Genomic DNA, 57,671 nt, shown 5'->3' with positions numbered 1-57,671 from the left:
CGACCCGCGTGCGCGAGGCGGTGATCGCCGGGCTCGGCTTGCTCGGCACCATCGGCATCGCCTTCGCCCTGATCTACCTGTGGCAGGCTGGCTACCTCCACAAGGATGGCTTGCAGTACGCGTTGCTGGTGCTGGTGGTCTGGAAGCTGGCGGTGGCCTATGCGCTGTTCGTGGCGCAGAGCGCGACCATCGAGATCTACCAGTACTACGGCGGCGTGCTCAATCGCTTCGGCATGCCGGTCATGCTGCTCGGTGCCTTCGTGCTGCGTGGCGTGGTCCTCGGGCTGCTGCCTTTCACCCTCTGGCAACTGGTGCTGAGCTGATGAACGAATCCTATCTGTTGCAAGTGGCCCGGCAGCGCCTCGCCTCGGGCCATATCGAGGGCGCCATCGACAGCCTGCGTCAGTTGCTCGGCGATGATCCGATGCAGGCCGAGGCCCATGCGCTGCTCGCCCTGTGCCTGTTGTCGATGCGCCGCGCCCATGCCGCCGAGCGCGAGGCCGGCCTGGCGCTGTCCGCCGACCCGCACCTGGAGCTGGCACATTACGCGGCGGCCCGCGTGGCCGTGGCGCGACGCCGTTTCAAGGACGCCGACAAGCATTTGGCACAGTTGCTCGACATGAACCCGCAGGAGGCCGCCTATCACCTGGCCCATGCCGAACTCTGCGACCTCACCCGGCGCGGCAAGGAGCAGCTCGCCAGCTTGCAGAAAGCCGTCGAATTGGCGCCGGATGACCCCAATTGCCTGGCGGCGCTGGCCAGCTATCACCGGCATCGCGGCGAAGTGCAGCAGGCCGAGCGCTTTGCCCGCGAAGCCTTGCAACTGCAACCCAACCATCACCAGGCCGTGGTCATCATGGGCCATCTGCTACTTCGTCGCGGCGAGACCGAAGCGGCGCGGGAACATGCGATCTGGGTGCTGCGCGAGGATGCCAACGATGTCTCCGCGCTGTTCCTCCTGTCGGCGGTGAAGGCGCGCAGCAATCCCTTCCTGGGCCTGTGGTGGCGCTACAACTCGTGGATGTCCGAGCTGGGGCCGACCCGCGCGATCATCGTGTTGCTGGGCATGTTCGTGTTCTATCGGGTGGCGGTGATCGCCACGACCCAGCAGGGCTATCCGCAAGCGGCCGAGGTGATCGGCTGGGCCTGGCTGGGCTTCGTCGTCTACAGCTTCGCCGGCCCGCAGATATTCCGTCGTTCGCTGGAGAAGGAGCTGGCACAGGTCAAGTTGTCGAAAGATTTCTAGGGCCCGAGGGTACGGCGCCTGGCCCCGTGCGTCTTCGCCTGCGTACCGGTAAGATGCGCTTCTGTTTTTTCAGGAGATGGCCATGTCGTCTTTCACCGAAATGATCGAGAACATCACCCCGGATATCTACGAGAGCCTCAAGCTGGCCGTGGAGATCGGCAAGTGGCCGGATGGTCGCAAGCTGACCCAGGAGCAGAAAGAGCTGAGCCTGCAGGCGATGATCGCCTGGGAGATCCAGAATCTGCCGGAAGACCAGCGTACTGGCTACATGGGCCCGCAGGAGTGCGAGTCGCACGCCGAGCCGATCCCCAACCTGCTGTTCAAGTCCAACGAAACGCTGCACTGAGGTTTTCGATGATCGAGTTGGGGCGCGGTGCGCTGAGCAAGATGTCGGCGCAGCTCGAAGCGCCAGTCGTGCAGTACGCCCTGCGCATGGCGGACGAGCAGGTGCCGGTCAACCCGCTGATCGGCAAGACCGTGCGCCTGGAGTTCCTCGGCGCGATCCATTGCAGCCATTGCGGGCGCAAGACCAAGACCAGCTTCAGCCAGGGTTATTGCTACCCGTGCATGCAGAAGCTGGCGCAGTGCGACCTGTGCATCATGAGCCCGGAGCGTTGTCACTACGATGCCGGCACCTGCCGCGAGCCGGACTGGGGCGAGCGCTTCTGCATGACCGACCATATCGTCTACCTGGCCAACTCGTCCGGGGTGAAGGTCGGCATCACCCGTGCCACGCAGATTCCCACGCGCTGGATCGACCAGGGCGCGACCCAGGCACTGCCGATCATGCGCGTGGCCACGCGCCAGCAGTCCGGTTTCGTCGAAGACCTGCTGCGCAGCCAGGTGGCGGACAAGACCAACTGGCGCGCGCTGCTCAAGGGTGATGCCATGCCGGTCGACCTGCTGGCCCTGCGCGACCAGGTGCTGGACGCCTGCGCCGACGGCATGCTGGTCTTGCAACAGCGCTTCGGCCTGCAGGCGATCCAGGCGCTGGACGATCTGCAACCGCTGGAAATCCGTTACCCGATCGAGGCGTATCCGGCCAAGATCACCAGCTTCAACCTGGACAAGGACCCAGTCGCCGAAGGCACCTTGCTCGGCATCAAGGGCCAGTACCTGATGTTCGATACCGGCGTGATCAACATTCGCAAGTACACTGCTTATCAGATCGCCGCGAGCTGCGCCTAACGCCTGCTCGCGGTTGTCATCCATTGCTTGCAGCCGCAGCCTGACGCTTGCAGCTGCCTCGAAGAGGCCTCCCCATGCGTACCGAGCAATCCAAGACCATCTACCTGAAGGACTACCGGGCTCCGGATTACCTGATCGACGAGACGCACCTGACCTTCGAATTGTTCGAGGACCATACCTTGGTCCATGCGCAACTGGTGATGCGCCGCAACCCCGGGCTCGGCAGCGACCTGCCGCCGCTGGTGCTCGATGGCCAGCAACTGGAGCTGGAGCGCATCAGCCTGGATGACCGCGAGCTGGGCGCCGCCGACTACCAGCTCGACGACAGCCACCTGACCTTGCAGCCGACCCAGGCCAGTTTCGTGGTCGACAGCACCGTGCGTATCCACCCGGAAAGCAACACCGCCCTGGAAGGCCTGTACAAATCCAGCGGCATGTTCTGCACCCAGTGCGAGGCGGAAGGTTTCCGCAAGATCACCTATTACCTCGACCGCCCGGACGTGATGAGCAAGTTCACCACCACGCTGAGCGCTGAGCAGCACAGCTATCCGGTGCTGCTGTCCAACGGCAACCCGATCGCCAGCGGCAGCGAGGAGGGCGGCCGCCACTGGGCGACCTGGGAAGACCCGTTCAAGAAGCCGGCCTACCTGTTTGCCCTGGTCGCCGGTGACCTGTGGTGCGTTGAGGACAAATTCCGCACCATGAGCCAGCGCGAGGTGACCCTGCGCATCTACGTCGAGCCGGAGAACATCGACAAGGTGCAGCACGGCATGGACAGCCTGAAGAAGTCGATGAAGTGGGACGAGGAGACCTACGGGCGTGAGTACGACCTGGACATCTTCATGATCGTCGCGGTCAACGACTTCAACATGGGCGCGATGGAGAACAAGGGCCTCAACATCTTCAACTCCAGTTGCGTGCTGGCCCGTGCCGAAACCGCCACCGACGCCGCCCACCAGCGCGTCGAGGCAGTGGTCGCCCACGAGTATTTCCACAACTGGTCGGGCAACCGCGTGACCTGCCGCGACTGGTTCCAGCTGTCGCTCAAGGAGGGCTTCACCGTATTCCGCGACAGCGAGTTCAGCGCCGACATGAATTCGCGTACGGTCAAGCGCATCGAGGACGTGGCCTACCTGCGTACCCACCAGTTCGCCGAGGATGGCGGGCCGATGGCCCACCCGGTGCGCCCGGACGCGTACATGGAAATCTCCAACTTCTACACCCTGACCATCTACGAGAAGGGTTCCGAAGTGCTGCGCATGATCCACACCCTGATCGGCGCCGAGACTTTCCGCAAGGGTTCGGACCTGTACTTCGAGCGCCACGATGGCCAGGCCGTGACCTGCGACGACTTCGTCAAGGCCATGGAAGACGCCAGCGGCCTCGACCTGACCCAGTTCAAGCGCTGGTACACCCAGGCCGGCACACCGCGCCTGGCGGTTAGCGAGTCGTACGACGCGGCGGCGAAGACCTACACCCTGAGCTTCGCCCAGAGCTGCCCGGCCACGCCGGGGCAGGGCGAGAAGCTGCCGTTCGTGATTCCGGTCGAGCTCGGCCTGCTCGATGCCCAAGGCAACGACCTGCCGCTGCGCCTGCAAGGCGAAGCCGCCGCCGCTGGCAGCAACCGCGTACTATCAGTGACCGAGGCGCAGCAGTCGTTCACCTTCGTCGACATCGCCGACAAGCCGCTGCCGTCGCTGCTGCGTGGCTTCAGCGCGCCGGTGAAGCTGAGCTTCCCCTACGACCGCGACCAACTGACCTTCCTCATGCAGCACGACAGCGACGGCTTCAACCGCTGGGAAGCGGGCCAGCAACTGTCCGTGCAGGTATTGCAGGAACTGATCGACCAGCATCAGCGTGGCGAGCGACTGGTGCTCGACCAGCGCCTGGTCGAGGCGCTGCGCAGCGTGCTGGACAATGACGCGCTGGACCCGGCGATGGTCGCTGAAATGCTCTCGCTGCCGGGCGAGGCCTATCTCTGCGAAATCAGCGAAGTGGCGGACGTCGATGCCATCCACGCGGCCCGTGAGTTTGCCCGTCTCGAACTGGCCAACGCGCTGTTCGACTCGCTCTGGAAGCGCTACCAGGCCAACCGTGAGCAGTCCCGCGCCACGCCGTACATCGCCGAGTCGAGCCACTTCGCGCGGCGCAGCCTGCAGAACATCGCGCTGTCCTACCTGATGCTCACGGGCAAGCCCGAGGTGCTGGCGGCGACCCTGGAGCAGTTCGATGCCTGCGACAACATGACCGAACGCCTGACGGCCCTGGCGGTGCTGGTCAACTCGACGTTCGAAGCCGAGCGCGGCAAGGCCCTGGAAAGCTTCGCCGAACACTTCAAGGACAATGCCCTGGTCATGGACCAGTGGTTCAGCGTCCAGGCCGCCAGCTCGCTGCCGGGCGGCCTCGACCGCGTGCGCGCGCTGATGGAACACCCGGCCTTCACCCTGAAGAACCCGAACAAGGTGCGTGCCCTGATCGGCGCCTTCGCTGGGCAGAACCTGGTCAACTTCCACGCGGCCGACGGCAGCGGCTATCGCTTCCTCGCCGACCAGGTCATCACCCTCAACGCCCTGAACCCGCAGATCGCCTCGCGCCAGCTGTCGCCGCTGACCCGCTGGCGCAAATACGGCAGCGCCCGCCAGGCGCTGATGAAGGGCGAACTGGAGCGCATCCTGGCGTCCGGCACGTTGTCCAGTGATGTGTATGAGGTGGTGAGCAAGAGCCTGGCGTGATCAAGTAGGGCAGGGGGATTGGCGCTGCTCAAGCCCCTCACTGGAAACTCTGGTTAGTTCGTAGGGTGGACAACGCAAAGCTTGTCCACCAAAAAGCTTCAGGCAACTTCGGTTCCGAGTGCCCATCAGAGCATCGGCGTAATGGTGGACAAGCTTCGCGTTGTCCACCCTACTATGTTGCTCTGAAACATCCAGTCACCACCATTCACATCGCTGTCAGATTGCCATTCCCCCTCTGGATGTGCTGATCTAGAGCCCTCGAAGCCGCTCGGCGGCGCTTAACAAAAGATAACGTGGTGACGATTGTCAGGGTTTCGTGAAGCATGCCAGCATGCAGCACCTGTCCTCCTGCACCACTATAAAAAGAAAAGGGGATGTATTTATGCGTGGGCTCTTCCCATTGCTCGCTCGATCCCGCAGGTCGCTTCGGCTGCTACCCGTCGTGGCTGCGCTGTTCGGTGCTCCTGTGGCGTTCGCCGCCGAGACCGCTCCCGTCTACTCCATCGAATCGTCCAAGGCTGCCAGCACGTTGCTGCTGGATATCGCCCATGCCGGTAAGCGCCTGGTCGCGGTGGGGGATCGCGGGCATATCCTGTTTTCCGAAGACGCCGGCAAGAACTGGGTGCAGGCGCGGGTGCCGAGTCGCCAGTTGCTGACCGCCGTGTTCTTCGTCGATGACAAGAAGGGCTGGGCAGTCGGCCATGATGCGCAGATCCTCGCCACCAGCGATGGCGGCGCCAACTGGACCTTGCAGCACGAAAACCTGGAGCGCGAGGCGCCGCTGCTCGATGTCTGGTTCCAGGATGCCAGCCACGGCTTCGCCATCGGTGCCTACGGCATGTTCCTGGAAACCCGTGATGGCGGCGCCACCTGGGACGACGCCAGCGAACGCCTGCACAACGAAGAGGGTTACCACCTCAACGCCATCACGGCGGTCAAGGACGCAGGCCTGTTCGTGGTCGGCGAGTCCGGCAGCATGTTCCGTTCCAGTGACTGGGGTGAAACCTGGGAGGTGCTCCAGGGCCCATACGAGGGCTCGCTGCTTGGCGCCCAAGGCACGGCGGATGCCAAGGCCCTGATCGTCTATGGCCTGCGCGGCAACCTGTTCCGCTCCAGCGACTTTGGCGAGAACTGGCAGCAGGTCAGCCTGGAGGCGAACGGCGCTCCCCTGCGCTTCGGCCTTGCCGGCGGCAGCTTGCTGGGCAACGGCTCGCTGGTCGTCGTCGGCCATGGCGGCAGCGTGCTGCGCAGCGACGATGGCGGCGCCAGCTTCTCGGTGATCAACCGTCCCGACCGCATTTCATTGTCCAGTGCCACCGACGATGCCGATGGCGAGCTGGTTCTCGTGGGGCAGGGCGGGGTGCGTGTCGCGGCAGCGAATGGTGCGCGGGGAGATGAGCAATGAGCAGTCATCAGCAGGACCAGGCGACCTTTCTCGAACGCCTGATTTTCAACCATCGCCCGGTCGTGATCGCAATCTGCATGCTGGTCAGCGTGTTCCTGCTCTGGCAGGCCGCGCAGATCCGCCCATCGACCAGCTTCGAGAAGATGATCCCGCTGGAACATCCGTTCATCCAGACGATGATGGAGCATCGCAACGACCTGGCGAACCTCGGCAACACGGTGCGCATTTCGGTCGAGGCGAAGGATGGCGACATCTTCGACAAGGACTACATGGAAACGCTCAAGCGCGTCCATGATGAGGTCTTCTACATTCCCGGCGTCGACCGTTCCAACATGAAGTCGCTGTGGAGCCCCAGCGTGCGCTGGACCGAAGTCACCGAGGAAGGCCTCGACGGCGGCGAGGTGATCCCACAGACCTACGATGGTTCGGCGCAGAGTCTCGACGACCTGCGCAACAACGTGCTCAAGTCCGGGCAGGTGGGCCGCCTGGTGGCCAATGACTTCAAGTCGAGCATCGTCGATGTACCGTTGCTGGAGTCCTATGCCAATCCGCAGGACCAGAGCCAGCTGATCAAGCTCGACTACCGGCAGTTTTCCCATGACCTGGAAGAGAAGATCCGCGACAAGTTCCAGGCGCAGAACCCCAACGTGCAGATCCATATCGTCGGCTTCGCCAAGAAGGTCGGCGACCTGATCGACGGCTTGATCATGGTGGTGGCGTTCTTCGGCATCGCCTTCCTCATCACCCTGATGCTGCTGTACTGGTTCAGTTGGTGCATCCGCAGCACCATCGCCGTGTTGTCGACCACCCTGATCGCGGTGATCTGGCAACTCGGCCTGATGCATCTGGTCGGTTTCGGTCTCGACCCTTACTCGATGCTGGTGCCGTTCCTGATCTTCGCCATCGGCATTTCCCATGGCGTGCAGAAAATCAATGGCATCGCCCTGCAATCGAGCGACGCCGACAATGCCCTGACCGCCGCGCGGCGTACCTTCCGGCAACTGTTCCTGCCGGGAATGATCGCCATCCTGGTCGATGCCGTGGGCTTCATCACCCTGTTGATCATCGACATCGGCGTGATCCGCGAACTGGCCATCGGCGCCTCCATCGGCGTGGCGGTGATCGTCTTCACCAACCTGATATTGCTGCCGGTGGCGATTTCCTACATCGGTATCAGCAACAGGGCGGTGGATCGCAGCAAGCGCGATGCCTGTCGCGACCATCGGTTCTGGCGGGTGTTGTCGAACTTCGCCAATCCGTTGGTGGCGCCGATTTCCGTGGTCATCGCACTGGGCGCCGGGGTGGCGGGTTTCTGGTACCAGAAGCAGCATTTGCAGATCGGCGACCTCGACCAGGGCGCACCGGAACTGCGCGCCGACTCGCGCTACAACAAGGACAACGACTTCATCATCCGCCACTACTCGACCAGTTCCGACGTGCTGGTGGTGATGGTCAAGACGCCCAGGGACCAGTGCTCGAACTACAGCACCCTGGCGCCGATGGACGAGTTGATGTGGCGCCTGGACAACACCGAGGGCGTGCAGTCGGCGATCTCCATGGTCAGCGTGTCCAAGCAGGTGATCAAGGGCATGAACGAGGGCAGCCTGAAATGGGAAACCCTGTCGCGCAACCCGGACGTGCTGAACAACTCGATCTCTCGTGCCGAGGGCCTGTACAACGCCGATTGTTCGCTGGCGCCGGTACTGGTGTTCCTCAACGACCACAAGGCGGCGACGCTCAAACGGGCGGTGGCGACGGTGGATGAGTTCGCCAGGGCCAATGACCGTGACGACCTGCAATTCCTCCTGGCCGCCGGCAATGCCGGGATCGAGGCGGCGACCAACGAGGTTATCGCCACCTCCGAGCTGAAGATCCTGGTGCTGGTGTACATCTGCGTGGCAGTCATGTGCCTGCTGACCTTCCGTTCCTTCGGCGCGATGCTGTGCATCATCCTGCCGCTGATCCTCACCTCGATCCTCGGCAACGCGCTGATGGCGGCGCTGGGCATCGGCGTGAAGGTGGCGACGCTGCCGGTGATCGCCCTCGGCGTGGGCATCGGCGTGGACTACGGCATCTATATCTACAGCCGCCTGGAAAGCTTCCTGCGCGCTGGCATGCCGTTGCAGGAGGCCTATTACCAGACCCTGCGCTCGACCGGCAAGGCGGTGCTGTTCACCGGCCTGTGCCTGGCCATCGGCGTGGTGACCTGGACCTTCTCGGCGATCAAGTTCCAGGCCGACATGGGCCTGATGCTGACCTTCATGCTGCTGTGGAACATGGTCGGCGCCCTGTGGCTGCTACCAGCCCTGGCGAGGTTCCTGATCAAGCCGGAGAAACTGGCAGGCAAGAAGGGCGGGTCGCTGTTCGCGCATTGAGGTGGCTTCGAGGCGATTGTGGGCACTGCGGACTGCCCACAATCGCCGAGAATGAACGGCGGCACACCTTGCAATCGATAGGCTCAGTTCGCATCAGGTAATGTCTCTGCCAATCTGATTGAGAGCTAAAGGATACGGGCTGAAAGGGATTTCGGATCGTTGCGTTTTGGGCTAACAAATCAATCCGTCCCTAATGGCACTTACTTTATCTGCAACTGATTGACCTGAAAGCAAGAAGGCTTCCCGAGGGAAGCCTTCCGTGTTGCATCACATGTTGGGGTAGTTCGGCCCGCCTGTGCCTTCCGGTGCGATCCACGTGATGTTCTGTGCCGGGTCCTTGATGTCGCAGGTCTTGCAGTGCACGCAGTTCTGCGCGTTGATCTGGAAGCGCTTGGCGCCGTCGTCCTGGGTCACCACTTCATAGACTCCGGCCGGGCAGTAGCGCTGGGCGGGTTCGTCGTACAGCGGCAGGTTCTTGCCGATTGGAATGCTCGGATCGGTCAGTTTGAGGTGGCAGGGCTGTTCTTCTTCATGGTTGGTGTTGGAGAGGAACACCGAACTCAGTTTGTCGAAGCTCAGCTTGCCGTCCGGCTTGGGGTACTCGATGCGTTTCGACTCGGCGGCGGTCTTCAGGCAGGCATGGTCCGGTTTGGTGTCATGCAGGGTGAAGGGCAGCTTGCCGCCGAACCAGTTCTGGTCGACGTAGGCGAATGCGGCGCCAAACAATGGGCCGAACTTGTGCATCGCCGGGCCGAAGTTGCGGGTGGCGAACAGTTCTTCGTAGAGCCAGCTGGCTTTGAAGGCGCTGACGTAGCCATTCAGTACGTCGCCGCCCTGGCCGTCGGCCAGTAGCACCTCGGCTACCGCATCGGCGGCGAGCATGCCGGATTTCATGGCGGTGTGGCTGCCCTTGATCTTGGCCACGTTCATGGTACCCAGGTCGCAGCCGATCAGTGCGCCGCCGGGGAAGACCATCTTCGGCAACGAATTCAGGCCGCCCTTGGACAGGGCGCGGGCACCATAGGCCACGCGCTTGCCGCCTTCGAGGTACTGCGCGACCACCGGGTGATGCTTGTAGCGCTGGAACTCGTCGAACGGCGAGAGGAACGGGTTGGCGTAGGACAGGTCGACGATCAGGCCGACCACCACCTGGTTGTTTTCCAGGTGATAAAGGAAAGAGCCGCCAGTGTTCTCGGTGCCAATGATGTTCAGTGGCCAGCCGGCGGTGTGTACCACCAGGCCGGGCTGGTGTTTGGCCGGGTCGATGTCCCAGATTTCCTTGATGCCGATGCCATAGTGCTGGGCGTCGGCCTCGCTGGCCAGGTCGTATTTCTTGATCAGTTGCTTGCCGAGATGGCCACGGCAGCCTTCGGCGAACAGTGTGTATTTGCCGCGCAGTTCCATGCCGGGGGTGTAGTAGCCTTCCTTCGGATTGCCTTCGCGGTCGACGCCCAGGTCGCCGGTGACGATGCCGCGTACCACGCCTTCTTCGTCGATCAGCGCTTCCTGGGCGGCGAAGCCCGGGTAGACCTCCACGCCGAGGTTCTCGGCCTGCTGGGCCAGCCAGCGGCAGAGGTTGCCGAGGGAAATGATGTAGTTGCCTTCGTTGTGCATGGTCTTGGGCACGAAGACGCCAGGGACCTTGACCGCGCTGTCGGCGTTCTTCAGCACATAGATGTCATCGCGGGTGACTGGCGTGTTCAGCGGCGCGTCCAGTTCCTTCCAATTGGGGAACAGCTCGTTCAGCGCGCGCGGTTCGAACACCGCCCCGGAAAGGATGTGTGCGCCGACTTCGGAGCCTTTTTCGACGACGCAGACACTGATTTCCTTGCCAGCGTCAGCAGCCTTCTGTTTCAACCGGCATGCGGCGGACAGGCCGGATGGACCGGCGCCGACGATGACGACGTCGAATTCCATAAATTCGCGTTCCACAGAAAATCTCCTGCACTAGGGCTCTACGGTTTTATCATGGCTAGGCTAGGCTTCTGGGGCCTGCGCTGGCGCCATTATATCTATCCCTATTTGTGGGGCCAATACAAACGTTTGTTTGAATTTGTCAAAGGACTGCTATAGTCCGTGTCCTGCCCCGACTCATCGGGGGGCTTTTCCTTCAGCGAGGTTCTGGCTGGGATGGGGAAAGACCCTACGGTTGTCGTGTTGACCGAAATCGGCCTTACGGTCAACATACGGGCGGTTTTATGTTTGCCGTACGGGTTGAGCGTTGGTGTTCCGGCCGACCTGCATCTCCCGCCAAGCATCCAGACCTTGGCGACATTCTATTAACCGGAGAGTAACGAGGAATCCATGAAGGTTCTTGTAGCTGTCAAACGAGTGGTCGACTACAACGTCAAGGTTCGCGTCAAGGCGGACAACTCCGGCGTCGACCTCGCCAACGTCAAAATGTCGATGAACCCCTTCTGCGAAATCGCCGTCGAGGAAGCCGTACGCCTGAAAGAGAAAGGTGTGGCCAGCGAGATCGTGGTGGTCAGCGTCGGTCCGGCCCAGGCCCAGGAGCAATTGCGTACCGCCCTGGCTCTGGGGGCCGACCGTGCGATCCTGGTCGAGCACGCCGAAGAGCTCAGTTCCCTGGCGGTGGCCAAGGTGCTCAAGGCGCTGGTCGATAAGGAGCAGCCGCAGCTTGTGATTCTTGGCAAACAGGCCATCGACAGCGACAACAACCAGACCGGCCAGATGCTTGCCGCACTGAGCGGCTATGCCCAAGGCACCTTCGCCTCGAAAGTGGAAGTGGCGGGCGACAAGCTCAACGTTACCCGCGAGATCGATGGCGGCCTGCAGACCGTGGCCCTGAACCTGCCGGCCATCGTCACCAGCGACCTGCGCCTCAACGAGCCGCGTTATGCCTCGCTGCCGAACATCATGAAAGCGAAGAAGAAGCCGCTGGAAACCGTCACCCCGGATGCCCTCGGCGTTTCCGTTGCCTCCACCGTCAAGACCGTTCGTGTCGATGCCCCGGCTGCCCGCAGCGCAGGCATCAAGGTCAAGTCCGTGGCAGAGCTGATCGAGAAACTGAAGAACGAGGCGAAGGTAATCTAAATGACTGTCCTGGTTATCGCAGAACACAGCAACGGCGCGCTGGCGCCCGCTACCCTGAACGTCGTTACCGCCGCGCAGCAGATCGGTGGTGATGTCCATGTCCTGGTCGCCGGCCAGGGCGTTTCCGCTGTTGCCGAAGCGGCCGCCAAGGTCGCCGGCGTGAGCAAGGTGCTGTCGGCCGACAATGCGGCCTTCGCTCATCAGCTGCCGGAAAACATCGCGCCGCTGGTGGTCGAACTGGCGAAGAACTACAGCCATGTGCTGGCCGCCGCGACCACCAACGGTAAGAACTACCTGCCGCGCGTCGCCGCATTGCTGGATGTCGACCAGATATCCGAGATCATCGAAGTGGTCGGCGCAGACACCTTCAAGCGTCCGATCTATGCCGGTAACGCCATCGCCACTGTGCAGTCCTCGGCTGCGATCAAGGTGATCACCGTGCGTACTACCGGTTTCGACGCCGCTGCCGCCGAAGGTGGTTCCGCTGCCATCGAAGCGACCGCCGTGGGCGGCGATGCCGGCAAGTCCGCTTTCGTCGGCGAAGAGCTGGCGAAGTCCGACCGTCCGGAACTGACCGCCGCCAAGATCGTCGTTTCCGGCGGTCGTGGCATGCAGAACGGCGACAACTTCAAGCACCTCTACGCCCTGGCCGACAAACTTGGTGCCGCGGTCGGTGCTTCCCGCGCCGCGGTCGATGCCGGTTTCGTGCCGAACGACATGCAGGTCGGCCAGACCGGCAAGATCGTCGCCCCGCAGTTGTACATCGCCGTGGGCATCAGCGGTGCGATCCAGCACCTGGCCGGCATGAAGGACTCCAAGGTGATCGTCGCGATCAACAAGGACGAAGAGGCGCCGATCTTCCAGGTTGCCGACTATGGCCTGGTCGCGGACCTGTTCGAAGCCGTGCCGGAGCTGGAAAAGCTGGTTTGACCCGCTAGTTCAGTTGTAAAGGAACCCGCTCATCGAGCGGGTTTTTTTATGGTGCGCCCGGCAGGGCGCATCCACTCAGTGGGGAGTCACCCGCACACCCGGCAAGGGGACGTGCTAGCCAGAGGCAAGGGTTTCGCGGGCGACTTCGAGTCTGAAGGAAGCCCGAAACAAGCCGCGCAAGAAGATCATGATCGGCCGCTGGAACGGCTACCACGGCTCCACCCTGGGTCGCGCCGTGCTCGGCGGCATGGGCTTCATGCGCGAGATGGGCGGTATGCTGCCGGACTTCGCCAATAGGCGAGCCGTACTGGTTCGCCGAAGGCGGTGAGCTCTCCGAGGAAGCCTTTGGCCTCAAGGCCGTCGGCGAGCAGGAGGCGAAGATCCTCGAACTGGGCGCCGAGGCCGGCGGCTTCGCTCGCACGCCGCTGGCGGGCGACCTGCCCGACGTGCAGATGCACTTCGTACCGGGCTACCGCAGCCGGCTGCCGCCCCCTTGTATCCCGCGAGCCTCGCCCGGCAGCGAGACATCGCTGGCCGACGAGAACCTCATGGGTGACGGGAACGGCCGCTCAGAACGCCGAGGCCAGGTTGTCGAACAGCTTGCGCGACATGCCGGTGATGGTCAGGAAGCGTTCCAGCTCGACTTCCAGGCTGTTGCTGGAGTAGCTCCGTTGCATGATCAACTGGCTGAAGCCGCACAACGAGGTCAACGCCTGCACGGCACGCAGGCGCACGCTCCGTTCCAGGCTCTCCTCACCGGTGATCAGCTCGATCAGTTCGCGCAGGATCAGGGTCATCCCGCAGGTCATGAACTCGACCGGCAGCTTGACCCGCACGTGCACGGAGCCGATGTGATGCATCCATTGCGTGTAGGTCGCGTCGATGTCGCGGGTGAACAGGCTTTCCAGCCAGGCTCGATGGGTGCTGCTGAGTTGCTCCACGCGCCCTTCCAGCATCGCGGCGCTGGACGGCACCGCCAGCAAGGTGGCGTAGAAGCGTTGGGTGACCCCGTCCAGGTGGGGGATCACCAGCGGCGCCAGGTCGCGGATCAGCGACTCGTCATCGGGTGTCAGGTTGACCAGGCGCTTGCCTTCCAGGCAGGCCGTGGTGAAATCCAGGTCGTTAGATGCGCTCATCAGGGCTCTCCGGGTCAGACAATACGAGTCACGGCTTCTGCGGCACGTTTGACGTCGAGGAAAATCAGGCCGAGTTTGGCATTGGCCTTGGTCACTACGGTCAACACCGCCTCGTTGCCGGCATGGGTCATCAGGATGTAGCCCTGCTGACCACGCACCAGAACTTGCTCCAGCTCACCGCGTGCCAGTTCCCTGGCGGTGCGGTCACCCAGCGCCAGCATGGCGGCGCTCATCGCACCCACCCGATCCTCGTCCATGCCCGCCGGCAGCAGTGATGCCATGATCAGGCCATCGGTGGAAATCACCGCGGAAGCCTCAATGTCGGCGGAACTGCCGTTGAGGTCGCTCAAGATAGATATCAAGACGTCTGAACGCATATCGCTGTTTCCTGAATAGGGCCCGTGCGGGCGGTGGGTGTTTTAGGAGGCTCATCGGCGAAGCCGGGGATCGGTTGCGGAGCCGCGGCACCATAGCGATGCACAAGGTGCCAGATCAGCTCCAGGGCGGCGTGCTGGTTGAGATTGGGGCGACCGTCGAGGATCAGCACAAAACATTGCTCGCCCACCAGCAGCGGCCAGAATCCCAGTTGGCTGTAGCCACCCGCCCCGACCAGTGCCCAGGCCCGCTCTCGGCAGGCCAGGCCAGCGTCCAGCAGGCCCGTGTAGCGCCGCCGCAGTGCGCACAATTCGGCAGCGAGGCCGGCGAGTTCATCGGCTTGGCTGGCGGCGAAGCCATGCCCGGCCAGGTGGAAACCCTGATCGTCCACCAAAAGGCTCCGGCCTTTCCCGGCCAGGGCCGCGAGCAATTCTGGCAGCACCGCCTCCAGCGAGCGTCCGGCGAGCTGGTAGGCTGTCCGGCAAGTCTGGAGCATGCGCAATTGCCGTAAGCGCTCGAAGTCTGCCCGACTGCCCAGCCGCTGCAGAGTCGCGACGTCGAACGGCGGCGAGACGCCCAGGGCCATCAGCCGTAGCAGCCAGTGCCGCGCGGCGTCGGCATCAGTATCGGCCACTGCGTGATAGGCCCCGGCCGGCGTCGGATACAGGTAGAGCGTCGATTCAGCCATGCCCGGCGCCTGCCTGGCGGCAATGCAGCAAGGCCTCGACGAGGATCGCGACATCCGCACGGCGGCGTGCGTCGACCTCGAACACCGGGGCGCGGATCCGCAGTTCGCGCAGGCGCTCGGCATAGCCGTCGAGCGTCGGCTGCGAGGCCAGGTCCATGCGCGTGACGCCGACCGCCAGGTAGCCACTGTCGATGAACTCGCGGAAGGCCGAGACGTAGAATGCCAGGTCGTCGAGCGGGGCCGGGCGCGCGTTGTCGATCAACAGGACTAGGCCGATCCCGCCCTCGCTGAGGATCTCCCACATGAAGTCGAAGCGCTCCTGGCCGGGCGTGCCGTACAGGTGCACACGCAGGCCACCGTCCAGGCGCATCACCCCGTAGTCCATGGCGACCGTGGTGGTGGGCTTGCGCTGGCGTGTCAGATCACTGGCCAGGGCCTCGGTACCGAGCACCAGCGTATCGCTGAGCACACGGATCGCTGTGCTCTTGCCGGCCCCGACCGGCCCACTGAAGATCAGTTTGTATTGTTTTTTCATTCGCTCAATCCTTCTCGCCGGCCCGGCGGCGCAGGCGTCCCAGCAGGGCGGTGAAGATGCGTGCCGGTAGGGATGCCACCGGCTGCGCAACAGCCTCGCTCGTGGGGGCCTGGAGCAGTCCCAGCGCCCAGCAGCCGCTGTATATCGAGAACACCGCGTGGCAGGGCACATCCAGGGCCTGTGCGGTGGCCAGCAGACCGAGCGGTCGAACCTGCCACTGGGCGACGATGCGCAAGGCATGCGGCGGCCGTTGCAGACGGGTGAAATTCGGCCAGCGGCGCAGGCCGACCGGTTCGTCCAGCGACGTACCGTGCGGCACCCGGCCGCGTGCGGTGCGGATCGCCAGGCGCCAGAGCAGCGCATCGGCCGCCTGCAATCGCTCGTCGCTGGGCACCTCCGGGCAGGGGCGTAGCAGGCAATCCTCGCTGCGCAGGAAGCTCAGCCTGGCCAGTTGCGAGTCCCGGTAGGCACTGGAGACCTGCCGCCCGCCAGCGCACACCGTCAGGCCCATGCCTCCGCCCTCGATACGCAGCGCCCGGCCGTCTTCCGCAGCCAGCCCAAGCGCCCGTGCCAAGTCGCCTTGGAAATACTCTTGTGGTGCATAGAACAGTTCGTCGCGCAGCGCCGGGTCGTGGTAACGATCATCCGAAGCCGCCGAATAGCGCAGCCGCAGCGCGCTATCCGCCAGCGCCGGCACGGCCTTGCGCTGCATCGACAGATGCTCGACCAACGCCACCAGTGCCACCAATTCGAGCGGTCTCGACAACCAGTGGGCGAGCGGCAGACGGCGTTCCTTCATCGACAGCACGATACTCGGCAGCCCTTGCCGGCCAGCAACCCGCTGCCAAGTGCCTTCGCCCTCGTGGCTATCGAGGTTGACGATCGGCAGTTGCGCGTCGGCTTCGACCACCCGCATGGAGTGTGGCAAGCGACGCTTCAGATAATGGGTGATCGCGGCCTTTTCCGCCGCCGCGAAACCGTGCAGGGCGATACTCAACGGTGTATGCACGACGACTCCTCCGCCGCCGGCCACTCCAACTGCGTGTCGCCACTCACGCCAAGCCCCAGCACGCAGCCATCCAGTGCAACGAGTGCTGGTGACCAAGGCGTCAGCGAACAGGGTGTGAACAGGGCGTGAAGTCGTTCGTCGAGCAGCGGCGCCAGGCTCCGCAGCAGACGTGCCTTGAGTGCCGCGCCGTGCCCATCGAGGACAATCAACAGATCAGCCAGCACGCCTGGCAATCGCGTCCGCCCCGGTTCGCTCAAGGCCAGGGTGATACGCAGCATGTGCGCACGCAGGTCGCCTGGCACGGCAACGACACGGCGCTCCAAGTAGTCGGCACTGTCAGGTGGGTAGTCGCGTTTCGTCCAGGCCAGCCTGGTTCGTCCTTCGAGTAGAAAATGCAGGTCTGTCGACCCGGCGGAGGGGTCCTCGCTCATCTGCACCTCGCCAGGCGAACTCCGGGTACGCACGACTGACGATGATGCAGCACCGTTATCTCGCTAGAATCTCTCATTTGTCACCACAGGGGCGGCTCGCCCAGGATCCGCGGGGATGCCTCGAACGCCTCCGCCAAACATCGACGGGCCGCAGGATACGACATAAAAAAACGCAAAACAAAGAATAAAAACGCAAAAACCTTCAAACCATATAATTTTCACAAGCGTGGAAAATGTGATGACAGATAGAAGTTCTACGCCAGAGATTTCTGAAAAAAGCGTTGAAATCCGTGACTCACCTAACATTAATGGCTTCAAAAAGAGGCTCAGGGCCGCCATAGGCGCGAAAAGCTTGCGTAGTTTTTCACGCGAATGCAAACTGTCTGAAGCAACAGTGCGTAGTTATTTATCGGGAGAGACGCTCCCGACCCTGGACCGACTAGAACAGATTGCCGGAGCTGCTGGCATGTCACCGATCACCCTGGCCTTTGGTGGCAACAACGAAGAGCGTCCCAACGCGGACACCCTCGAAAAGATCCAAGCCAATCCCGAACTGCTTGGCTGGGCCTGCCTGTTCATCCTCGCCAACCAGGCCGCCGGAACCACCAATGCGCGGGAAATCGGCCAGCACTGCTGGCGCATCGCCAAGGGTCTGGCTAACAGCGATGAGAACGACGACCTGGCCAGAGTCGTCCTCGACGTCGGCCGCCACCAGTTGGCTCGCCTGTTACGCTCGCCGGAAGACAGCGAGCTATGAGGCGCCACGCGCCACACGACTCGCGATGCAACGGCGACAGTCTCTAGCGGACCGTTGAAAAACCACCTCGACTTTGGCGTCCTGCGCCGCTCTACCTCCTGCATCCATGCAGTCGTCGCCTACGTTTTTCAACGGACTGCTAAAGGCTGTGCCGATTCTCTTCTGGTGAAATATCCGGGCTAGCCGTCGCGCAGCACCTTGAGTTCGGCGTCGTCGGCGGAGAAACCGCGTTCGAGCTTGAACTTGAAGCTGAGGTCAGTGCGCGAGTCGGCGAACTTCAGCGCATCGGCCAGGCTGATGCTGCCGGTTTCTGCTGGCGGTCATCCCTCGAGCGCGCAGCCCGAAGCTGTGCGTTCTCTCGAGGGCGGTAGCCGGTTGGGCTATGACGGTGAAACGCGGCCGCCGTCTGCTGGCTATCGTCTCTGATGCAGCACGTTCCGGCTTTCTACCGCGACGCTCCTATGTGGCTCCCAGCCCACAGCGCCACCATCCGGCAAAGCGGCCCGAAGTAGAGCTAAGCCCGCGTACCATAAAGACTTCCGGCCATCAGTCTGTTTTCACCAAACGCTTGGTACTCAGACTGTGTGAAAACTACTGCGCTCGGCCATGCGGCGTTAAAAAACAGCTGGAATGCCAGCCCAGTCAAAATGCTCATTTACAGCCCGTAAACTGCGCTTTTTCGCCGTTTTTTGCCTTGCCTGACCTTCGCTCGCTACGTTTTCACACAGTCTGTACTGGCCGTTTTTTATGGTGCAAATCCCTGTGCGTCACCCTGCGGGCTGGCGCAAGCGGCGTTAAAAAATTCTCCCGGAAATTTTTTATTAGCCAAGGGGGCGATGCAGGCCTCGTCAGCCGCCAGTCGGGCTGGCAGAAAATCCCGCAGGAATTCCACCCAGGTACGAATCTTCGCATCGAGAAACTGCCGGGATGGATACAGCGCAAAGATTCCCAGCGGAAACAGGTTGTACTCGGGCAATACGCGCACCAGGCTGCCATCGCGCAAGCCGGCTGCCGCCGAATAGATTGGCAGGACGCCGATGCCGATGCCGGCCTTCAGGGCCTCGGTCATGGCGTCGGCGGTGTTCACCTGGAAAGGCGTTTGCGGCACGTCGACAAATTCCTGGCCGTTTGGCCCTTTGAATTGCCAATGGTCGAGCGCCATGACCGGATTGACCAGGCGCAGGCACTGGTGCTGCCCGAGATCGCCGGGACGGAGCGGTTCACCATGCTGGGCAAGATAGTCCGGTGCCGCGCAGAGCACGCTATAGGTCGAGCCCAGGCGCTGGGAGATGAAGCCGGAGTCGGGCAATTCCTCGGCGATCACCACGGAAATGTCGTAACCCTCATCGAGGATGTCGGGCGTGCGGTTAGCCAGGGTCATGTCGAAGCTGACATCCGGGTGCATGCCCCGGTACGCGGCGATGGCCTTGATCAGGTAATGCTGGCCAATGCCGGTCACCGCATGCACCTTGAGATTGCCGACCGGGCGGGCATGGGCCTGGCTGGCCTCGGCCTCGGCTTCCTCGATGTAGCCGAGGATCTGCTCGCAGCGTGCCAGGTAGCGCTGGCCGGCTTCGGTGAGGGCGACGCGACGGGTCGTGCGTTGCAGCAGCCGGGTGCGCAGGTGCGACTCCAGGCTGGCGACGGCGCGCGACACATAGGATGTGGTCAGGTCGAGACGTTGGGCGGCGGCGGTGAAACTGCCGGTTTCTGCGACGCAGACGAAGGCGCGCATGTTGAACAGGGTATCCATTGGAGCTCCGGGCCCGCGAGGGTGGCGATTCTGGCAGGTTTCAGCATGGAGATTATGGCGTTTTAGTACACAATGATTCATCTGTTATCGTGCTTATCCTTACCCCTGGCGTGGCCATAGAATCGCCAGCCTTTTCCGGCTGCCCACCCATTCAGGATTCGCCGTCGTGCTCCGCCTCCTCCGGTCCGGCTTCTACCGCGCCCCGTTGCTGTTCTGTGTCCTGCTTTCCGCTTGTATCGATTCCCACGACCTCGTCACCCAGTCACGTCTGGCTGATGCGAACCTGCTCGACCCTGGCGCGGCGCTGAACTCGGCCCAGGCCGAGGCGGGTTGGCCGGCCGCACGCTGGTGGCTGGGCTTTGCCGATCCACAACTGGATGCCTGGATGGACAAGGCCTTGCAAGGCAGCCCGAGCATGGCTGTCGCTTTGGCGCGAGTGCGACAGGCGCGGGCGCTGGCCGGCGTGGTCGAGGCCGATGAAAGCCTGCAGGCCAATCTGGACGTCAGCATGCAACGCAAGCGCTGGCCGGATGACAGCTTTTATGGTCCTGGAGAATTGGCGCGCACCAGCAGTTGGAACAACACCGGCCAGCTAGGCCTGCGCTATCCACTTGACCTCTGGGGGCAGGAGCGCAACCGTGGCGAGGCTGCGTTGGACCAGGCCCATGCCACTGCGGTCGAGGCGCGCCTGGTGGCGCTGGAGTTGCAGGGCAACCTGGCGCGCAGCTACATCGCCCTTGCCCTTCACTACGCCGAGCGCGATATCGCCGAAGCCAGTTTGAAGCAGCAGCAGGAGCAGGCCGACCTGGCGCGTGAGCGATTGCAACGGGGGATCGGCACCCGGCTGGAACTTAGCCGGGCAGAGTCGGGTATTCCTGAGGCGCACCGCGTGCTGGATGACATCGAGGAAAGCATTGCCCTCGGTCGCAACCAGATCGCCGCGCTGGCCGGCGAGGGACCGGGCGCGGGGCAGCGCCTGCAACGACCACGGCTGGCGGCGATCAGCGCCATCGCCTTGCCCGCCCAGGTACCCATGGACCTGCTCGGGCATCGCCCAGATCTGGTCGCCGCCCGCTGGCGGGTCGCTGCCGAGGCGCGTGGCATCGAAGTCGCCCAGGCCGATTTCTACCCGAACATCGATCTGCTCGCTGGCATCGGTACTTCGGCGACCCAGGGTGGCGTGCTGGATTTCCTGCGCTACGACAAGCTCACCTACGGTATCGGGCCGGCGCTCTCCTTGCCGGTGTTCGATGGTGGGCGTCGGCGCAGCCAGCTCGGTGCGGCCAATGCGGGGTACGACCTGGCCGTCGAACAGTACAACCAGGCGCTGGTGCAGGCGCTCAGGTCAGTCTCCGACTCCTTGGTGCGCTTGAAATCGCTGCGCCAACAGAAACATCTGGTCGGGGAGTCGCTCGAGGCTGCGCAGCACACGCTCGACCTTGCTCTCGTCGCCCAGCAGCGCGGCCTGGTCGACTACCGTGAAGTGCTCGACAGCCAGCCGCTGTTGTTCGAGCGCCAACGCCAGCAGCAGCGTCTGCGAGCTGATTATCTGATGGCCCAGGTGGACTTGCTGTTGGCCCTGGGTGGCGGTCTGCTCGGCGATGCCGACGGCCCCCATCAGCCCATGTTGTCACCCCGCCCGGTGACCTTGCGGGGGACGCAGCCATGAACATGAGGCAGGCCTGGAGCCACTGGTTGCAGAGTGACGGCATCATCTGGGTGTTCATTGGCAAGGCCTTGCTCACGGCTTTCATCGCCATGTGGCTGGCCTATCGCCTGGAGCTGCCGCAGCCGACCACGGTGCTGGCCACTGTGTTCATCGTCATGCAGCCGCAAAGTGGGCAGGTGCTGGCCAAGAGTTTCTATCGCCTGATCGGTACCTTCGTCGGCCTCAGCGTCATGGTGGCGCTCATTGCCCTGTTCAATCAGGAGCGCGTGCTGTTCCTGCTGTGCGTGGCGATCTGGATCGGCCTGTGCACGGCAGGCGCCGCGCGTTATCGCGACTTCCGTGGTTATGCCTGCCTGCTCGCCGGCTACACGGCGGTGATGATCGGCCTGCCGGCGACCCAGCATCCGGAAGGTGCGTTCATGCAGGCGATCTGGCGGGTACTGGAAATCAGCCTGGGCATTCTCTGTACGGGAGCGATCAGTGCGCTGGTGCTGCCGCAGACCGCCAGCCGTGACCTGGGCAACGCGTTGCACGGGCGTTTCCGGGAGTTCGCCGGTTTCGCCTGCGATGGCCTGGCCGGCCGCCTCGATGCCAGTCGCTTCGATACACTCAACGCGCGTTTCGCCGCCGCCGCGGTAGGCCTGGAGAACCTGCGCAGCGCATCCACCTTCGAAGATCCGCACATGCGCATGCGCAGCGGGCGCCTGGGCCGCTTGAACAACGAGTTCATGGTCCTTTCGACGCGTTTTCATGCGCTCTATCAGTTGCTGCGGCGGCTCGATGTGGCGACTTCGCGCGATGCCCAGCGGGTCCTGGAGGCTCTGGCTCCCTGCCTGGCCGAGATCAGCGCGGTCCTGGCCAGCCAGCGGGAGCGGCAGGGTAGCGAAGCGGATGCGGTGCTGCTGGCCGAGCGCCTGGCCGACTGCAAGCTGGCGTTGATGCAACTGAGCCGCGATGGTCGCCGGCAACTGGCGGTCGGGCAGGTCGACGAACAGGGCGCGCTGGATTTCGATACCGCCGCCGAGCTGCTCTATCGCTTTGCCGACGACTTGCACAACTATGCGCAGACCCATGCCTCGCTGCTGGACAACCAGCACGCCCGTGAAGACTGGCGCGAGAATTTCCGCCCGCGTGCCAACGCATTGGCGGCGGCGGTGGCAGGCATGCGTACCAGCTTGCTGATCCTCGGCCTGAGTACCTTCTGGATCGCCACCGCCTGGCCCAGCGGCGAAACCTTCGTCATGACTGTCGGCATGCTGTCGGCGCTGGTTTCGACATCCGCCAACCCCAAGCGCCAGGCCCTGCACCTGACCCTGGGTGCGACCCTTGGCGCCGTGTGCGGTTTCACCCTGACCTTCTATGTGTTGCCGAACCTGGATGGTTTCCCCTTGCTTTTCTGTGCCTTGGCTCCGGTGTTCGCGCTCGGCGCCTGGTGGCTCTCGCGACCCGCCTGGAACGGCTATGGCCTGGGCCTGCTGCTGTGGTTCTGCATGTTGTCGCTGCCGGCCAACCTGACGCTCTACAATCCTTCGCGAATGATCAACGAGTACCTGGCGATGTTGCTGTCCATGGTCCTGGCGACCCTGGCCGCGGCACTGATCCTGCCGCCCAACCGCCCCTGGCTGTGGCGGCGCCTGGAGCAGGAATTGCGCCTGTGCGTGGTCCGCACGGTCGGTGGCCGGGTCAAGGGCCTGGTCAGCGAGTTCGAGAGTGGCACCCGTGACCTGTTGAGCCAGGCCCATGCCTTTTCCGTGGGCAGGCCGGACGTGCAGCGTCATCTGCTGCGCTGGATGTTCACCGTGCAGGAGATCGGCCATGCGGTGATCGAGCTACGCCTGGAGCAGGAGCGCCTGCCACGGCTGCGCTGCTATGGCGAGAACACGGCCTGGCGCCGTTCGATCCGGGCCATGGGCCGTGCCCTGGTGCGCCTGTTCATCCAGCCGGGCGAGGCCAACCTGCAGCGTGCGCAGCAAGCCGTGGAGCAGGCCATCGAAGCAGTCAAGTCCACTGCCGAACCCTTCGCCCCGCAGTTCGAGACCTCGCCGTTGCGCCGTTTGCAGAGTTACCTGCACTTCATCCGCACCGCGCTGCTCGATCCGCAATCGCCACTGGCCTCGGCCAAGGCCGCGCCGCTTCATGGAGTCGCTCATGCCGCGTGAAATCGAATGGCACGGCCTGTACATGCCGAGCCTGACTGCGCTGTTCCTGCTGGTGCTGGTGGCCGGCTGGGGGCTGGACCGGCTGCTCGCCCAGATCGGTTTCTATCGGCATGCCTGGCACCCGGTGTTGTTGCGCGTGAGCCTGTTCACTTGTCTGTACAGCGCCGTGGCGCTGCTCATCTACCGCTGAGGTCCTGTTCGTGAAACGAGTCATCCAGGTCTTCATGACCTTGCTCATCTTCGGCCTGGCCATCTTCCTGGTGCGCCTGTTGTGGCTGCATTACATGGACGGCGCCTGGACCCGTGACGGCCGGGTGCGAGCCGACGTGATCAATATCGCGCCGGATGTCGCCGGCCTGGTGGTCGAGGTGCCGGTCCGTGACAACGGTTGGGTCAAGGCCGGCGACGTGCTGCTGCGCATCGACCCCGAGCATTACCGTTTCGCCCTGCAACAGGCCGAGGCCGAAGTGGCGTCGCGCAAGGCCGCGTTGCAGCAGCGCAAGGTCAATGCGGATCGCCGGGCGGACATGGACGAGCTGGTGATCTCGCGCGAGAACCGTGAAGACGCGGCGCACCTGGCCGACCAGGCGCTGGCCGATTACCAGGCGGCCGTGGCCCGGCGCGACGCGGCGCGGCTGGACCTGTCGCGAACCGAGGTGCGGGCGCCGGTGGACGGCTACGTAACCAACCTCAATGTCTATCGCGGCGATTACATCAAGGTCGGCGAAGCCAGCATGGCGCTGGTCGATGGCCAGTCCTTCTACGTCAATGGCTACTTCGAGGAAACCCGGATTCCACGGGTGGCGGTCGGCGCCAAGGTGGAAATGCGCCTGATGAGTGGCGAGGTGCTGCGTGGCTATGTGGACAGTGTGGCGCGTGGTATCTATGACCGTGACAACCCGCAGAGCCGCGAGATGACCGCCGATGTCAACCCGACCTTCAACTGGGTACGCCTGGCCCAGCGCGTGCCGGTGCGCATTCACCTCGACGAGGTGCCGGAGGGCCTGTTGCTGGCAGCCGGGATGACCTGCACCGTGGTCGTGGAAGAGCGCCGTTGAGTTGCAGGCTTCAAGCGGCGGGGGGAGGGCAACGCGCGCTTTTGACTTGAAGCTGGCGGCTTGAGGCCTGAAACTGCTCGCCATGCTTATCATCTCGAACTCGATTCACCTGGCTGACGATGAAGTCGAACTGACCGCCATCCGCGCCCAGGGCGCCGGCGGGCAGAACGTCAACAAGGTGTCCAGCGCCGTGCACCTGCGCTTCGACAGCCAGGCGTCGTCGTTGCCGCCGTTCTACAAGGCACGTTTGCTGGAGCTGCGCGACGGCCGCATCACGGCCGATGGCGTGGTGATCATCAAGGCCCAGCAATACCGCACCCAGGAACAGAACCGTGCCGATGCGCTGGAGCGCCTGGCCGAATTGATCCGTGCCGCCGGCAAGACGGAAAAGGCCCGGCGCGCGACCAAGCCAACCTTCGGTTCCAAGCAGCGGCGCCTGGAGGGCAAGAGCAAGCGTGGGGCGATCAAGGCCGGGCGGGGCAGGGTGGATTACTAGCGGCGGCAAGCTGCAAGTTGGCAACTTGCCGCTTGAAGCTGCTCAGGCCGACCGGACCACCGAGGCGAACACCTCGAAGTAGGTCGGGAAGGTCTTGGCCGTGCACTTCGGATCGTTTATCCGCACCGGCACACCGGCGAAGGTGGCCAGGGAGAAGCACATGGCCATGCGATGGTCGTCGTAGGTATCGATGGCTGCATTGGCGTTGAGCTGCTTCACCGGCGTGACCTTCAACCAATCCTCGCCTTCCTCGACGATGGCGCCGAGCTTGCGCAGTTCGGTGGCCATGGCGGCGATGCGGTCGGTTTCCTTGACCCGCCAACTGGCGATGTTGCTCAGGCGCGAGGGGCCGTCGCAGAACAGGGCCAGCACGGCCAGGGTCATGGCCGCATCGGGGATGTGGTTGAAGTCGCGGTCGAAAGCCTTGAGTGGCAGGCCGCCAGGCAGCGAGGTCTCGATCCAGTTCTCGCCGTAGGTGACGCTGACGCCGATGGCCTGCAGGGCTTCGGCGAAGGCCACGTCGCCCTGGATGCTGTTGGCACCCACGCCATGCACGCGCAGCGGGCCACCACCCAGGGCACCGGCGGCGAGGAAATACGAGGCGGACGAGGCATCGCCCTCGACGAACAGCGTGCCGGGACTGGCATAGCGGGCGGCCGGGACGCTGAAACGATCCTCGCCCTCGGCGCTGACCTGCACGCCGAACTGGGCCATCAGCTTCAGGGTGATCTCTATATAGGGTTTGGAAATCAGCTCGCTGACCAGTTGGATCGAGGTTTGCCGGCCGGTCATCGGCAGGGCCATCAGCAGGGCGGTGAGGAACTGGCTGGAGACGTCGCCACGGATACGGATGGCTTCGTCGGTGGCGATTCTTGCCGGCTTGATCAGCAGCGGTGGGAAACCTTCCTCGCCCAGGTAGGTGATGTCCGCGCCGGCCTGGCGCAGGGCGTCGACCAGGTCGCCGATGGGCCGCTCGTGCATGCGCGGTACGCCGTGCAGTCTATAGGTGCCGCCATTGAACGCGAGGGCCGCGGTCAGCGGGCGGAAGGCCGTGCCGGCGTTGCCGAGGAACAGGTCGGCTTCCAGTGCCGGGAAGTGGCCGCCGGTGCCGACGATGCGATAGTCCTGTTCGGCGGTTTTCTCGACCTTCACCCCAAGGCTGTCCAGCGCTTCGAGCATGCGCTCGGTATCGTCGGAGTGCAGCAGACCGCGAATGTCGGTGACGCCTTCGCTGAGGGCGGCGAGCAGCAGGGTGCGGTTGGAAATGCTTTTCGAACCGGGCAGGTTCACCGATCCACGGGCGCTGATGGACGGCGGCAAGTCGAGATAGTGCATCGTTTTCCTTCGGATCAAGGGCGTGCGAGGGCGACGATGATACTCCAGTTTCGGCTTTCGCCACGCAGCCTGCCCGCATGGTTGTTGGGCGGGTGGGCGCGGCGTAGAATTCGCGCCCATTACCCCGCGCCGCATTCCTATAACTATTCATTGCCCAGCGCTTCGTCCTGCGTCTTGCCGCCTGGGCGATCTCGTCATGGGCGCGTGGGATCACCGGATAGCCAAGGTACGTGGATCATTATGCAAACCTCCGAGCAGCCCCGTTCAGGGAGCTGGCTGAGCGTCATCGCCCTGGCACTGGCGGCGTTCATCTTCAATACCACCGAGTTCGTGCCGGTGGCCCTGTTGAGCGATATCGGCGGCAGCTTCGACATGCCGCCCTCGCAGACCGGCCTGATGCTGACCATCTACGCCTGGGTGGTGACCCTGGCTTCGCTGCCGATCATGCAGTTGACCCGCAACATCGAGCGACGGCGCTTGCTGACCCTGGTTTTCCTGCTGTTCATCGTCAGCCATGTGATCTCCGGGATCGCCACCAGCTTCGCCATGTTGATGCTCAGTCGCCTCGGCATCGCCCTGGCGCACGCCGCGTTCTGGTCGATCACCGCGTCGCTGGCGGTGCGGGTGGCGCCAGCGGGCAAGCAGACCCAGGCACTGGCGCTGCTCGCCACCGGCACGGTGATGGCCATGGTGCTGGGCATTCCTCTGGGCCGCCTGGTCGGTGAGTCGCTGGGCTGGCGCACTACGTTCCTGTCGATTGCCGGGCTGGCCAGCCTGACCCTGGCTTGCCTGATGCGCACGTTGCCGTTGCTGCCCAGCCAGAATTCCGGTTCGCTGCGCAGCCTGCCGATGCTGTTCAAGCGCCCGGCCCTGGTGGTCTGCTATGTGCTGACCGCCACGCTGATCACCGCGCACTTCACCGCTTACAGCTACATCGAACCCTTTGCCTTGAGCGTCGCGCAGTTGAGTGGCGAGAAGGTCACCTTGCTGCTGTTGCTGTTCGGCGGTGCCGGCATGCTTGGCTCGGCGCTGTTCAGTCGCTACAGCACGCGCTTTGCGAGTGGCTTCGTGGCGGTCGCCATCGCCGGCCTGGTGGCGTGCCTGCTGCTACTGCTGCCCGCCGCTGGCAGGGACTGGCACATGGGCCTGCTCAGCCTGGCCTGGGGCATCGCGATCATGGGCTTCGGCCTGGCGATGCAATCCAGGGTGTTGAACCTGGCTGCCGATGCCACTGACGTGGCGATGGCGATGTTCTCCGGAATCTATAACGTCGGTATCGGCGGCGGTGCATTGCTCGGCAGTGTGGTCAGTGCGCAGATGGGGGTGAGCCAGGTCGGCCTCGTCGGAGGGGCGTTGGCGTTATGTGGATTAGCCTTGTATGGCTTCAGTGAGGCCAAGGCGCGCCGATCCGGCTGAGGCCGCAGGACTGCCAGGGTCTACGACCATGGTGCAATGGTCCACCCTGTACCAAAGAACGAGAATTCGTTCGTCCGTCTCCTGCGATTCGGATTACTTATTACATTCCTCCTCCGGAATGAATGATGGCGACCCGTTAAGACTGGTCGCCTTTTTTTTGGCCAAAACGTATCGATGTCGTGAACGACAACGCCGGTTTGCAGATGTGTTCGCTCGCACGAACATCATCCATCGAACCGGCGTTTTTCGTTTCCCGTGATTCCGTGAGCCAAAGGCTCAGGTATTGTCTTTGACTGTCTTGCTCGAGCCGTTGTTTTTCACCGAGGTGATGCCCGTTTCCCGCGATTGCGCAGTGGCATACAACTGGCTGGTTCCGATGATCTGATGGTTCGCTGCCTTCAGGTTGAAATAGAACTTGCCATTGGACGACTCAAGCTTTTGGTAACGCTCGTCCTGGGCGTTGTTTGACTGAACCGATGCAATGCCGTTTTCCGCACTTTTCTTGGTCGTGTACAGCTCGCTGGTGAGAATGGTCTCACCGTTGCCTGCCTTGAGGACAAATCTGAACTGACCGTCGCTGCTTTTACTCAACTCGAACCAACCGGCCATACGGGCCTCCTTAGGGGTGAAGCGCAATGCAACTACGTTGTGGGGACGTTCCTGCAGAGCCCAGTATGCACAAAGATCAGGTCATTTCCAGCTTGCCAGGGCCAGGGGCTACTGACGTTTTGCTGCACCATTTGCCTATCGGGCAGGCAGCCTGGAGGCAGGAGCGGACGCCAGCTCTACCCTCAATCGTCATTCCCGCGAAGGCGGGAACCCAGAAGCGCTTTTTTATTTGGGTTCCCGCCTTCGCGGGAATGACGGCTAAACACACCGCGTAATAATGGTCATCGCACGAACGTCCGCTCCTGCCTCGATGCAGCCATTCGCCTGGCCTGCCGCCTCAAAGGCCGAGCAGGCTGCCCAGTTCGCTCGGCACCCGGCCGGTCCAGCGCTTGAACGAGCGGCGGAAGTTGGGAATGTCGCTGAAGCCCAGCTTGAGGGCGACATCCTCGTTGCTGCAGCCACGGACCTGATAGAGGTACAGGGCCAGGTCGCGGCGGGTGTTGTCCAGGCATTCCTGGAAGCTGGTGCCGTGCTTGCTCAGCCTGCGTTTGAAAGAGGCGGGGCTGGTGCCGAAGGCGGCGGCGACGCGTTCGAGATTGAGCGGTTGCTGGATGTGCTCGCTCAGGTAGTCGTGCAGGCCATCGAGAAAGCTCGCCCGCCAGCCCCAGGTCGCCAATTGCTCGTTGCAGGCCTGGCGCGCGACCAGGCCGCCGGTCGAGGCGAGCCCTGGCCAACTGCGTGACAGGTACTCGCGTGGCAGGCTCATGACCGTCGAGGGGCGGTTGAAACTCAGGTCGTCGCCCAGGTGGACCCAATACTGCTCGACGTACGCCGGTTCGGCGCTGGCGAACTGGAAGCGCCACGGCAGGCGTTCGCCTTGTTGCCGGCGGCCGAGAGAGACCACGGCGGTCATGTGGCTTTCCAGCAGGAACGTCTTCGACTCGCCGCCGCCACAGCTGTCGCGCCAGTACAGGTGCAGGTACTTGTCGTCGAGGTGCGGCACCGGCGTCATCAGCGGTGAGAGCAGGGCGCGGTATTCACTGATCTGCTCGATGGCGTGCAGCAGATTGTCAGCCTGTTCCAGCACATGGCTGGAGGCGCCGTAATGGCCGGGCCACAGGCGTTGGCCGAAGAGGAAGCTGGTGTCCGGCGCGGCGAGCAGGCGGCGGGCGTTGTCGATCAGGCGCAGGAACTGCCTGGGGCTGATCAGCGTCCGGCCGGTGATGATGTCGTTGTAGAACAGCTCGCAGCCACGCAGCAGGTGGTGGGTGTCGATCTGCCGCGAGCGGGCCAGGTCGATCAGCAGCGCCGGCAGATGATGCGCGGCGATGAACCGCGTGTCGCACTCGTAGCCGTTCATGCGCTGCGTGCCAGGCGGGGTTTGGCCTGGGCCAGGGCCAGGTTGAGGCGTTTGAGCAGCTGCGCCTGGTCTTCGTCCAGGGCCATCACCGCCGCCACCGTCGCTTGCAGGTGCAGGCGCTCGCCGTGGCGCTGGCTGCGGTGGGCGATGCTGGCCAGGCTCTGGCGCATGTCGCGGGCCATTTCCCAGGCCTGGCTTTCGCCGGTGTTGGGCAGTACCGCGACGAAGCGGTCGCCGGCCAGGCGGCAGAGCATGTCCTGCTGGCGCAGGTTGAACAGCAGCAGTTGCGCCATGACCTGCAGCACCTGGTCGCCTTCGTCCTGGCCGTAGCGCTGGTTGATCTGGCTGAAGTCGTCGAGGTCGATGGCCACCAGCGACAAGGGCTGGTTGGCGCTGCGCGCCTGATCCAGGGCCTGTTGCAGATGCCGACGCAGGTACTGGGCGCCGGACAGCGGGGTGAGGTTGTCGAACAGGCGATGGTCGCGCAGCAGTTGCTCGCGCTTGCTCATCTGCTGGCTGATCGCCTGCTGTTCGCGGTGCAGGTGGTACATGCCGAGGGTCATCAGCAGCATGCCGACCGGCATCGGCGCGGTTTCCAGCCAGTTGTCCCAGATCGCTTCGGGGTTCAGGCGGATGAACTCGTCGAGGGTGTCCATCCACATCGAGAAGGCGGTGCAGCACAGGCCCAGCGACAGCAGGCGGGTGACCCGCCCGGTTGGCCGCGCCCGCAGCAGCATCACCAGCCAGCCGATGAGGATCAGGCAGGTGCCGCCTTCGCCGGCCACGTCCGTCCAGTTGATCTCGGCCCAGGTCTTGATCGTACCGGCCGCCAGGTAGATCTGCAGGCCGGCGTTGGCGACGAGAAACAGGCCGACCAGGGTCAGGCTGTGCATCTTCAGCAGGGACTTCACGGCGAATCTCCGGGCATGGAACGGGCCTGCCGAGCATGCCCGTGGCACATCACAGAACGATGACATCACTTGTCCCGCGCGGTGCAGGGCAGGCCATCCGGCCCGCTGCCTTGGTGGCACAGGCGTTCGCCCGGCACGGCGAGCTTGGGGATGTGCAGGTAGCGCTTGCCGCTGGCGTCGCGCTGGATGTCGAAGGCGTCGTACAGGCGCTCGTCGGCGCTGTAGGCGCGAACCTGCAGACGATCCTGTTCCACGGTGATGGTCTGGTACAACTGGGTATCTTCGGCGACGCGGTCGGTCTGGTGCGGCGCGCGTTCGTTGAGGCCGTACATCTTCGAGCCCGTGACCGAGACCAGGTACACCGGGCCGATGGGGTGGTGCGCCTGGCGCGCCTTGGCGCTGGCTTCGCGCCCGGCGTCTTCGCTGATGCGGCTGTAGCAGTGGTCGTGGCCCTGCAGCACCAGATCGACACGGTAGCGCTCGAACAGTGGCTGCCAGGCGGCCTTGAGCGTTTCGGCGTCGGTGGGTCGGGCGCAACTGTAGATCGGCTGGTGCATGACCACGATGTTCCAGCGTGCCTGGCTGCTGCTCAGGGTGTGTTCCAGCCATTCGGTCTGCGCGTTCAGCGTACCGAGATCGAGGGCCGATGTGCCGTCGAGCACGCTGAAGCGCACGCCCTGGTAATCGACGAAGTAGCTGGTATCGGCCACCTCGGCGGCGCCGTTGCGTGGCAGGGCGAACTGAGCCGGGAAGTGTGGGCCGAGGCGACGGCTCTCACGGCCGTCGGGCAGCAGGGTGTCGAGGTATTCGTGGTTACCGCTGGCAGTCAGTTGCGGGATGCTGGCGTAGGCATAGCCACCGGCCTGGTTCCATTCGCCCCATTCATCGTCATGGGCCAGCTTTTCGCCCTGGGCCACCAGGTCGCCGGCATGCACCACCAGCGCCGGGTGGGCGACGCTGCGCAGGGCCTGGCGCACGGTGCGCGAGGCGATGGAGAGGATGTCGTTCTGCACGTCGCCCAGGTAGATGAAGGTGAACGGGGCGAACCGCGCCTGGGCGGTACGGAACTGATGCCATTCGCTCCAGCCAGCGCTGCCTTTCACCCGATAGACGTAGGGCGTGTCCGGCTTGAGGTCGTCGATGCGCACCTGATGGTAGAGCGCGGGGCCGTTCTCGCTATGCAACTGGCGGCTGCTGCCGCTCAGTTGCCGAGCATGGGCGCCGAGGCTGGGGCCGGCCAGGGCGGGTTCGATTTCCAGCAGCGTTTCAGCCTGTTGCAGATCGGTGCGGAAGGTCACCGCCATCGTGGTTGCCGAATTGGCGCCGGGGGTGAGCACGATACGGTCGGCCAGCACGCCGGCGGCGTAGGGCGCGCCAGGCGAGTGCTGGAGCGTCGGCTGGGCGTGGACAGACAGTGTGGCGGCGATCAGGGTGGCGAGAAGCAGAGGGCGCAGCATAGGGATTCCTTGGTCGGGCGAACGGCGTGATGGCGCCAAGGAAACAGCCGCAGATGACGGTTGGGTTACCGGCGGGGGGTCGATTCGGCTCAGGGCAAATGCTCTGTTGAGGGGGAGTTTTTCAGGGTGGCTTCAGCTTGCCCTGGGCGTCCCCGGGCCCTGCGTGGGAATGCATCCCAGGCGCGCGGCGCCACTGGCGGCATAGCTGCGCGGAGCGTGGCAACGATCGACACCTGGATAAGGAGGTCATTCCAGCTCAAAACCATCGCTAAACCACACGAAAACGCCGCTGCCGCGGCCTCCGCGCCGCCACCTGTCATTCAAGTGCCACAAAGGATTCCTAACGTCCGCAGCCATTCCCGGGACCGCCGGGACCAATCAAGCGAGGGAATCGAGGTGGCCATGCCTTTTCGTCAAATCCGTAATGCGGGATTCCGCGTCAGCCTGCTGACCATCGCCGTGGCCGCCGCGCCGGCCTGGGCGGAGGAGGAGCCGCTGGAACTGGAGCGCGTCGAAGTGATCGGCCAGGCTGCCAGCGTCGACAGTGCCCTGCGCGAGCAGCAGAGCGCGGACAGCATCAAGAGCGTGGTGCATGCCGATGGCGTCGGCCAGTTGCCGGACGATAACGCCGCCGAGGCGTTGCAGCGCATTCCCGGCCTGTCGGTGGAGCGCGACCAGGGCGAAGGCCGCTTCGTCAGCGTGCGCGGTATCGCCCCGGACCTGAACAGCGTGACCATCAACGGCACCCTGGTGCCGGCACCGGAAGGCGAACGCCGCGCCGTGGCCCTGGACGTGCTGCCGGCCGAACTGGTGCAGTCGCTGTCGGTGGTCAAGACCCTGACCCCGGACATGGACGCCAACTCCCTTGGCGGCACCATCGAAGTGGAAAGCCTGTCGGCCTTCGACCACGACGGCCTGTTCTACACCTTCACCGGTGAAGGCAACCACGACACCAACGTCGACAAGAACAGCCCGAAATTCTCCGGCGCGATCAGCGACCGCTTCAGCCTCGGCGGCGGCACCGACAACTTTGGCGTGGCCGCGGCGTTCAGCTGGCAGAAGCGCAAGTTCGGTTCGGACAACGTGGAAACCGGCGGCGCCTGGGATTTCAGCGACGGCGCGCGGCTGGAAGAGGTCGAGCAGCGCGACTACGAGATCACCCGCGAGCGCACGGGCTTCGGCCTGAACTTCGACTACCAGCCGGACGACCTGTCCAGCTACTACCTGCGCACCCTCTACAGCAAGTTCAAGGACACCGAGACGCGCAACGCCGCCGGCCTGGAGTTCGAAGACCCGCAGTTGTCCGGCGAGCGTGGCGATGCCGAGGGCTGGCGCGACCTGAAGTCCCGCGAGGACACCCAGGAAATCCAGTCCTACGTGTTCGGCGGCGAGCGCTTTATCGAGCAGTGGACCGTCAGCGGCCAGGTCGGCTACAGCCAGTCCACCGAGAAAGACCCGGGCGGCATCGCCGGGGCCGAGTTCGTCGGCGATTTCAGCGACGTCGGTTTCGATGGCAACAGCAAGCCGCGTGTCGCCGTCGGCTCGTCGTTCTACAACCCGTCCTCGTTCACCCTCGACGAAGTGGAGTGGGAGAAGGTCAGCGGCAAGGACCAGGAAAAGAACATCCGCCTCGACTTCGCCCGCGATTACGAGCTGAGCGGCAACGCCAGCCAGGTCAAGTTCGGCGGCAAGCTCAGCCGCCGCGACAAGACCAGCGACACCGAGACCTGGGTCTACGACGACTTCAGCGGCATCACCCTCGATGGCTACCAGAGCGGCAACGTCGACTACGCCCTGGGCAGCTATGGCAACGGCATCAGTGCCAGCGCGATCAAGAGCCTGATCGGCGGCCTCGACGCCTCGGCCTACTACGACGAAGAGGCCTCGCGGATCAACGACTTCGACATGCGCGAAGACATCAACGCCGCCTACCTGATGAACACCCTGGACGTGAACGACTGGCGATTCATCGCCGGCCTGCGCTACGAGGGCACCGAGTTCGAAGCCAAGGGCACCGGCCTGCGCGATGGCGTGTACGAGAGCACCCACAGCAAGAACCGCTACGACCACTGGCTGCCCGGCCTGCATGCGCGTTATCAACTGACCCCGGATACCCAGGTCCGCGCCGCCTGGACCAACACCGTGGTGCGCCCGACCTTCGGCCAACTGGCGCCGGGCTTCGCCATCGATGGCGACGAGGCGTCGTTCGGCAACCCCGACCTGAAGCCGCTGGAGTCGATGAACGTCGACCTCGGCATCGAGCACTACATGGGCCGCGCCGGCGTGCTGTCGGGCTTCGTGTTCTACAAGGACATCGACAACTTCGTCTACAACACCGACCTGGCCGGCAGCGGCGAGTGGGCGGCGTTCTCCGAGGCGCTGACCTATGCCAATGGCAGCAGCGCCAAACTCTACGGCCTGGAGCTGGCCTATTCGCAGAAATTCGAGTGGCTGCCGGCGCCGTGGAACGGCGTGCTGGTCGGCGCCAACCTGACCCTGAGCAAGTCCGACGCGACGATCGCGGGGCAGGGCCTGAAGCGCTCCATCGACATGCCCAACCAGTCCGACACCGTGGGTAACTTCATGGTCGGTTGGGAGAACGAGCGTTTCAACATGCGCCTGGCGGCCAACTACAAGTCGAGCTACCTGGTCGAGGTCGCCGCCATCGACGACGAGGCTCACGACCTGTATGCCGATGACCAGTTGTTCGTCGACTTCAAGGCCGGCTACTTCCTCACCCCGGACCTGCAACTCACCTTCGAGGCGCAGAACATCACCGACGAAACCTATTACGTCTACACCGGCCGCAGTGGCTACAACGCCCAGTACGAGGAGTACGGCCCGACCTACAAGCTGGGGCTGACCCTGACCCACTTCTGATTGCCCATCGCACTCCGGCCTCGACCGTGTAGGCGCGCCATGTGCGCGAAGCGAACCCGATACGACGCCCCACACCAGGACACCTGTAATCCATGCGTACCTTTTCTCTTTCCCTGCTCGGCCTGTACATCGCCCTTGCCGGCCAGGCTGTCGCCGCGCCGATACTGACCCTGAGCACTACCCGCATCGCCAGCGAGAACGGCCAACTGCTCGCCGCGTCCAAGGCATTGCCGAAGGCCGAGCGCTTGCAGATCGGCGCCAAGGGCTTGCAACTGATCGACCGCGACGGCCAGGTCGCCGCTGAGCTGCCGGGCCGTTTCGCAAGCCTCGACCAGCGCGCCGACGACAACGGCCTATTGGTCGCGAGCCTCGACAAGAAACGCCAGCAGGCCGTGCTGGTGCGCCTCGAGCGGCCCGGTGCATGGAGCGCGCCACATTATTTGCCCAGGGGCCATTTCGCCATCGAAGGCCTGTGCCTGTATCGCGACAGCGCACGCAACGACTTCCTGTTCCTGGTCGGCGAGGATGGCATCGGCGAACAATGGCTGGTCGCCGAAAATGGCCAGCCACTGGAGGAGTCGCGGCGCGTGCGGGCCTTGAGCCTGCCGCCGGAGAGCGCGTTCTGCCAGGCCGACGATGCCAGCGACAGCCTGTATGTGAATGAGGAAAACGTCGGCGTCTGGCGCTACGAGGCGGCTGCCGAAGCACCGCTGCTACGCGAACCGGTGGACCTGCGCGCACCGTTCGGCAACCTGGGCCAGGCCACCGCAGGCATGGCCGTGGTCCCTGGCGGCCTGCTGGTGCTGGACGCCAAGGCACCCGCCCTGCACCTGTACCAGGCCGAGGATTGGCAGCCTGTCGGCGTGCTGCCATTGCCAGGTTTGAACGAGCCCGAGCAGGTCAGTGCGCGGCTCGGCAACGGCGGCCTCGAGCTGCTGCTGGCGGGCGATGAGGGCGCGCGTAGCGCGCACCTCGACTGGACGCCGCCGCCCGTGGCAAAACCCGATGCCGTGCCTCAAGTCGCCCCCCTGGCGCAGACCGACCTGGCGCCGAGCCTGGGCGATGCGGCGGACGACCCGGCGATCTGGGTCAATGCCGCGCAGCCCGAAAACAGCCGCGTGCTGGGCACCGACAAGAAGGGCGGCCTGCTGGTCTACGACCTGCAGGGCAAGGAGGTACAGAACCTGCGCGTCGGGCGTCTGAACAACGTCGATGTGCGTCCAGGCTTCACGCTTGGCGCGCGTCAGGTCGACCTGGCCGTGGCCAGCAACCGTGACCGCAACAGCCTGCACCTGTTCGCCATCGAACCGGCCAGCGGCCAGGTCGGCGAGATCGGCGAAGTGCCCACGCCGCTCAAGGACATCTATGGCCTGTGCCTGTTCAAGGACGGCCAGGGCGCGATCCATGCCATCGTCAACGACAAGGACGGCACCTTCCTGCAATACCGCCTGAGCGGTGCGCAGGGCAAGGCGGCAGGCGAGCTGGTGCGGCGCTTCAAGACGCAGACCCAGCCCGAAGGCTGCGTCGCCGACGACCGCAACCAGCGCCTGTACATCGGCGAGGAAGACGTCGCGGTGTGGAGCCTCGATGCCCGTGCCGAGGCGCCGCCCACCCTGGAAAAGGTGATCGCGGTCGGTGCCCCGTTGCAGGACGACATCGAAGGCATGGCTGTTTACCACGGCAAGCAGCACGACTACCTGGTGATCTCCAGCCAGGGCAATGACAGCTACGTGGTGGTCGAGGCGCGTGCGCCCTACACGCTGCGCGGCAGCTTCCGCGTTGGCCTGAATGCCAGCCTCGGCATCGATGGCGCTTCGGAAACCGACGGCCTGGACGTCACCTCGGCCAACCTCGGCGGTCCCTGGAGCGCCGGCATGCTGGTGGTGCAGGACGGCCGCAAGCGCATGCCCGAGGGCAACCAGAACTACAAGTACGTGCCCTGGACGGCCGTTGCCGACGCCTTGGGGCTGGAGTGACGCCCCGCGTGGGCGCATATCCGACGTCCCCAACATCCCACAACGAAATACCGTTCATTCGAGGAACCGATCATGCCCACCGAAACCCATCACATGACCATCTGGGGCCTCGTCAGCGAAGCGAGCATCGTGGTCCAGGCCGTGATGCTGTGCCTGCTGCTCGCCTCGCTGATCAGTTGGTACCTGATCATCCAGCGTGGCACCGTGTTGCGTCGCAGCGAGGCGCTGGCCACGCGCTTTCTCAAGCGCTTCCGCAGTGACGAAAGCGCCCAGCTGTACCGTGAAGGCACGCCGCAAGCGTTGCCGGCGGAGGCCGCCCTGCAACGCATATTCTTCGCCGGCTACCACGCCTTCAGCCAGATGCAGGCCCATCCGGATGCGGTGATCGACGGCGTCGAGCGCAGCGTGCAGGTCGCCATCGCCGAAGAGGAAGAGCGCCTGGAAAAGGGCCTGTCGTTCCTGGCCAGCGTCGGTTCGGTCAGCCCTTACATCGGCCTGTTCGGCACCGTGTGGGGGATCATGAATTCCTTCCTCGGCCTGTCCCAGGTGCAGCAGGCGACCCTGTCCACGGTCGCCCCTGGCATCGCCGAGGCGCTGATCGCCACGGCCATCGGCCTGTTCGCGGCGATCCCGGCGGTGCTGGCCTACAACCGCTTCTCGGCGCGCAGCCAGACGTTGGTCGCCCGCTACTACGCCTTCGGCAACGAATTGCTGGGGCGTCTGCAACGCCGCCTGCATGGTGGCGTGGCGCCGGCCATGGCCGCTGCGGCATAAGGAGGTTTCGCCATGCTGGTCAGACCCGTCCGCAAGCACGGCCTCAAGGCCGAGATGAACGTAGTGCCCTACATCGACGTGATGCTGGTGCTGCTGGTGATCTTCATGGTCACCGCGCCGATGCTGGTGCAAGGCGTGCAGATCGAGTTGCCCAAGGTCGCCGCCGAAGCGCTGCCCACGCCTGGCGAGCGGCGTATCGTCACCCTGTCGGTGAAAGACGACGGCAGCTACTACTGGAACCTGGGCAGCGAGATCGACACCGCCGCGCAGACCGACAGCGCCGTGGACAAGGCGCAGATGGCGGCGAAGATCGCCGCCATCGTCGCCAGCAACCCGCAGACCCAGGTGTACATTCGCGCCGACCAGAACGCCGACTACGGCGCGGTGGTCGCCGGCATCGCCGAATTGCAGCGCGGCGGCGTGAGCAGCCTGGGGCTGATCACCGAGGCGCCCTGAGATGAACAGCCTGACCTTTCAGCAGCAGGAGCCTCGCGGCAACGCGGCGAACTGGCGCGAGCACGGGCTTGCCTTGGGCATGGCGGCGGCGCTGCATCTCGGCCTGGGCGTCGTGCTGTTCAACCTGTCGAGCGGTACGCCGATGGCGCCTGCCGTTGCCGCGGTGATCAAGACCCAGTTGCTCAGCCTGCCTGCGCCGGTGCAGCAGCCTGCCCTGGCGACGCCCGTCGAACCTGCGCCTGCGCCTGCGCCAGCTCCCGTGACCAAGGCGGCCAAGGTCGAGCAGGCCGATCTGGCGTTCAAGCGCGTCGAACAACAACGCCAGCAGCAGGCTCGGCGCATCGAGCGGGAGCGCCAGCAACGTCTGCGTGACGAACAGGTACGGCACGAGCGTGAGCAGCAGCGTCAGGCCCAGCAAGAGCAGCAGCGCCTGGCCGCCGCCCAGCGCGCCGAAAACCAGCGCCAGGCGGCGGCCGATGCCGAAGCGCAGGCGGCCGCCAGTCGCCAGTACCTGCCCATCGCCAAGGAGGCGCCGGACTATCCGGCCCGTGCCCTGGACCGGCGCATCGAGGGGGAGTGCACCGTGGCCTACACGGTGAACGCCCAGGGCCGGGTGGAAAATCCCCAGGTGGTCGGCAACTGCCATCCGCTGTTCGTCAAACCCTCGCTGGCCGCTGCGAGAACCTTCCGTTACCAGCCGCGTGTAGTGGACGGCCAGGCCGTTGCGGTGGCCAACGTGAAGAACACCTTCACCTATCGCATTCAGTGAACCCAAGCGTGCCCGGCGACTGCCCGGCACGTTTCACCGCGTTCGACACCAGGCTGAGCCAGAGCCCGCCCGGGTTCTCGCCGACTTCGCCGAGGTGGCGGTCAGGCGCCAGGCACTTTCAGCGCCAGCGTTTCCAGCAGCATCTCCAGTGGCATCGGCCGGGCGAACAGGTAGCCCTGCAGGTAATGCACGCCCCTGTCCCTCAGGTAATCGCGTTGCTCCAGGGTTTCCACGCCCTCGGCGACGATGTTCAGCTCCAGGCGGGTGGACAGGTCGACGATGTTTTCCAGCAGGTGCCGCGACAGGGCGTCGGAGCCGATCATGGCGACGAAACTCTGGTCGATCTTCAGATAGTTGACCTGGAACTCGCGCAGGTAGCCCAGGCTGGAGTGACCGGTGCCGAAGTCATCGATGGCCAGGCGCACCCCGATCTGGCGCAGGGCGGCGAACAGGCGGCGAGTGGTTTCGCTGGACTCGATCATCTGGCGCTCGGTCAACTCCAGGGTCAGATGGATACGGCCGGGCTCGAAGGCGTCGATGAAGTCGCGGCATTCGCTGACCAGCGACAGATCCTGGCAATGGGCCGCAGTGATATTGACACTGACATGGAAATCCACCGGCAGGCGCTCGGCATTGGCCGCCAGATCATGCCGGACCCGGCGCAGCAGGTCCGTGGTCATTGGCACGATCAGCCCCGACTCCTCGGCCAATGGGATGAACTGGCTGGGCGGCACCATGCCTTCATTGGGGTGCTGCCAGCGCATCAGCACCTCCACGCCACTCCAGACGTTGTCGCGGCTGTCTACCAGTGGCTGGTAGTAAGGCACCAGCTCGCCGGCGCTCAATGCCCTGGCCAGTTCCCGGCGTGGCGAACTGGCGCGCTGATCGAGGGCATGCCCGGTGACACCGGCCAATACGCCAAGGAACACGAGCAGGATGAGCAACGGCGTGTACTGCGCGCGGATGAAACGCCACTGCTCGCCCTCGTCGAACCCGGCGCGTATCAGCAGCGGGGCGTCGGCGACCTGCACGCTGACCGGAGCGACCTGCGGGTGCCAGGCCGGCGCCTGCGACACTTCGCCGTCGCGGCCCATGTGCGCGTCTCCCACCGTCAGTTGCAGGTGCACCGATTGCCCGATCAGTTGCAGGATCTTGCGGATAGGCAGGCCGTCGATGCCGATCAATACCGCCTTGTCGTCCTGTTGCAGGCGGAACACCAGCAGCGCGCGATCAGGCGTGATGCCGTTGCCTGGCAGCAGGCGCAGGCGATGCTCGACGTAGCGCTCCGGGGTGTCGGCTTCATGGAGCGGGCCGGTCAGCGAGGCGCAGTACAGTTGTCCGTCACTGACCAGATTCACCGAGCGCAGGTAAGGGCTGGTCATCGCCTGGCGTCGCAGCATCGGTACGACGTCTGCGCAAGGCTGTCCGGCGAGGGCGATCGCTTCGTCGGCGACCTGTCGGGCGCTGGCCAGCAATTCATCCAGTTGGATGCGGGTGTCGATGGCGGCGTTTTCAGCGCGTTGCTGCAACAGGCGACCTGCCTGCCAGTACATCAGCGGTGCGCCAAGCAGCAGGGGAAGCAGGCTGACCAGCAGGGTAGTGGCAAGTCTCAGGGACTGGTTTCGTGTTCGGGCGGGGGCGAAGAGCATCGACGGCATCCAGGCGCAGGGCAGCAAGGGCTCAGCAAACAGTAGCAAGATAATGGCCATCCTGCCGTCTTGGTTGATGTCGTCGGAAAAGTGGTCCAGGGCTGCTTGGGATGCCTTGCCGATTTTCCCTGCGAAACCGCTCCGGATGCGTCAAGGCCGCGCCATTCGCGGGTGGTAGCGGGTTCGACCATAGTTGCGGTACGGTAAGACCATGGTCGAATGGCCCCACAAAGTGCTGGGGCGATACAAAAGACCTCATACAAAAACAACGAACCGAGGAACCAACCATGAGCGCCGCTCCCCTCTACCCGGTGCGTCCCGAAGTGGCTGCAAGCACACTGACCGACGAGGCCACCTACAAGGCGATGTACCAGCAGTCGGTGATCAACCCCGACGGTTTCTGGCGCGAGCAGGCCAAGCGTCTGGATTGGATCAAGCCGTTCACCAAGGTCAAGCAGACCTCGTTCGACGACCACCATGTCGACATCAAGTGGTTCACCGACGGCACCCTCAACGTCTCCTACAACTGCCTGGACCGCCACCTCGAAGAGCGCGGTGACCAGGTCGCGATCATCTGGGAGGGCGACGATCCTTCCGAGAGCAAGAACATCACCTACCGCGAACTGCACGAGCAGGTCTGCAAGCTGGCCAACGCCCTGCGTGGCCAGGACGTGCACCGTGGCGACGTGGTGACCATCTACATGCCGATGATCCCCGAGGCGGTGGTGGCGATGCTCGCCTGCGCGCGTATCGGCGCGATCCATTCCGTGGTGTTCGGCGGCTTCTCGCCGGAAGCCCTGGCCGGGCGCATCATCGACTGCCAGTCCAAGGTGGTGATCACGGCGGACGAAGGCCTGCGCGGCGGCAAGAAGACTCCGCTCAAGACCAACGTCGACGACGCCCTGACCAACCCCGAGACCCGCAGCATCCAGAAGGTCATCGTGGTCAAGCGCACCGGCTCCCCGATCAAGTGGAACCAGCATCGCGACATCTGGTACGAAGACCTGCTGAAGGTCGCCGGAAGCGTCTGCGCACCCAAGGAAATGGGCGCCGAAGAAGCGCTGTTCATCCTTTATACCTCCGGCTCGACCGGCAAGCCGAAGGGCGTGTTGCACACCTCCGCCGGCTACCTGCTGTATGCCGCGCTGACCCACGAGCGCGTGTTCGACTACAAACCGGGCGAAATCTACTGGTGCACCGCCGACGTGGGCTGGGTCACCGGCCACAGCTACATCGTCTACGGCCCGCTGGCCAATGGTGCGACCACGCTGCTGTTCGAAGGCGTGCCGAACTACCCGGACGTGACCCGCGTGTCGAAGATCATCGACAAGCACAAGGTCAACATCCTCTACACCGCGCCGACCGCGATCCGCGCCATGATGGCCCAGGGCACCGCCGCGGTCGAAGGGGCCGACGGTTCCACCCTGCGCCTGCTGGGCTCGGTCGGCGAGCCGATCAACCCGGAAGCCTGGGACTGGTACCACCGCAACGTCGGCAAGGAGCGTTGCCCGATCGTCGACACCTGGTGGCAGACCGAGACCGGTGGCGTGCTGATCAGCCCGCTGCCCGGCGCCACCGCCCTGAAGCCTGGCTCGGCCACGCGTCCGTTCTTCGGCGTGCAACCGGCATTGGTGGACAACCTCGGCAACCTGCTGGAAGGCGCCACCGAAGGCAACCTGGTGATCATCGACTCCTGGCCGGGCCAGGCGCGCAGCCTGTTCGGCGATCACGACCGTTTTGTCGACACCTACTTCAAGACTTTCCGTGGCATGTACTTCACCGGTGACGGCGCGCGCCGCGACGAGGATGGCTACTACTGGATCACCGGCCGCGTCGACGATGTGCTCAACGTCTCCGGCCACCGCATGGGCACCGCGGAGATCGAGAGCGCCATGGTCGCCCATGCCAAGGTCGCCGAGGCGGCGGTAGTAGGCGTGCCGCATGACCTCAAGGGGCAGGGTATCTATGTCTACGTCACCCTCAACCAGGGCGAGGAACCGTCCGAGCAACTGCGCCAGGAACTGAAGAACTGGGTGCGCAAGGAGATCGGCCCGATTGCCTCGCCAGACGTGATCCAATGGGCGCCTGGCCTGCCGAAGACCCGTTCGGGCAAGATCATGCGCCGTATCCTGCGCAAGATTGCCACGGCCGAGTACGACTCCCTGGGCGATATCTCCACCCTGGCCGATCCAGGCGTGGTACAGCACCTGATCGACACGCACAAGGAAATGCAGGCCGCCTGCGCCTGATAACCGCTTGAGTCGACTGAAGCCCCATCCGGCCAGCGCCTGATGGGGCTTTTGCTTTTCGATTGCCGATGGGGCGTTGGGCCCCCCAAATCGAAGTCCGCTTTGTAATTTGTTGTCGCATGCACGAACCCGCTGGCCGTCACCGCCAGCTAGAATGCCGCCACTCGGGGCTCCCACCATCTTCGCCCTGGCTGCTTCCTTCGATGGAGTCTGTGGATGAAGACGATCGCGCTGTTTGGCGCACTGGCCCTCTGGGCAGTAGCCTCCCTGGCCCGGGCCGAGGGAGAAACGCTGCGTATCGGCACCGAAACAGCCTATCCGCCTTTCTCCTACAAGACCCCGGACGGCGCCATTGCCGGCTTCGATCACGACATTGGCATGGCCTTGTGCGAGGAAATGCAGGTCCAATGCACCTGGGTCGAGAGCGAGTTCGACAACCTGATCCCATTGCTCAAGGCCGGTAAGGTGGATGCGCTGCTGGCATCGATGTCGATCACTGCCGAACGCCGCAAGTCGGTGGATTTTTCTGCCAAGTACTACGCCACTCCGTCACGCCTGGTGATGAGGGCGGCGGATGCCGCTGGCGATTTGCCGCGCACGCTCAAGGACCGCAAGATCGGCGTGCAACGTTCATCGGTGCATGACCGTTACGCGACGCAGGTGCTCACCCAGTTGGGGGCCGAGGTCGTTCGCTACAGCACGCAGAAAGAGGTTTTTGCCGAACTGGCCGCGGGCCGCCTGGGCGGCGCGCTGGCTGACTCGGTGAGTATCGCCGAGGGATTTCTCAAAACCTCGGCTGGCAAAGGCTTTGCCTTCGCCGGTCCGCCCCTGACCGATGCCGGCTATTTCGGTGAAGGCCAGGGTATTGCCGTGCGCAAGGGCGACCAGGCCCTGGCCGACAGATTCAGCGCGGCGATCCAGGCGATTCGTGCCAACGGCAAGTACCAGGCCGTGCAGGACCGCTACTTCGACTTCGACATCTACGGCAAGTGAGAGCGTCTCCCCGTGTTTTCCTTCATTGGCGACTCGCCATTTGCCGTTGACTGCCCCTAAACTGCCCGCCATGACAGCACCCGCGTATTGCATCGGTTTCCTCTACTGGCCCGACACCCGCCCCATGACCCTGGCCTTGGCGGAGGAGGCACTGCGCATTGCCCGTCGCCTTCACCCCGAGGCCAACTACGAGGCGCGCTTCCTGCAGGCCGAACCCTCGATGGAGGGCGACTGGCGTTTGCCGGGCGAGGCCTGGAGTGGACGCATCGAAGGTTGCCAGCGCCTGTTCATGCTGGCTGACGAGCCGCCGCTGCAGGTCGCCACGGCCCTGGCCAATGCACTGAAGCACGCTGTGCGCAGCGGTACCGTACTGGGCGCCCTGTCCGCCGGCGTCTATGTGCTGGCGCAGCTCGGCCTGCTCGATGGCTACCGGGCAGCCGTGCACTGGCGTTGGCAGGATGATTTCAGCGAGCGCTTCCCCAGGGTCGTCGCCACCAGCCATCTGTTCGACTGGGACCGTGATCGCCTGACGGCCTGCGGTGGCATCGCCGTACTCGACCTGCTGCTGGCGGTGCTGGCGCGCGACCATGGTGCCGAACTGGCGGGGGCGGTCAGCGAGGAACTGGTGGTCGAGCGTATTCGCGAAGGCGGCGAGCGCCAGCGTATTCCGCTGCAGAATCGCATTGGCTCCAGTCATCCCAAGCTGACCCAGGCGGTGCTGCTGATGGAGGCCAATATCGAGGAGCCGTTGACCACCGACGAGATCGCCACTCATGTCTGCGTCTCTCGCCGCCAGCTCGAACGTATCTTCAAGCAGTACCTCAATCGCGTGCCAAGCCAGTATTACCTCGAACTGCGTTTGAACAAGGCCCGTCAGTTGCTGATGCAGACCAGCAAGTCGATCATCCAGATCGGCCTGTCCTGCGGCTTCTCGTCCGGCCCGCATTTCTCCAGCGCCTACCGCAATTTCTTCGGTGCCACGCCGCGTGAGGATCGCAACCAGCGACGAGGCACCAATCCCTTCGACGTCCCGCCAGCGGCGAGCGAGAGGGGTTAGGCAGGCTTCGGTTCATAGGCGGCCGCGGAGTGAAGATGCTGCCGCTGACCTGAAGCCGCCAGGCGCTTTTCCGTTTACACTGCGCAATCCCGACGCTTTGTGTCGCATTGATGAAAGCCCGGCGAGGCCTCTATAAGAAGTTGTCGCATGACGACAAGGCTCCCCGGCAGCCAGTCCCTACAATTTACAGCACTGATCGTTCGCGACGGTGCCGCCCACTCAGGAGAGTTTCGATGTCCGTTCAGCACGAGCCGGTGCAACGCGCCGATTTCGACCACTACATGGTTCCGACCTTCGCCCCAGCCCCGTTCATTCCGGTTCGCGGCCAGGGTTCGCGCGTATGGGACCAGAGTGGGCGCGAGCTGATCGACTTTTCCGGCGGCATTGCGGTGAACGTTCTTGGCCATTGCCATCCGGCCCTGGTCGGCGCGCTGACCGAGCAGGCCAACGCGCTCTGGCACATCTCCAACGTGTTCACCAACGAGCCGGCGCTGCGCCTGGCCAAGAAACTGGTCGATGCGACCTTCGCCGACCGGGTGTTCTTCAGCAACTCCGGCGCCGAGGCCAACGAGGCGGCGTTCAAGCTGGCCCGCCGGGTCGCCCACGACCGTTTCGGCCCGCAGAAGCACGAGATCATCGCCGCCACCAACAGTTTCCACGGTCGTACCTTGTTCACCGTCAGCGTCGGTGGCCAGCCCAAGTATTCCGATGGCTTCGGGCCGAAGATCGAAGGCATCAGCCATGTGCCGTACAACGACCTGGCGGCCCTGAAGGCGGCGATTTCCGACAAGACCTGCGCCGTGGTCCTTGAACCGATCCAGGGCGAGGGCGGTGTGTTGCCGGCTGACCAGGCCTATCTGGAAGGCGCGCGCGCCCTGTGCGAGCAGCACGATGCGCTGCTGATCTTCGACGAAGTGCAGAGCGGCATGGGCCGTACCGGCGAGCTGTTCGCCTACAAGAACTACGGGGTGACCCCGGACATCCTGTCCAGCGCCAAGAGCCTGGGCGGTGGTTTCCCCATCGGCGCGATGCTGACCACCGAGGAGCTGGCCAAGCACTTCTCCGTGGGCACCCATGGCACCACCTTTGGCGGCAACCCGCTGGCCTGTGCCGTTGGCGAGGCGGTGATGGACGTGGTCAACACACCCGTCGTGCTGGCGGGGGTCAAGGCCAAGCACGAGCGCTTCAAGACCCGCCTGCTGGCCATCGGTCAGGCCAGCGGCCTGTTCAGTGAAGTGCGTGGTATCGGCCTGCTGCTCGGTTGCGTGTTGAACGATGCCTGGAAAGGCAAGGCCAAGCATGTACTCGACGCGGCGGTCGCCGAGGGCCTGATGGTGCTGCAAGCGGGGCCGGATGTGGTGCGTTTCGCACCGAGCCTGGTGGTCGAGGATGCCGATATCGACGAAGGCCTGAACCGCTTCGAGCGAGCCCTGGCGAACCTGTCCAAGGCCTGATCCATCGAGTGCCCACACGATTCGAATAGCCGCGCGCCCCGTTTCCCGGGGCGCGACTCGGGGCCTGCCGCCCCGGATTCCCGTTAAGGAGTGAGACGATGCTGGTGATGCGCCCCGCGCAATTGTCCGACCTTGCCGAAGTGCAGCGCCTGGCGGCGGACAGCCCGGTGGGCGTCACATCGCTGCCGGACGATGCCGGTCGGCTCGGCGACAAGATTCTCGCTTCCGAAGCGTCGTTCGCCGCCGAGGTCAGCTTCAATGGCGAGGAAAGCTACTTCTTCGTCCTCGAGGACACACTCAGCCGCCGCTTGCTCGGTTGTTCGGGAATCGTCGCCTCGGCGGGCTATTCGGAGCCGTTCTACAGCTTTCGTAACGAGACGTTCGTGCATGCCTCGCGCGAGCTGAAGATCCACAACAAGATCCACGCCCTGTCGTTGTGCCACGACCTGACCGGCAACAGCCTGCTGACCAGTTTCTATGTACAGCGTGAACTGGTCGACAGCCCCTATGCGGAGCTCAATTCCCGCGCCCGCCTGATGTTCATGGCGGCCCATCCCGAGCGTTTCGCCGACGCCGTGGTGGTGGAGATCGTCGGCGACAGCGACGAAAACGGCGATGCACCGTTCTGGGATGCGATTGGCCGCAATTTCTTCGACCTGACCTATGCCGAGGCCGAGCGTCTGTGTGGCCTGAAGAGCCGCACCTTCCTCGCCGAGCTGATGCCGCACTACCCGATCTACGTGCCGCTGCTGCCGGACGAGGCCCAGGAGGCCATGGGACTGGTGCATCCGCGTGCCCAGGTGACCTTCGATATCCTCATGCGCGATGGTTTCGAGACCGACCACTACATCGATATCTTCGATGGCGGCCCGACCCTGCATGCGCGTACTTCGGGTATCCGCTCCATCGCCCAGAGCCAGGTCGTCGCGGTCTCGCTCGTCGCGGTGGACGGCGTGCCGGCCGGTGCCGGGCGGCTTTATCTGGTGAGCAACGACCAGTTGCAGGATTTTCGCGGCGTGGTCGCCGAGCTCGACTGGGCGCCAGGGCGCGACGTGGTGCTGACCGCCGAGGTGGCCGAGGTGCTTGGAGTCGGCGAGGGTGACAGCGTCCGGCTGGTTGCGGTTTGAGTCAGGCGTGATAAAGGGCCGTTTCGGCTTAATGGCTGGATGGAGGCAGGAGCGGTCGACCCGGTCCTCACTCAATCGTTATTCCCGCGAAGGCGGGAATCCAGAGGACTCGAAGCATTTGGATTCCCGCCTTCGCGGGAATGACGGAAGAACGAATGTCCGCAATTGCCTCGTTACCGCCTGTTCGCACCACCGAATTAATGCTTTTGATGACAACCGATTCAATGCAGTCGACGCTTGACGGGAATAGACCCTGGCCCGACTTGGTACACGATCCGGAGGATCTATGATTGTTCGTCCCGTTCGCAGCGCCGACCTGCCGGCCTTGATCGAGCTGGCGCGTAGCGCTGGCGCCGGCCTGACCACCTTGCCGGCCAGCGAGGAGCGCTTGGCGCAGCGGGTTGCCTGGGCGGAGAAGGCCTTCCACGGAGAAGTCTCGGCGGCGGATGCGGATTATCTGTTCGTGCTCGAAGACGAGGCGGGCAAAGTCATCGGCATCTCGGCCATCGCCTCGGCAGTTGGCCTGCGCGAGCCCTGGTACAACTACCGCGTCGGGCTGACCGTCAGCGCTTCGCGCGAGCTGAAGATCCACCGCGAAATCCCCACGCTGTTCCTGGCCAACGACCTGACCGGCAACTCCGAGCTGTGCTCGTTGTTCCTGCATGCCGACCACCGCAGCGGGCTGAACGGCCGGTTGTTGTCCAAGGCACGGCTGCTATTCATCGCCGAGTTCCGCAACCTGTTCAGCGACAAGGTGATCGCCGAGCTGCGCGGGATTTCCGACGGCAACGGCCAGTCGCCGTTCTGGGAAAGCCTGGGCCGGCACTTCTTCAAGATGGAGTTCAGCCAGGCCGATTACCTCACCGGTGTCGGCAGCAAGGCCTTCATCGCCCAACTGATGCCCAAGTTCCCGCTCTATACCTGCTTCCTGTCCCAGGCGGCGCGTGACGTGATCGGCCGCGCCCATCCCGATAGCGAGCCGGCGTTGAGCATGCTCAAGGCCGAGGGCTTCATCCATCAGGGCTACGTCGACATTTTCGACGCGGGCCCGGCAGTCGCCGCGGAAACCGCGAAGATCCGCGCCGTGCGCGACAGCCAGTTGCTGGTCCTGGCGGTCGGCACGCCGGGGGATAACGCCACGCCTTACCTGGTCCACAACCGCAAGCGCGAGGAGTGTCGCATCACCGTCGCGCCGGCCCGTGTCGCATCCGGCACCCTGGTGGTCTCGCCGCAGACCGCCAAGCGCCTGCAACTGGTCGTCGGCGCGCAAGTGCGTGCCGTCGAGTTGTCGCCATAAGAGGAAACGCCGCCATGAGTACTCATCTGATCGCAGGCCAGTGGCAGCAGGGAGAGGGCGAAATACTGGTATCACTGAATCCGGTCACCCAGGAGGCGCTCTGGAGTGGCCAGGCGGCCAGCGAAGCGCAGGTCGCAGCGGCCGTGGCTGCGGCGCGCGCGGCTTTTCCGGCCTGGGCGCGCCTGGCGCTGGAGGAGCGAGCCGCCTTGCTGGAGCGTTTCGCCAACGTGCTCGGATCGCGCGCGGATGAACTGGCTCGCTGCATCGGCAGTGAAACCGGCAAGCCTTTGTGGGAGTCGGCGAGCGAGGTCACCAGCATGATCAACAAGGTGGCCATCTCTGTGCAGAGCTATCGCGAGCGCAGCGGCGAGAAACGTGGTGTGCAGGGCGATGCGACGACAGTCCTGCGTCATCGCCCGCATGGTGTGGTCGCGGTGTTCGGCCCCTACAATTTTCCTGGCCATCTGCCCAACGGCCACATTGTCCCGGCATTGCTCGCCGGTAACTGCGTGGTGTTCAAACCCAGCGAACTGACCCCGGCAGTCGCCGAACTGGCCGTGCGTTGCTGGCAACAGGCAGGTTTGCCGGCGGGCGTGCTCAATCTGCTCCAGGGCGGTCGCGAGACTGCCGTGGCGCTGGCGGCGCAGCCAGGCATCGATGGCGTGTTCTTCACCGGTTCCAGTCGCACCGGCACGTTGTTGCACCGCCAGTTCGCCGGCAATCCCGAGAAAATCCTCGCCCTGGAGATGGGCGGCAACAACCCGTTGCTGGTGGATCGGGTCGCGGATATCGACGCCGCGGTCTACGCCATCATCCAGTCGGCCTTCATCTCGGCGGGGCAGCGCTGTACCTGTGCTCGTCGCCTGCTGGTGCCCGAGGGCGAGTGGGGCGACGCGCTGCTGGCCAGGCTGGTCAGTGTCGCTTCGATGCTCAAGGTCGGTGCCTTCGACGAGCAACCGCCGCCCTTCATGGGTGCGGTGATTTCCCTGGATGCGGCGCGTCACCTGCTCAAGGCCCAGGCCCACCTGCTGGAAAACGGTGCCACATCGCTGCTGCACATGTCCCAACCGCTGGACAATGCGGCACTGCTGACGCCTGGAATCATCGACGTGAGCGCCGTGGCGGAGCGCAGTGACGAGGAGCTGTTTGGCCCGTTGCTGCAGGTGATCCGCTACCGTGACTTTGCCCACGCGCTGAGCGAGGCCAATAACACGCGCTACGGCCTGGCGGCCGGGCTGCTGTCCGATTCTGCCGAGCGTTACCGGCAGTTCTGGCTGGAAGCGCGAGCCGGTATCGTCAATTGGAACAAGCCGTTGACCGGTGCGGCCAGCAGCGCGCCTTTCGGCGGCGTCGGTGCCTCGGGCAACCACCGCGCCAGTGCCTACTATGCGGCGGATTACTGCGCCTACCCGGTCGCTTCCCTGGAAAGCGAGGCCCTTGAATTGCCAGCGAACCTGAGCCCGGGAGTGAGTGTGTGATGCCCGCTGTGGAGATGAATTTCGACGGCCTGGTCGGCCCCAGCCACAACTATGGCGGCCTGTCTTTTGGCAACGTCGCCTCGCAGAGCAATTTCCAGGCGGTTGCCAATCCTCGGGAAGCGGCATTGCAAGGCCTGGCCAAGATGAAGGCATTGATGGAGCTGGGTTTCCAGCAGGGTGTGCTGGCCCCCCAACTGCGCCCGGATGTCGATGTGCTGCGCAGCCTTGGATTCTCCGGTAGCGATGCCCAGGTGATCGAGCGCGCCGCGCGGGACAACGCGCCCTTGCTGGCCGCGTGCAGTTCGGCATCGAGCATGTGGACCGCCAATGCCGCGACGGTCAGCCCCAGCACCGATACCGCCGATGGCCGGGTGCATTTCACCGCGGCCAATCTCAACTGCAAGTTTCATCGCAGCATCGAGCACCCGACCACCAGCCGTATTCTCCAGGCGATGTTCGCCGATGAGCGCCACTTCGCCCATCACCCGGCGTTACCGGCGACCGCCCAGTTCGGTGACGAGGGCGCGGCCAACCACACCCGCTTGTGCAAGCGCTATGGCGACGCTGGCGTGGAGTTCTTCGTCTACGGTCGCAGCGCCTTAGATGCCCGTCATCCGGCGCCGCAGCGTTTTCCGGCGCGGCAGACCCAGGAAGCCTCCCAGGCCATCGCGCGGCTGCATGGTTTGAGCGAAGCCGGCACGGTCTTCGCCCAACAGAATCCGGCGGTGATCGATCAAGGGGTGTTTCACAACGACGTGATCGCCGTGGGCAATGGCGAGGTCCTGTTCTATCACCAGCAGGCGTTCCTCGACAGCGAGCGGGTGCTGGCCGAACTGGCTGACAAGCTGGCCCGGCTTGGCGGCAGCCTGCAGCCGATCTGCGTGCCGAGCGATGTCTTGAGCGTGGATGATGCGGTGCGCTCCTACTTGTTCAACAGCCAACTGCTGACCCGCGCCGATGGTCGCATGCTGCTGGTCGTGCCGGAGGAGTGCCGCAGCAATCCGCAGGTCTGGGCTTATCTGCAGCGACTCACGGGGGGCGATGGTCCGATCAGTGAGGTTCGGGCATTCGAACTCAAGCAGAGCATGAGAAATGGCGGGGGCCCCGCCTGCCTGCGTCTGCGCGTTGTCTTGAATGAGTCCGAGCTGGCTGCGCTCAATCCTGGGGTGATCCTGACGCCAGCGCTCTACCAGACCTTGGTCGATTGGGTGGGGCGACATTATCGCGATCGCTTGCAGGAGCGCGATCTGGCCGACCCGCAATTATTGGTCGAGTGCCGCACGGCGCTCGATGAGCTGACGCAGATCCTCACTCTGGGCTGCGTCTATTCTTTTCAACGTACCTGAGAGTTCACGACCATGTCCGATGCTTTGCAATTGATCCTCGAAGACACCGACGGCACCCAGCTGGAGACCTCCTGTACACGCTTCGCCGTGATCTGGGAAGGCAAGGAGGTATGGATCCAGCCTGTGGGCGACCAACTGCTGATCGGTGTGGATGTAGAGGAGGGCGACACGGAGTACGTCAACCTGCTGGTGCGTCCGCAAGCCACCAACCTGATCGGCCTGCAGCTCGAGCGCGAGCCGATCGGCGACGACGAGGACGGCCACGTTCACGGGCCGGACTGCCAACACTGAGAGGTCACGCCATGCTCGCCCTCGGCAAACTGCTTGAACTTACCCTGGCCGGCCGCGAACCGACCGAGAAGATTCAACTGACTCGCCAGGGCGTGCGCCTGCACTGGTTGGCCGAAGGGGCGCTGGAGGTGACGCCGGCGCCTGGCGAGGATGCGGGCCTGGACCTGCTGCTTTCGGCAGGTCTCCACGGTAACGAAACCGCGCCGATCGAGCTGCTCGACCGCCTGCTGCATGACATCGCTTCCGGCACCCTGTTGCCCAGGGCGCGCCTGCTACTGCTGTTCGGCAACCCCGAGTCGATCCGCCGCGGTGAGCGTTATGTCGAGCAAGACATCAATCGCCTGTTCAGCGGCCGGCATGAGCACACCAGTGGTCTCGAAGCGTTGCGGGCCAACGAACTGGAGCACCTGGCGGCGAGCTTTTTCGGCAAGCCGGGGCGTAAGCGCCTGCACTATGACCTGCACACCTCCATCCGTGCGTCGAAGATCGAGCTGTTTGCCCTCCAGCCCTATGCCACCGGACGCGAGCCGAACCGCGAAGAGCTGGCCCGGCTGCAGGCCGCCGGCATCGAGGCCGTGCTATTGCAGAAGCAGCCGGGTATCACCTTCAGTTCCTATACCTATGCACATCTGCAGGCCGAGGCCTTCACCCTGGAACTGGGCAAGGCCATGCCGTTCGGCCAGAACCAGGCGCTGGACCTGGGGCGGCTGGAGAGGCGCCTACGGCAACTGATCGAGAGTCGCGAGCCGCCGGCTGTCGAAACCGACGGGCTGAAGCTGTTCGGCGTGGCCCGGGAAGTGATCAAGCACAGCGACGAATTCCGCCTGCACCTGCCCGCCGATGTGCAGAACTTCAGCGAACTGTCCGTGGGTTACCTGCTGGCCGAGGACATCGCCGGGACCCGCTGGGTGGTGGAGGAAGAGGGCGCGCGCATCATCTTTCCCAATCCCAGGGTCCGCAATGGCCTGCGCGCCGGGATTCTGATCGTTCCTGCCGCACTTTAGCGTCATGATCGGCGCTTTCTATCCGATTTAGCGCTTGCATGGGCTGTCCAGCCGATACAAGGCCTATATAATGCGGCCCTTTGCCGGCTCAGACCCCGTTTTGCCGGAACCGCCGTTTGCCTGGAATGAATAGATGAAAAGCGCAGAAATCCGTGAAGCCTTCCTCCGCTTCTTCGAAGAGAAGGGGCACACCCGTGTCGCATCCAGCTCGCTGATTCCGGCGAACGACCCGACCCTGTTGTTCACCAACGCCGGCATGAACCAGTTCAAGGACTGCTTCCTCGGCCTGGAAAAGCGTGCCTACACCCGCGCCGCCACCAGCCAGAAGTGCGTGCGTGCCGGCGGCAAGCACAACGACCTGGACAACGTCGGCTATACCGCGCGCCACCATACGTTCTTCGAGATGCTGGGCAACTTCAGCTTCGGCGATTATTTCAAGCGCGATGCGATCAATTTCGCCTGGGAATTCCTGACCGGCGACAAATGGCTGAAACTGCCCAAGGACAAACTCTGGGTCACCGTCTACGCCAGCGATGACGAAGCCTTCGACATCTGGACCAAGGAAGTCGGCGTCCCGGTCGAGCGCATGGTGCGCATCGGCGACAACAAGGGCGCGCCATACGCCTCGGACAACTTCTGGGCAATGGGCGATACCGGTCCGTGCGGCCCCTGCACCGAGATTTTCTTCGACCACGGCGCGGACATCTGGGGCGGCCCGCCCGGTTCGCCGGAAGAAGATGGTGACCGCTACATCGAAATCTGGAACAACGTCTTCATGCAGTTCAACCGCACCGCCGATGGCGTGTTGCATCCGTTGCCGGCACCGAGCGTCGACACCGGCATGGGCCTGGAGCGCATAAGCGCCGTGCTGCAGCACGTGCACTCGAACTACGAGATCGACCTGTTCCAGAACCTGCTCGCGGCGGCTGCCAGCGCCATTGGCTGTGCCAACGACGGCGCGCCATCGCTGAAGGTGGTGGCTGACCACATCCGTTCCTGCAGCTTCCTGATCGCCGATGGCGTGCTGCCGTCCAACGAAGGGCGCGGCTACGTGCTGCGGCGCATCATCCGTCGCGCCTGCCGCCACGGTAACAAGCTGGGCGCCAAGGGCAGCTTCTTCAATGGCATCGTGGCGGCGCTGGTCGCCGAGATGGGCGATGCCTTTCCCGAGCTCAAGCAGCAACAGGCGCACATCGAACGCGTGCTGAAGACCGAGGAAGAGCAGTTCGCCAAGACCCTGGAGCAGGGCCTGAAGATTCTCGAGCAGGATCTGGAGAACCTGCAGGGCAAGGTCATTCCGGGCGACGTGGTGTTCAAACTCTACGACACCTACGGTTTCCCCATGGACCTCACCGGCGACATCGCCCGCGAACGTGACCTGACCCTCGACGAAGAAGGCTTCGAGCGCGAGATGGAAGAACAGCGCAAGCGCGCCCGTGCTTCCAGCTCGTTCGGCATGGATTACAACAACCTGGTCAAGGTCGACAGCGACACCCGCTTCCTCGGCTACCAGGGCACCAGCGGCAGTGGCAAGATCGTCGCCCTGTTCAAGGCTGGCGTTGCCGTCGATACCCTGGCCGAAGGCGAGGAGGGCGTGGTTGTCCTCGACCAGACGCCGTTCTACGGCGAGTCGGGCGGCCAGGTCGGCGACAGCGGCTACCTGGAAAGCGCCGGTGTGCGTTTCGACGTGCGCGATACCACCAAGACCGGTGGCGCCTTCCTCCACCACGGCGTGGTGTCCAAGGGCAGCCTGGCCGTCGGCACTTCGGTGAAGGCCGATGCCAACGCCGAGACCCGCCAGGCCACGGCCCTCAACCACTCGGCCACGCACTTGCTGCATGCCGCGCTGCGCCAGATCCTGGGCGATCACGTGCAGCAGAAAGGCTCGCTGGTCGACAGCCAGCGCCTGCGTTTCGACTTCAGTCACTTCGAGGCGATCAAGCCGGAGCAGTTGCGCCAGTTGGAAGACATCGTCAACGCCGAGATTCGTCGCAATACCGAGGTCACCACCGAGGAAACCGACATCGAGACGGCCAAGGCCAAGGGCGCCATGGCGCTGTTCGGCGAGAAATACGGCGAGCGCGTGCGTGTGCTGAGCATGGGTAACGGCTTCTCGGTCGAACTGTGCGGCGGTACTCATGCATCCCGTACGGGCGATATCGCGTTGTTCAAGATCACCAGCGAGGCCGGCGTCGCGGCAGGTGTGCGTCGCATCGAGGCGGTCAGCGGTGCCGGTGCGCTGGCCTATCTCAACAGTGCCGAAGAGCAGGTCAAGGAAGCCGCGGCCCTGGTCAAGGGCAGCCGCGATAACCTGCTGGACAAACTGACCGCCGTGCTCGAACGCAACCGCCAGTTGGAAAAAGAGCTGGAGCAATTCAAGGCCAAGGCTGCCAGCGCGGCGGGTAATGATCTGGCCGGCTCAGCCGTTGATGTCAAGGGCGCCAAGGTTCTCGCCGCACGCCTGGATGGCCTGGATGGCAAGGCCTTGTTGGCGATGGTCGACCAATTGAAGAACAAGCTGGGCAGCGCGGTGATCCTGCTGGGCGGCGAGTTCGACGGTAAGGTCGTGCTGGTGGCCGGCGTCACCCAGGACCTGACAGCCAGGCTCAAGGCCGGCGACCTGATGCGCCAGGCAGCCGCGGCGGTCGGCGGCAAGGGCGGTGGCCGTCCCGATCTGGCCCAGGGCGGCGGTACCGATGCCGGCAAGCTGGACGAGGCTTTGGCCCTGGCCAGCGGCTTCGCCGAACAAGGCCTGTAAACGATGAATCACCAGGGTCGGTAGCGTGCCCGGCCGACCTTGGCAGTGTGGCCCTTTGCGGGTTTAATGGGCGCCCTTGGGGAAAAGGCGGCTTTTTGACATGGCTTTGATCGTACAAAAATTTGGGGGGACCTCCGTCGGCACCGTGGAACGTATCCAGCAGGTGGCCGCGAAGGTCAAGAAATTCCGCGAAGCCGGCGACGACATCGTGGTCGTGGTTTCCGCCATGAGTGGCGAAACCAATCGCCTGATCGATCTGGCCAAGCAGGTTTCCGCTGGTCAGCCCATTCCGCGCGAGCTGGATGTCATGGTCTCCACCGGCGAGCAGGTGACCATCGCCCTGCTGGCCATGGCCCTGATCCAGTGCGGCGTCGATGCGGTTTCCTACACAGGCAACCAGGTGCGCATCCTCACCGATAGCGCACACACCAAGGCGCGTATCCTGCAGATCGACGACCAGCGCATTCGCATCGACCTCAAGGCTGGTCGCGTGGTCGTGGTCGCCGGTTTCCAGGGGGTGGACGAAAACGGCAACATCACCACGCTCGGTCGCGGTGGTTCCGACACCACCGGCGTGGCCCTGGCGGCCGCACTGAAGGCCGACGAATGCCAGATCTACACCGACGTCGACGGCGTCTACACCACCGACCCGCGCGTGGTACCCAAGGCTCGTCGCCTGGAGAAGATCACCTTCGAGGAAATGCTGGAAATGGCCAGCCTCGGCTCCAAGGTCCTGCAGATCCGCTCGGTGGAATTCGCCGGCAAGTACAACGTCCCGCTGCGCGTGCTGCACAGCTTCCAGGAGGGGCCGGGCACCCTCATTACCCTTGATGAAGAGGAATCCATGGAACAGCCGATCATCTCCGGCATCGCCTTCAACCGTGACGAAGCCAAGCTGACCATCCGTGGTGTGCCGGACAACCCTGGCGTGGCTTTCAAGATTCTCGGGCCGATCAGCGCCGCCAATATCGAGGTCGACATGATCGTGCAGAACGTCGCGCACGATAACACCACCGACTTCACCTTCACCGTACACCGCAACGACTACCAGAACGCCCTGGATGTTCTGCAAAACACTGCGCGCGAGATCGGTGCCCGCGAGGTCATCGGCGATGTGAACATCGCCAAGGTGTCCATCGTCGGCGTTGGCATGCGTTCCCACGCTGGCGTTGCCAGCCGCATGTTCGAAGCCCTGGCCAAGGAAACCATCAACATCCAGATGATCTCCACTTCGGAGATCAAGGTGTCGGTGGTCATCGAGGAGAAATACCTGGAGTTGGCGGTGCGCGCTCTGCACACTGCCTTCGAGCTGGATGCTCCTTCTCGCCAAAGCGAGTAAGGCCTGCTGAAAGGCGCTGTTACAGCGCCTTTCTTCCTTTTTGACCCGCCCGGCGGAACTTTTCTTTTGTCTGGGCTGGTCAATACTTGGGTGGCGGCTTCTGCGCGAAAGCGTCTGGAGTCGGCACCATCCTACTTTTGCAGACTGTGTTGTCCTGTACTAATCCGTGAGGAGAAAGGAATGCTGATTCTGACTCGCCGGGTCGGAGAGACCCTGATGGTCGGTGATGAAGTGACTGTCACCGTGTTAGGCGTGAAAGGTAATCAGGTGCGCATTGGCGTCAACGCTCCCAAGGAAGTTGCCGTGCATCGCGAAGAGATTTACCAGCGCATCCAGAAAGAAAAGGGCGACGAACCAAGCCACTAATTTTTCTGGAATTTTTGCTTTGCAAACGGGGAAAACATGGTTATCATGCGCCCCGTGTTGCGGAGAGGTGGCCGAGTGGCCGAAGGCGCTCCCCTGCTAAGGGAGTACACCTCAAAAGGGTGTCGGGGGTTCGAATCCCCCCTTCTCCGCCATATTTTGTTTTACGCGTCGGTTCGATAACCAATTGAACTGAATAGGGAAAAGAGAGTTGACCTCAACGATTTAATCCCTATAATGCGCGGCCCACGCACTCATAGCTCAGCTGGATAGAGTACTCGGCTACGAACCGAGCGGTCGGAGGTTCGAATCCTCCTGAGTGCGCCA

At 63.9% G+C, this 57,671-nt stretch carries 48 protein-coding genes, 2 tRNA genes and 2 pseudogenes (1 of these 52 running past the window's edge); 37 read left to right on the top strand and 15 right to left on the bottom strand.

Annotation, left to right across the window (positions count from 1 at the left end; translation table 11 throughout):
• From ACSZPK_RS10505 to ACSZPK_RS10475, 7 genes are all read left to right on the top strand, one after another.
• A protein-coding gene (locus ACSZPK_RS10505; protein ID WP_437881392.1) for a hypothetical protein crosses the window boundary here: on the top strand, positions 1–323 show its 3' portion. 160 nt of this gene lie to the left of the window's left edge; only the last 323 of its 483 coding nucleotides appear in the window; its start codon lies beyond the left edge, outside the window; the stop codon is at positions 321–323.
• Positions 323–1,246, top strand: coding sequence for a tetratricopeptide repeat protein (locus ACSZPK_RS10500; protein WP_437881391.1), 924 nt, complete (start codon positions 323–325; stop codon positions 1,244–1,246). Before ACSZPK_RS10505 ends, ACSZPK_RS10500 begins: the two co-directional genes overlap by 1 nt.
• An 82-nt stretch (positions 1,247–1,328) precedes the next feature.
• Positions 1,329–1,592, top strand: coding sequence for a YeaC family protein (locus tag ACSZPK_RS10495; RefSeq protein WP_437881390.1), 264 nt, complete (start codon positions 1,329–1,331; stop codon positions 1,590–1,592).
• An 8-nt stretch (positions 1,593–1,600) separates the two neighbouring features.
• A complete protein-coding gene (locus tag ACSZPK_RS10490; protein WP_437881389.1) occupies positions 1,601–2,434 on the top strand; it encodes a DUF2797 domain-containing protein in 834 nt (277 codons plus the stop codon).
• A 74-nt stretch (positions 2,435–2,508) separates the two neighbouring features.
• Complete coding sequence (gene pepN / locus ACSZPK_RS10485) at positions 2,509–5,166, top strand: aminopeptidase N (protein WP_437881388.1); 2,658 nt, start codon at positions 2,509–2,511, stop codon at positions 5,164–5,166.
• A gap of 382 nt (positions 5,167–5,548) precedes the next feature.
• Entirely contained in the window at positions 5,549–6,571 is a 1,023-nt protein-coding gene (locus tag ACSZPK_RS10480) for a WD40/YVTN/BNR-like repeat-containing protein (RefSeq protein ID WP_437881387.1), read from the top strand.
• Complete coding sequence (locus ACSZPK_RS10475) at positions 6,568–8,946, top strand: efflux RND transporter permease subunit (protein WP_437881386.1); 2,379 nt, start codon at positions 6,568–6,570, stop codon at positions 8,944–8,946. The genes ACSZPK_RS10480 and ACSZPK_RS10475 overlap by 4 nt, the downstream gene beginning before the upstream one ends.
• A gap of 267 nt (positions 8,947–9,213) precedes the next feature.
• Here ACSZPK_RS10475 and ACSZPK_RS10470 read toward each other — a convergent pair whose 3' ends face one another.
• A complete protein-coding gene (locus tag ACSZPK_RS10470) occupies positions 9,214–10,878 on the bottom strand; it encodes an electron transfer flavoprotein-ubiquinone oxidoreductase (RefSeq protein ID WP_437881385.1) in 1,665 nt (554 codons plus the stop codon).
• A gap of 372 nt (positions 10,879–11,250) precedes the next feature.
• On the opposite strand from ACSZPK_RS10470, the gene ACSZPK_RS10465 reads away from it, so the two are divergent.
• The 3 genes and pseudogenes from ACSZPK_RS10465 to ACSZPK_RS10455 all read left to right on the top strand — a co-directional run.
• On the top strand, positions 11,251–12,000 hold the full coding sequence (locus ACSZPK_RS10465) for an electron transfer flavoprotein subunit beta/FixA family protein (RefSeq protein WP_437881384.1): 750 nt from the start codon (positions 11,251–11,253) through the stop codon (positions 11,998–12,000).
• A complete protein-coding gene (locus tag ACSZPK_RS10460; protein ID WP_437881383.1) occupies positions 12,001–12,930 on the top strand; it encodes an electron transfer flavoprotein subunit alpha/FixB family protein in 930 nt (309 codons plus the stop codon).
• A gap of 169 nt (positions 12,931–13,099) precedes the next feature.
• A pseudogene (locus ACSZPK_RS10455) lies at positions 13,100–13,364 on the top strand (aspartate aminotransferase family protein); the annotation flags it as partial.
• Between the two features lie 135 nt (positions 13,365–13,499).
• Here the strand turns inward: ACSZPK_RS10455 and ACSZPK_RS10450 are convergent.
• The 6 genes from ACSZPK_RS10450 to ACSZPK_RS10425 are packed head-to-tail and all read right to left on the bottom strand — an operon-like array spanning position 13,500 to position 17,104.
• On the bottom strand, positions 13,500–14,066 hold the full coding sequence (locus tag ACSZPK_RS10450) for a protoglobin domain-containing protein (RefSeq protein ID WP_437881382.1): 567 nt from the start codon (positions 14,064–14,066) through the stop codon (positions 13,500–13,502).
• A gap of 14 nt (positions 14,067–14,080) precedes the next feature.
• Positions 14,081–14,416, bottom strand: a complete 336-nt coding sequence (locus ACSZPK_RS10445) for a roadblock/LC7 domain-containing protein (RefSeq protein WP_437881381.1) — start codon at positions 14,414–14,416, stop codon at positions 14,081–14,083.
• An 8-nt stretch (positions 14,417–14,424) separates the two neighbouring features.
• A complete protein-coding gene (locus ACSZPK_RS10440; protein WP_437881380.1) occupies positions 14,425–15,129 on the bottom strand; it encodes a hypothetical protein in 705 nt (234 codons plus the stop codon).
• Positions 15,122–15,664 (bottom strand): GTP-binding protein, encoded by a 543-nt coding sequence (locus ACSZPK_RS10435; RefSeq protein WP_437881379.1) that lies wholly within the window; start codon positions 15,662–15,664, stop codon positions 15,122–15,124. The genes ACSZPK_RS10440 and ACSZPK_RS10435 overlap by 8 nt, the downstream gene beginning before the upstream one ends.
• Positions 15,665–15,668: 4 nt before the next feature.
• On the bottom strand, positions 15,669–16,673 hold the full coding sequence (locus ACSZPK_RS10430) for a hypothetical protein (protein ID WP_437881378.1): 1,005 nt from the start codon (positions 16,671–16,673) through the stop codon (positions 15,669–15,671).
• Positions 16,658–17,104 (bottom strand): hypothetical protein, encoded by a 447-nt coding sequence (locus tag ACSZPK_RS10425; protein ID WP_437881377.1) that lies wholly within the window; start codon positions 17,102–17,104, stop codon positions 16,658–16,660. The genes ACSZPK_RS10430 and ACSZPK_RS10425 overlap by 16 nt, the downstream gene beginning before the upstream one ends.
• Positions 17,105–17,570: 466 nt before the next feature.
• On the opposite strand from ACSZPK_RS10425, the gene ACSZPK_RS10420 reads away from it, so the two are divergent.
• Positions 17,571–17,861 carry a hypothetical protein gene (locus tag ACSZPK_RS10420; protein WP_437881376.1) on the top strand — a complete coding sequence of 97 codons (291 nt, stop codon included), beginning with the start codon at positions 17,571–17,573 and terminating at the stop codon, positions 17,859–17,861.
• A 179-nt stretch (positions 17,862–18,040) separates the two neighbouring features.
• Here ACSZPK_RS10420 and ACSZPK_RS10415 read toward each other — a convergent pair.
• Positions 18,041–18,172: pseudogene (locus ACSZPK_RS10415) on the bottom strand (type IV pili twitching motility protein PilT); the annotation flags it as partial.
• Positions 18,173–18,606: 434 nt separating this feature from the next.
• Complete coding sequence (locus ACSZPK_RS10410) at positions 18,607–19,614, bottom strand: LysR family transcriptional regulator (protein ID WP_437881375.1); 1,008 nt, start codon at positions 19,612–19,614, stop codon at positions 18,607–18,609.
• A gap of 166 nt (positions 19,615–19,780) precedes the next feature.
• On the opposite strand from ACSZPK_RS10410, the gene ACSZPK_RS10405 reads away from it, so the two are divergent.
• From ACSZPK_RS10405 to arfB, 5 genes are all read left to right on the top strand, one after another.
• Positions 19,781–21,283, top strand: coding sequence for an efflux transporter outer membrane subunit (locus tag ACSZPK_RS10405; RefSeq protein WP_437881374.1), 1,503 nt, complete (start codon positions 19,781–19,783; stop codon positions 21,281–21,283).
• Positions 21,284–21,285: 2 nt separating this feature from the next.
• Entirely contained in the window at positions 21,286–23,442 is a 2,157-nt protein-coding gene (locus tag ACSZPK_RS10400) for an FUSC family protein (RefSeq protein ID WP_437881574.1), read from the top strand.
• Positions 23,432–23,632 (top strand): DUF1656 domain-containing protein, encoded by a 201-nt coding sequence (locus tag ACSZPK_RS10395; protein WP_437881373.1) that lies wholly within the window; start codon positions 23,432–23,434, stop codon positions 23,630–23,632. The genes ACSZPK_RS10400 and ACSZPK_RS10395 overlap by 11 nt, the downstream gene beginning before the upstream one ends.
• Before the next feature lie 34 nt (positions 23,633–23,666).
• Positions 23,667–24,500 carry an efflux RND transporter periplasmic adaptor subunit gene (locus ACSZPK_RS10390; protein ID WP_437881573.1) on the top strand — a complete coding sequence of 278 codons (834 nt, stop codon included), beginning with the start codon at positions 23,667–23,669 and terminating at the stop codon, positions 24,498–24,500.
• A gap of 82 nt (positions 24,501–24,582) precedes the next feature.
• Positions 24,583–24,996, top strand: a complete 414-nt coding sequence (gene arfB / locus ACSZPK_RS10385) for an alternative ribosome rescue aminoacyl-tRNA hydrolase ArfB (protein ID WP_437881372.1) — start codon at positions 24,583–24,585, stop codon at positions 24,994–24,996.
• 42 nt (positions 24,997–25,038) lie between these two features.
• Here the strand turns inward: arfB and aroA are convergent, their stop codons facing one another.
• On the bottom strand, positions 25,039–26,331 hold the full coding sequence (aroA, locus tag ACSZPK_RS10380) for a 3-phosphoshikimate 1-carboxyvinyltransferase (RefSeq protein ID WP_437881371.1): 1,293 nt from the start codon (positions 26,329–26,331) through the stop codon (positions 25,039–25,041).
• A gap of 240 nt (positions 26,332–26,571) precedes the next feature.
• Between aroA and ACSZPK_RS10375 the strand changes: the two genes are divergently transcribed.
• Positions 26,572–27,747, top strand: coding sequence for a sugar transporter (locus ACSZPK_RS10375; protein ID WP_437881370.1), 1,176 nt, complete (start codon positions 26,572–26,574; stop codon positions 27,745–27,747).
• Between the two features lie 276 nt (positions 27,748–28,023).
• Here ACSZPK_RS10375 and ACSZPK_RS10370 read toward each other — a convergent pair whose 3' ends face one another.
• The 4 genes from ACSZPK_RS10370 to ACSZPK_RS10355 form a co-directional block, all read right to left on the bottom strand.
• Entirely contained in the window at positions 28,024–28,356 is a 333-nt protein-coding gene (locus ACSZPK_RS10370) for a YegP family protein (RefSeq protein WP_437881369.1), read from the bottom strand.
• Between the two features lie 337 nt (positions 28,357–28,693).
• Positions 28,694–29,716, bottom strand: coding sequence for an AraC family transcriptional regulator ligand-binding domain-containing protein (locus tag ACSZPK_RS10365; protein WP_437881368.1), 1,023 nt, complete (start codon positions 29,714–29,716; stop codon positions 28,694–28,696).
• Entirely contained in the window at positions 29,713–30,627 is a 915-nt protein-coding gene (locus ACSZPK_RS10360) for a GGDEF domain-containing protein (protein WP_437881367.1), read from the bottom strand. The genes ACSZPK_RS10365 and ACSZPK_RS10360 overlap by 4 nt, the downstream gene beginning before the upstream one ends.
• Positions 30,628–30,692: 65 nt before the next feature.
• Positions 30,693–32,084: a metallophosphoesterase gene (locus ACSZPK_RS10355; protein ID WP_437881366.1), complete on the bottom strand. Its 1,392-nt coding sequence runs from the start codon at positions 32,082–32,084 to the stop codon at positions 30,693–30,695.
• 402 nt (positions 32,085–32,486) lie between these two features.
• On the opposite strand from ACSZPK_RS10355, the gene ACSZPK_RS10350 reads away from it, so the two are divergent.
• The 5 genes from ACSZPK_RS10350 to ACSZPK_RS10330 all read left to right on the top strand — a co-directional run bounded on the left by ACSZPK_RS10350 (position 32,487) and on the right by ACSZPK_RS10330 (position 38,939).
• On the top strand, positions 32,487–34,964 hold the full coding sequence (locus ACSZPK_RS10350) for a TonB-dependent receptor (RefSeq protein ID WP_437881365.1): 2,478 nt from the start codon (positions 32,487–32,489) through the stop codon (positions 34,962–34,964).
• 92 nt (positions 34,965–35,056) lie between these two features.
• The gene (locus tag ACSZPK_RS10345) at positions 35,057–36,940 is read left to right on the top strand and encodes a phytase (RefSeq protein WP_437881364.1); all 1,884 of its coding nucleotides are present in this window, start codon (positions 35,057–35,059) and stop codon (positions 36,938–36,940) included.
• A gap of 72 nt (positions 36,941–37,012) precedes the next feature.
• Complete coding sequence (tolQ, locus tag ACSZPK_RS10340; RefSeq protein WP_437881363.1) at positions 37,013–37,714, top strand: protein TolQ; 702 nt, start codon at positions 37,013–37,015, stop codon at positions 37,712–37,714.
• 12 nt (positions 37,715–37,726) lie between these two features.
• Entirely contained in the window at positions 37,727–38,170 is a 444-nt protein-coding gene (gene tolR, locus ACSZPK_RS10335) for a protein TolR (protein ID WP_437881362.1), read from the top strand.
• A gap of 1 nt (position 38,171) precedes the next feature.
• A complete protein-coding gene (locus ACSZPK_RS10330) occupies positions 38,172–38,939 on the top strand; it encodes an energy transducer TonB (protein WP_437881361.1) in 768 nt (255 codons plus the stop codon).
• Between the two features lie 101 nt (positions 38,940–39,040).
• Here ACSZPK_RS10330 and ACSZPK_RS10325 read toward each other — a convergent pair whose 3' ends face one another.
• On the bottom strand, positions 39,041–40,588 hold the full coding sequence (locus tag ACSZPK_RS10325; protein ID WP_437881360.1) for an EAL domain-containing protein: 1,548 nt from the start codon (positions 40,586–40,588) through the stop codon (positions 39,041–39,043).
• Positions 40,589–40,875: 287 nt separating this feature from the next.
• Here ACSZPK_RS10325 and acs point away from each other — a divergent pair, with 287 nt between their 5' ends.
• From acs to ACSZPK_RS10250, 15 genes are all read left to right on the top strand, one after another.
• Complete coding sequence (acs, locus tag ACSZPK_RS10320) at positions 40,876–42,837, top strand: acetate--CoA ligase (RefSeq protein ID WP_437881359.1); 1,962 nt, start codon at positions 40,876–40,878, stop codon at positions 42,835–42,837.
• Between the two features lie 216 nt (positions 42,838–43,053).
• The gene (locus ACSZPK_RS10315; RefSeq protein WP_437881358.1) at positions 43,054–43,830 is read left to right on the top strand and encodes a transporter substrate-binding domain-containing protein; all 777 of its coding nucleotides are present in this window, start codon (positions 43,054–43,056) and stop codon (positions 43,828–43,830) included.
• A 70-nt stretch (positions 43,831–43,900) separates the two neighbouring features.
• Positions 43,901–44,887 carry a GlxA family transcriptional regulator gene (locus ACSZPK_RS10310; protein ID WP_437881357.1) on the top strand — a complete coding sequence of 329 codons (987 nt, stop codon included), beginning with the start codon at positions 43,901–43,903 and terminating at the stop codon, positions 44,885–44,887.
• Positions 44,888–45,120: 233 nt separating this feature from the next.
• A complete protein-coding gene (locus ACSZPK_RS10305) occupies positions 45,121–46,341 on the top strand; it encodes an aspartate aminotransferase family protein (RefSeq protein ID WP_437881356.1) in 1,221 nt (406 codons plus the stop codon).
• Positions 46,342–46,439: 98 nt separating this feature from the next.
• Positions 46,440–47,468: an arginine/ornithine succinyltransferase subunit alpha gene (aruF, locus tag ACSZPK_RS10300; RefSeq protein ID WP_437881355.1), complete on the top strand. Its 1,029-nt coding sequence runs from the start codon at positions 46,440–46,442 to the stop codon at positions 47,466–47,468.
• A 286-nt stretch (positions 47,469–47,754) separates the two neighbouring features.
• A complete protein-coding gene (gene astA / locus ACSZPK_RS10295; RefSeq protein WP_437881354.1) occupies positions 47,755–48,765 on the top strand; it encodes an arginine N-succinyltransferase in 1,011 nt (336 codons plus the stop codon).
• Between the two features lie 14 nt (positions 48,766–48,779).
• Complete coding sequence (gene astD, locus ACSZPK_RS10290; protein ID WP_437881353.1) at positions 48,780–50,243, top strand: succinylglutamate-semialdehyde dehydrogenase; 1,464 nt, start codon at positions 48,780–48,782, stop codon at positions 50,241–50,243.
• Positions 50,243–51,589, top strand: coding sequence for an N-succinylarginine dihydrolase (astB, locus tag ACSZPK_RS10285; RefSeq protein ID WP_437881352.1), 1,347 nt, complete (start codon positions 50,243–50,245; stop codon positions 51,587–51,589). Before astD ends, astB begins: the two co-directional genes overlap by 1 nt.
• Before the next feature lie 12 nt (positions 51,590–51,601).
• The gene (locus ACSZPK_RS10280; RefSeq protein ID WP_437881351.1) at positions 51,602–51,880 is read left to right on the top strand and encodes a topoisomerase II; all 279 of its coding nucleotides are present in this window, start codon (positions 51,602–51,604) and stop codon (positions 51,878–51,880) included.
• An 11-nt stretch (positions 51,881–51,891) separates the two neighbouring features.
• Entirely contained in the window at positions 51,892–52,884 is a 993-nt protein-coding gene (astE, locus tag ACSZPK_RS10275) for a succinylglutamate desuccinylase (protein WP_437881350.1), read from the top strand.
• Between the two features lie 133 nt (positions 52,885–53,017).
• Positions 53,018–55,642: an alanine--tRNA ligase gene (gene alaS / locus ACSZPK_RS10270; RefSeq protein ID WP_437881349.1), complete on the top strand. Its 2,625-nt coding sequence runs from the start codon at positions 53,018–53,020 to the stop codon at positions 55,640–55,642.
• A gap of 100 nt (positions 55,643–55,742) precedes the next feature.
• Positions 55,743–56,981, top strand: a complete 1,239-nt coding sequence (locus ACSZPK_RS10265) for an aspartate kinase (RefSeq protein ID WP_437881348.1) — start codon at positions 55,743–55,745, stop codon at positions 56,979–56,981.
• A 180-nt stretch (positions 56,982–57,161) separates the two neighbouring features.
• Positions 57,162–57,347 carry a carbon storage regulator CsrA gene (gene csrA, locus ACSZPK_RS10260; protein ID WP_069517029.1) on the top strand — a complete coding sequence of 62 codons (186 nt, stop codon included), beginning with the start codon at positions 57,162–57,164 and terminating at the stop codon, positions 57,345–57,347.
• A gap of 61 nt (positions 57,348–57,408) precedes the next feature.
• Positions 57,409–57,499: transfer RNA gene (locus ACSZPK_RS10255), tRNA-Ser, on the top strand.
• A 95-nt stretch (positions 57,500–57,594) separates the two neighbouring features.
• A tRNA-Arg gene (locus ACSZPK_RS10250) sits at positions 57,595–57,671 on the top strand.

The organism is Pseudomonas sp. LRF_L74, from assembly GCF_965644255.1.
In the GTDB taxonomy this organism is placed as follows: Bacteria; Pseudomonadota; Gammaproteobacteria; order Pseudomonadales; family Pseudomonadaceae; genus Aquipseudomonas.
The sequence above is the reverse complement of the archived record's forward strand: the minus strand, read 5'-3'. Positions and strand labels throughout refer to the sequence as shown.

Coding starts and splice junctions, on each gene's coding strand:
- ACSZPK_RS10330 (WP_437881361.1), top strand. CDS start 38,172: ATGAACAGCCTGACCTTTCAGCAGCAGGAGCCTCGCGGCAACGCGGCG.
- ACSZPK_RS10395 (WP_437881373.1), top strand. CDS start 23,432: ATGCCGCGTGAAATCGAATGGCACGGCCTGTACATGCCGAGCCTGACT.
- astE (WP_437881350.1), top strand. CDS start 51,892: ATGCTCGCCCTCGGCAAACTGCTTGAACTTACCCTGGCCGGCCGCGAA.
- aroA (WP_437881371.1), bottom strand. CDS start 26,331: ATGCACTATCTCGACTTGCCGCCGTCCATCAGCGCCCGTGGATCGGTG.
- ACSZPK_RS10440 (WP_437881380.1), bottom strand. CDS start 15,129: ATGGCTGAATCGACGCTCTACCTGTATCCGACGCCGGCCGGGGCCTAT.
- ACSZPK_RS10480 (WP_437881387.1), top strand. CDS start 5,549: ATGCGTGGGCTCTTCCCATTGCTCGCTCGATCCCGCAGGTCGCTTCGG.
- aruF (WP_437881355.1), top strand. CDS start 46,440: ATGCTGGTGATGCGCCCCGCGCAATTGTCCGACCTTGCCGAAGTGCAG.
- ACSZPK_RS10370 (WP_437881369.1), bottom strand. CDS start 28,356: ATGGCCGGTTGGTTCGAGTTGAGTAAAAGCAGCGACGGTCAGTTCAGA.
- ACSZPK_RS10365 (WP_437881368.1), bottom strand. CDS start 29,716: ATGAACGGCTACGAGTGCGACACGCGGTTCATCGCCGCGCATCATCTG.
- ACSZPK_RS10425 (WP_437881377.1), bottom strand. CDS start 17,104: ATGAGCGAGGACCCCTCCGCCGGGTCGACAGACCTGCATTTTCTACTC.
- ACSZPK_RS10460 (WP_437881383.1), top strand. CDS start 12,001: ATGACTGTCCTGGTTATCGCAGAACACAGCAACGGCGCGCTGGCGCCC.
- ACSZPK_RS10310 (WP_437881357.1), top strand. CDS start 43,901: ATGACAGCACCCGCGTATTGCATCGGTTTCCTCTACTGGCCCGACACC.
- ACSZPK_RS10400 (WP_437881574.1), top strand. CDS start 21,286: ATGAGGCAGGCCTGGAGCCACTGGTTGCAGAGTGACGGCATCATCTGG.
- ACSZPK_RS10325 (WP_437881360.1), bottom strand. CDS start 40,588: ATGCTCTTCGCCCCCGCCCGAACACGAAACCAGTCCCTGAGACTTGCC.
- ACSZPK_RS10305 (WP_437881356.1), top strand. CDS start 45,121: ATGTCCGTTCAGCACGAGCCGGTGCAACGCGCCGATTTCGACCACTAC.
- tolR (WP_437881362.1), top strand. CDS start 37,727: ATGCTGGTCAGACCCGTCCGCAAGCACGGCCTCAAGGCCGAGATGAAC.
- ACSZPK_RS10410 (WP_437881375.1), bottom strand. CDS start 19,614: ATGGATACCCTGTTCAACATGCGCGCCTTCGTCTGCGTCGCAGAAACC.
- ACSZPK_RS10490 (WP_437881389.1), top strand. CDS start 1,601: ATGATCGAGTTGGGGCGCGGTGCGCTGAGCAAGATGTCGGCGCAGCTC.
- astA (WP_437881354.1), top strand. CDS start 47,755: ATGATTGTTCGTCCCGTTCGCAGCGCCGACCTGCCGGCCTTGATCGAG.
- ACSZPK_RS10315 (WP_437881358.1), top strand. CDS start 43,054: ATGAAGACGATCGCGCTGTTTGGCGCACTGGCCCTCTGGGCAGTAGCC.
- ACSZPK_RS10350 (WP_437881365.1), top strand. CDS start 32,487: ATGCCTTTTCGTCAAATCCGTAATGCGGGATTCCGCGTCAGCCTGCTG.
- ACSZPK_RS10375 (WP_437881370.1), top strand. CDS start 26,572: ATGCAAACCTCCGAGCAGCCCCGTTCAGGGAGCTGGCTGAGCGTCATC.
- ACSZPK_RS10450 (WP_437881382.1), bottom strand. CDS start 14,066: ATGAGCGCATCTAACGACCTGGATTTCACCACGGCCTGCCTGGAAGGC.
- ACSZPK_RS10500 (WP_437881391.1), top strand. CDS start 323: ATGAACGAATCCTATCTGTTGCAAGTGGCCCGGCAGCGCCTCGCCTCG.
- ACSZPK_RS10345 (WP_437881364.1), top strand. CDS start 35,057: ATGCGTACCTTTTCTCTTTCCCTGCTCGGCCTGTACATCGCCCTTGCC.
- ACSZPK_RS10390 (WP_437881573.1), top strand. CDS start 23,667: ATGACCTTGCTCATCTTCGGCCTGGCCATCTTCCTGGTGCGCCTGTTG.
- tolQ (WP_437881363.1), top strand. CDS start 37,013: ATGCCCACCGAAACCCATCACATGACCATCTGGGGCCTCGTCAGCGAA.
- arfB (WP_437881372.1), top strand. CDS start 24,583: ATGCTTATCATCTCGAACTCGATTCACCTGGCTGACGATGAAGTCGAA.
- alaS (WP_437881349.1), top strand. CDS start 53,018: ATGAAAAGCGCAGAAATCCGTGAAGCCTTCCTCCGCTTCTTCGAAGAG.
- ACSZPK_RS10420 (WP_437881376.1), top strand. CDS start 17,571: ATGTCACCGATCACCCTGGCCTTTGGTGGCAACAACGAAGAGCGTCCC.
- ACSZPK_RS10435 (WP_437881379.1), bottom strand. CDS start 15,664: ATGAAAAAACAATACAAACTGATCTTCAGTGGGCCGGTCGGGGCCGGC.
- ACSZPK_RS10355 (WP_437881366.1), bottom strand. CDS start 32,084: ATGCTGCGCCCTCTGCTTCTCGCCACCCTGATCGCCGCCACACTGTCT.
- ACSZPK_RS10465 (WP_437881384.1), top strand. CDS start 11,251: ATGAAGGTTCTTGTAGCTGTCAAACGAGTGGTCGACTACAACGTCAAG.
- astB (WP_437881352.1), top strand. CDS start 50,243: ATGCCCGCTGTGGAGATGAATTTCGACGGCCTGGTCGGCCCCAGCCAC.
- pepN (WP_437881388.1), top strand. CDS start 2,509: ATGCGTACCGAGCAATCCAAGACCATCTACCTGAAGGACTACCGGGCT.
- astD (WP_437881353.1), top strand. CDS start 48,780: ATGAGTACTCATCTGATCGCAGGCCAGTGGCAGCAGGGAGAGGGCGAA.
- ACSZPK_RS10280 (WP_437881351.1), top strand. CDS start 51,602: ATGTCCGATGCTTTGCAATTGATCCTCGAAGACACCGACGGCACCCAG.
- ACSZPK_RS10495 (WP_437881390.1), top strand. CDS start 1,329: ATGTCGTCTTTCACCGAAATGATCGAGAACATCACCCCGGATATCTAC.
- ACSZPK_RS10475 (WP_437881386.1), top strand. CDS start 6,568: ATGAGCAGTCATCAGCAGGACCAGGCGACCTTTCTCGAACGCCTGATT.
- csrA (WP_069517029.1), top strand. CDS start 57,162: ATGCTGATTCTGACTCGCCGGGTCGGAGAGACCCTGATGGTCGGTGAT.
- ACSZPK_RS10265 (WP_437881348.1), top strand. CDS start 55,743: ATGGCTTTGATCGTACAAAAATTTGGGGGGACCTCCGTCGGCACCGTG.
- acs (WP_437881359.1), top strand. CDS start 40,876: ATGAGCGCCGCTCCCCTCTACCCGGTGCGTCCCGAAGTGGCTGCAAGC.